This is a genomic window from uncultured Oscillibacter sp., from assembly GCF_910579365.1.
In the GTDB taxonomy this organism is placed as follows: domain Bacteria; phylum Bacillota; class Clostridia; order Oscillospirales; family Oscillospiraceae; genus Oscillibacter.
Genome location: NZ_CAJTUX010000010.1, coordinates 1 through 55133 on the forward strand (window position 1 = coordinate 1; position 55133 = coordinate 55133).

The following is a 55133-nucleotide window of genomic DNA, read 5'->3' on the forward strand; positions in this document are numbered from 1 at the left end:
TACGAGATCGAGTAATGTGACTGGAGTTCAGACGTGTGCTCTTCCGATCTATCATGGAGATGTACCTGGATGGCCAGGAGGTTCCCCAGGAGAAAATCCGGACAGCCATCCGCAAGGCCACCATTGCCAATGAAATGGTTCCCGTTACCTGCGGCACGTCCTATAAGAACAAGGGCGTGCAGAAGATGCTGGACGCCATTGTGGACTTCATGCCCGCGCCCACGGACATCCCCGCCATCAAGGGCGTGAACCCCAAGACCGACGAAGAGGACGAGCGTCCCTCGGACGACAACGCGCCCTTCTCCGCCCTGGCTTTCAAAATCATGACCGACCCCTATGTGGGCCGCCTGAGCTTTTTCCGGGTCTATTCCGGACATCTCACCACCGGCTCCACCGTGCTCAACAGCACGAAGAATGTCAAGGAGCGCGTTGGCCGCATCCTTCAGATGCACGCTAATCACCGCGAGGACATTGAGGAAGTCTTCTCCGGCGATATCGAGGCCGCCGTGGGTCTGAAGCACACCACCACCGGCGACACCCTCTGCGATGAGAAGGCCCCCATCATTCTGGAGTCCATGGAGTTCCCCGAGCCCGTTATTCGCGTGGCCATTGAGCCCAAGACCAAGGCGGGCCAGGAGAAAATGACCATCGGCCTCATCAAGCTGGCCGAGGAGGATCCCACCTTCAAGACCTACACCGATGAGGAGACGGGTCAGACCATTATCGCCGGCATGGGCGAGCTCCATTTAGAGATCATTGTGGACCGCCTCCTTCGGGAGTTTAAGGTGGAGGCCAACGTGGGCGCTCCCCAGGTGGCCTACAAGGAGACCATCAAGAAGACGGTGGAGCAGGACACCAAGTATGCCCGCCAGTCCGGCGGCAAGGGCCAATACGGCCACGTCAAGATTCGCGTGGAGCCCAACGAGTCCGGCAAGGGGTACGAGTTTGTCAACGCCATTGTGGGCGGCGCGATTCCCAAGGAGTATATTCCCGCCGTTGATGCGGGTATCCAGGGCGCGATGAACGCCGGCGTCATGGCCGGATTCCCCGTAGTGGACGTGAAAGTCACGCTGTATGACGGCTCTTATCATGAGGTGGACTCCTCTGAAATGGCGTTCAAGATTGCCGGTTCCATGGCGTTTAAGGAGGCTTGCCGCAAGGCTGGTGCCACGTTGCTGGAGCCGATCATGAAGGTTTCCGTCATTGTGCCTGACGAGTATCTGGGCACGGTGATCGGCGATTTGACCGCCCGCCGGGGCCAGATTCAGGGACAGGAAGCCCGTCCCGGCGCGCAGCAGGTGGACGCTCTGGTGCCTCTGGCCAATATGTTTGGTTACGCCACCGATCTGCGTTCCAGTACGCAGGGCCGCGGTCAGTACTCGATGGAGCCTCACAGCTATGAGGAGATTCCCAAGAGCATCGCGGAGAAGATCGTGGAGACCCGGGTGAAGAGCAACTGACTTTTTTGCGGTTCGCTGGAAACCCTTTGGCCGAAAATGGGAAAAAGGGATTGATTTTCCAGCCGGAATGCTGTAAAATAAACATTGCTGATTATCGTTTCGCAATGCCGTACCGCAATTGAACATTTATTAGGAGGATTTTCAAATGGCTAAGCAGAAATTTGAAAGAACCAAACCCCATGTCAACATTGGCACCATCGGCCACGTTGACCACGGCAAGACCACTCTGACCGCTGCCATTACCAAGTGGCTGTCTTATCAGGGCAAGGCGGAGTTCGAGGCTTATGACAGCATCGACAAGGCCCCCGAAGAGAAGGCTCGTGGTATCACGATCAACACCGCTCACGTGGAGTATGAGACCGAGAAGCGTCACTATGCCCACGTCGACTGCCCGGGCCACGCCGACTATATCAAGAACATGATCACCGGCGCTGCGCAGATGGACGGCGCGATCCTGGTCATCGCCGCTTCCGACGGCCCCATGGCTCAGACCCGTGAGCACATCCTGCTGGCCCGTCAGGTGGGCGTGCCCGCCATCGTGGTGTTCCTGAACAAGTGCGACCAGGTGGACGACGAGGAGCTGCTGGAGCTGGTGGAGATGGAAGTCCGCGAGCTGCTGAGCACCTACGAGTTCCCCGGCGACGACCTGCCCATCATCAAGGGCTCCGCGCTGAACGCTCTGGTGTCTGATTCCACCGATCCCAACGCCCCCGAGTATGCCTGCATCAAGGAGCTCATGGACGCGGTTGATGATTATATCCCCACTCCTCCCCGCGACGACTCTCTGCCCTTCCTCATGCCTGTCGAGGACGTGTTCACCATCTCCGGCCGCGGCACCGTCGCTACCGGCCGTGTGGAGCGCGGACAGCTGAAGCTGAGCGAGGAAGTCGAGATCGTCGGCCTGGCGGAAGAGACCAAGAAGACCGTCGTCACGGGTATCGAGATGTTCCACAAGCTGCTGGACTTCGCCGAGGCCGGCGACAACATCGGCGTTCTGCTCCGCGGCATCGACCGCAATGGCATTGAGCGCGGCCAGGTTCTGGCGAAGCCCAAGTCCATCAACCCCCACACCAAGTTCAAGGGCCAGGTCTACGTTCTGTCCAAGGACGAGGGTGGCCGTCACACTCCCTTCTTCAACAACTATCGTCCTCAGTTCTATTTCCGTACCACCGACGTCACCGGCGTCATCTCCCTGCCCGAGGGCACCGAGATGTGCATGCCCGGCGATAACGTCGAGATGGCTGTTGAGCTGATCACCCCCATCGCCATTGAGAAGGGCCTCCGCTTCGCTATCCGCGAGGGCGGCCGTACCGTTGGTTCCGGCGCTGTTACCGACATTGCCGAGTAATGAGTTCTTAAAAAAGGACTGCCGCAAAGCGGCAGTCCTTTTTTTGGCGCGAATTTTGTCATTCCATTTGAATAAGCGGCAATTGAAAACCGCCGGCTCCGGAGGCGCAGATATCTCCGGCAACCGGAACTTCCTCGCAGACATAAAGATTGGCCTGCACGCCCTCGGAATTCCCCGAGTCGTTGATGACGGCATAGGTGAACCGGGCAACCTGCTTTCCGAGACAGCGGCGCAGGTCGAAGCCCTGAGGAAGCTGTATCTCATTGTAAGAGAGGTAAGGCTCCTCCAGTTCCGCAGGCAGCAAAAATTGCAGCGTTTCGATCGGCTCCGGCTCCACTTTCCACCCTAAGGACTGGAGATAGGTTATCCGTTCCTCATTGGTTGTCAGCTTGGGAAGCGGCGCCTCCGGTTCTGCTGGTGTCCGGCCCGTTAAGAGAATCAGCGCCGCCATTACTACGCCCATGAAAATGACGGCGGCAACGGCTTTCTTTCGGGAAAACTTTGCGGTCCAAATTAACATATCAATCCCTCCTGACAGTTCCTTATTCATTTTCCGAGAAAAATATGATACAATGAAACAAGCAATTCCAAAAACAGGCCGGAAAGGGGAGAGACGCCGTGGAAAAACAGCGGCTGGATAAGATCATCGCCTCCACAGGAAAATGGTCCCGCCGGGAAGTCCGGGAGCTGGCGCGGATGGGACAGGTACTGGTAGATGGGGTTTCCATTCGCTCGGCAGAGGAAAAGGTAAATCCGGAGGCGGTAAGCATTACCGTTAACGGCGAGGTGCTGTGCTACCGCCGTTATACCTGGATTATGCTGAACAAGCCGGCAGGCTGCCTCTCCGCCACAGAGGATGGAAGAGGCAGGACTGTGCTGGATTTGCTGCCCCAAGACCTTCAGCGGCAGAATTTATTTCCCGTGGGCCGGCTGGACAAGGATACGGAAGGCTTGCTGCTGCTGACCAACGAGGGGGAGCTGGCTCATGCCTTGCTGTCGCCAAGGCGGCATGTGGACAAAGTGTACTACGCCCGTACGGACGGACGGCTGACGGAGGCGGACGTCCGCGCTTTCGCCGTGGGCCTGTCCTTGGAGGACGGACTTCAATGCCAGCCCGCAAAGCTGGAGATTCTTTCCGCAGGGGAGCAGAGTGAGGCTTATGTCACACTGCGGGAGGGGAAATTTCATCAGGTGAAACGAATGCTGGCCGCCCGAGGAAACCCCGTTCTGTATCTGGAGCGGGTGCAAATGGGGAATTTGTCCTTGGACCGAACGCTCTCCCGGGGGGCTTTTCGCTTTTTGACCGAGGAGGAGATTGCTGCGCTCCATGCCCTTGTATAGTTCTTAGAAAAAGCTCGAATACTTACCAAAAAGAGAATGAGTTTTTTGTTGAAAAAAGAAAAAACATCTTGCAATTTGGTGAAGTTGACGATATAATATAGATGTTTTATAAGTGGATCAATGCTTCCCCGGTATTTTAGGTGAGGAGGACGGCCATGTCTGGGAGAATTTATCAAAATGTGGTATTGCAGTTGAAGGAAAATACGGATCGCACGATAGGCGTTATGGATGGGGAAGGCGTGGTGATTGCTTGCAGTGAGCTCTCCCTCATCGGGCAGCGGTGGACGGAGTATATCCCCGTGGTGAATAACGCCGCCGGTGCGCTGATTTCCTCAGACGGTAGGACCTTCAAAGCGCTGAATGGGTGGGGAAATCAGTTCGATTACGCCGCCTTCGCCTTTGGGGAGAATGATGTCAGCAAGGCCGTTTGCTCGGTGGCCACCGTGGCGCTGAACGCCGCAAAGGCCTATTACGAGGAGAAGCATGACCGGGGTTCGTTTATTAAGGATATTATCTCCGACAACATCATGTTGGGCGATATCTATATGCGGGCCAAAGAATTGCGGGTTACCGCCGACGTGGCCCGGGGGGTCTTTGTGGTTCGGTCTCTCAAGAAGGGAGAGTCGGTTCCTACAGATGTCGTGCAGGCCATGTTCCCTGACCGGCAGAATGATTTTGTCCTCAGCATCGGAGACGGGGACGTGGTGCTGGTCCGGCAAATGCCGGAAGGCGCGGGCTTCCGGGAGCTGAATAAGATCGCCTCCTCCATTGAAGAAAGTCTGCGCTCCGGCACGGAGAGCACGGTTGTTGTAGGCATCGGCACCATCGCGACCCATTTGCGGGATTTGGCCAAATCCTATAAGGAAGCGCAGATTTCCATTGATGTGGGCAAGGTCTTTGATACGGAGAAATATGTCATCAATTATGAGAATCTTGGAATCGGCCGCCTGATCTACCAGTTGCCCACCACGCTTTGCGAGATGTTTCTTCAGGAGGTCTTTAAAAAGAATCCCATTGATGCCTTGGATAAGGAGACGCTCTTCACCATTCACCGTTTCTTTGAGAACAACCTGAACGTCTCCGAAACTGCCCGGAAGCTCTTCGTTCACCGGAACACGCTGGTTTACCGGCTGGAGAAAATCAAAAAGCTGACGGGCCTGGACCTGCGGGAGTTTGACGACGCCATTACCTTCAAGGTGGCGCTGATGGTCAAAAAATACCTGACTTCCCGCGGAATTGACTCTTGACGGTTGCGCGGCGGACAAGCGTCCGCCGCTTTCTTTTGTACAGCGTCCTTCACCTGAGCTTGACAAAGCCTTTGGGGCATGATAGAGTATCCGATAGTACTATTGCAATAGTTTGCCGGCTTTTTTGGGTTGCGCCACATTGACGGGAACCGTTGTTTATGCTACAATAACATTCGAATTATGTCGACCGCCGGACGCTTGTCCTGTTTTCCGACACCAATTGGAGGCGCTTATATGGTAGAATCAGAGAACGCCATCATCGAGTTAAGGGACGTGGAAATGGAATACGATAACGGGACCAAGGCCATCCAAGGTATTTCCATGCGCATCAGGCCCGGTGAATTCGTTTTCCTGGTGGGGCCCTCCGGCTCCGGAAAATCCACCATCATCAAACTTCTCACCGGGGAAGTGGAGCCCAACGCGGGCCGGGTCCGGGTCAACGGGTTTTCTACCCGGAACATCTCGGAACGGCAGATTCCCCTGATGCGCCGGACGCTGGGGGTCATTTTCCAGGATTTCCGCCTGATCGAGAAAAAGACGGTTTATGACAATCTGGCGTTTGTCATGCGGGCCGTGGGGGCCTCCGCCCGGGAGAGCCGGCAGAGGATTCCCTATGTGTTGCAGCTGGTGGGACTGGAACAGAAGGCCTACAGCTATCCAAATGAACTCTCCGGCGGCGAGCAGCAGCGGGTGGCCATCGCGCGGGCCCTGGTAAACAACCCGGATACCATCATCGCCGACGAGCCCACTGGCAACCTGGACCCGGAGCGCTCCCTGGAGCTGATGGATTTGCTGGTGAAAATCAACGAACTGGGCACCACCATGGTGGTGGTGACCCACGAAAAGGACCTGGTGGACCATTTCGGCAAACGGGTGGTCACCATCGATTCCGGCCGGATTATCAACGACAGTATCGGCGGCTATGTGGGAGGACGCATTCATGGGTAAGCACAATTTCGGATACTTTGTCCATGAAGGGTTTTCCAACATGTTCAGTCATGGCTTCATGAGTTTTGCCGCCATCGGCATCACCGTGGCCTGTCTTCTCATCATGGGCACCTTTACGCTGGTGGCGGTGAACGCCAATGGCCTTTTGGAGGATCTGGAGCAGGAAAATGAGATGCTGGCCTTTGTGGATGAGAACTTTGAGGATACCCACGCGCTCCAGCAGAAGCTGGAGGCCATCCCCAATGTGGAGTCCGTCGATTTCATCAGCCGCCAGGAGGCTATGGAGCGCTTTACAGAGCAGTATCCCGATGAGGAGATGTTTCAGGACCTGGACCCCAATATCCTGCGGGACCGTTTTTCCTTGAAAATCATCAATCTGGAGCGTATCTCCCAAACCAGAGCGGCGGTGGCGGCCGTGAACGGAATTGCCCGCGTCAACGCCTCGGAGGAGGTGGCCGGGGGCTTTATCGCCCTTCGAAATGTGGCGACGGTGGTCTGTGTGGCCCTGATTGCGATCTTGTTCGTGGTGTCCGTCTTTATCATCTCCAATACCATCCGCCTCACCACCTTTGACCGGCGGGAGGAGATCGCCATCATGCGGATGGTAGGGGCCACCAACGGTTTCATTCGCTGGCCCTTTGTGTACGAGGGCTTCCTCATGGGATTCCTGGGGGCGTCCATCGCCTTTTTGATGCAGTGGGGGCTCTATGAGGCGGTGGCCCGGGGCGTCAACACCAGCGACGCGCTCCAGCTCATTGATGTGATTCCCTTTCAGGAACTGCGGGTCCCGGTAGCCAGCTCTTTCGCGGCGGCGGGCATCTTTATTGGCGTGGGAGGCAGCCTTTCCGCCATTCGGAAGTATTTGCAGGTCTGAGAGGAGGGCGGTATGAAGCGAAACTGCAAACGGTTTCTCCGTTCACTGCCGGTTCTGGCTCTGGCCTTGTGTCTGGTGCTGGCAGACCTGACTCCCGCTGCGGCGGTGACCCAGGCGGACATTGACGCGCTGAAGAGCGACGCCAAGGATCTGGCCCAGGAGAAAAAAGAGATTCAGGCGCAGATCGACAAACTTTCTGCGGATATCAGCAACACGCTGGAGCGCAAGCGCCTCTTGGACAATCAGATCAGTTTGACGGAGGAGGAGATTGCCAATAAGGAAGAGGAAATCCAGACGTATGAAAATCTGATTTCCCAGACGGCGGAGGAGCTGGCGGATGCCGAGGCCCGGGAAGCGGCTCAGTACGAGCTGTTCTGCAAGCGGGTCCGGGCCATGGAGGAGCAGGGGAAGGTGGAATATTGGTCCGTCTTGTTCCGGGCCAACAGCTTTTCAGACCTCCTGGGCCGGCTGGACGTCGTCAACGAGATTATGGAGTACGACCAGCGGGTAATTGACGATCTGAAGACGCTCCAGGCCATTACCGCCGAAAAGCAGGCGGAGCTGGAGGGACAGAAGAATGCCTCCGAGGAGGCCAAGGCGGAGCTGGAGACCAAGAAGCGGGACCTGGATTCCCAGCGGGACGCGGCGAACGCCCTGGTAGCTAAGCTCCGGGCCCAGCAGCAGGAGCAGGAGAACGCGCTGGACGACCTCTCTGACGAGGAGGAGGCGGTCCAGGCCCGCATCAAGTCCCTGATTAAGAAGATGGAGGAGGAAGAGGCGGCCCGCCGGGCGGCCCAGGGCCAGGCCGGCCCCACCTCCAACCCCGGCGGGTACATCTGGCCGACCAACAGCCGTTATATCACCTCCACGGTGGGAGGCCGGGACTCTCCCGGCGGCATCGGCTCCACCAACCACAAGGGAACCGATATCGGCCGGGTGGGCTATAACAGCAGCATCTACGCCGCTAAGGCGGGACAGGTCATCATCTCGGAGTACTCTAAATCCTACGGGAACTATGTGGTAGTCTATCACGGTCCCGGCAACTCCACACTCTATGCCCACATGAGCAGCCGGAAGGTCAGCGTGGGCCAGCAGGTGAAGCAGGGGGATGTTTTGGGCATCACCGGCTCCACCGGCAATTCCACCGGCCCTCACCTTCATTTTGAGGTCAAGGAAAACAACACGATCATCAATCCCATCGCCAAGGGTTACCTTACGGGCTATACCCTGTCTTCCTCGGCATAATCTGGCCTCCCGCCCCATATCATGGGGCGGGAGGTAGTGTTTTATGGTAGGTTTATTGACATGGGCGGACCCCCAAAAGGGGCAGCGGAGCGTTTGCCTGGAAGAGCGGATCCTTCTGCGGATGCGGTTTTTACAGGCGGAGATCGTAAAAAGCTCCCACGCGGCGGTGCTCCGCCGCCGTGTGGGGGCGGCGGGGAAGAAGCTCCGGAAGCGGGGCGTAACCCAAGTAGTGCTGCCGGAGGAATTTCCCTTTGGGGAGGCGCTTACAAAGTGCGGCCTGCGGCCTGTGTCTACCCTGGCTCTCCGGCGGGCCGTGGCGGCGGATTGGGTTCGGGCGGGACTGGCGGCGAAAGGGCAGCCGGTAGCCGGAGCCCGGGTGGCGGTCACAGCGGCGGCGCTGACAGGGGAGGTGGTCCGGGCGGTGACGGAGCTGAGCCTCCGGCACCGTTATGTGCTGCTGGACCTGCCCTACGGCGGGGAGGAGCTCTGCCGCCAGCTCCGTCGGGAGTATGGCGTGTCGCTGCTGCTGGGGCCCTCCAAGGACCAGCTGGAGGGGGCGGAAGCCCTGATTCTTTTCGACTCCCGGACGGATTTGTCCCTGAAAAATCCGGTGGCCCTGCGGCTCTATGATGAGAAGCAGGCGCTGCCGTCTCTGACTCTGCCGCCCAGTTTGGAGAAGGAGCTGCCCGAGGGGGCGGACCGGGGCCAGCTGCTGGCGGCCCTCCGGGAGGCGGGGGCCTTGAAGCGGGAGCAGATTGTCCTGGGCATATGAGAACCGCTTTCCCCAGTGCTGAACAGGCCGCCGTCTTCAAAACGGCGGCCTGTTCAACGCTGCGCGGGAAGATTCTACAGCCATACACCCCAGTCGCCATAGTAAAATTTGCCGCTGCCATGACACAGTTTCCCCTCCGCTTTCAGCGTTCGGAACGCGTCCCGCATACGGATTATGATTTCCGGTTCGATGTTCAGCGAATGGTGTGCGGGAAACACTTTCTTTACAGGCAGCGCCGCAAGTTCTTCCAGGGAAGCAAGATAGGCCTCCGGATCGGTGGAGGGATAATAGGCAAACAGAACATCCTTGTAAACCAGATCGCCGGTAAATAAGTATCCCCGCTCTTTTTCCCAAAAACACAGGTGCCCCGGGGAATGTCCGGGGGTGTGCAGTACTTCGATTTCCCGGCCTCCGAGGTCTATGATTTCGTGATTGGTCAACACTTTGGTTGGCGTACCCTGAAAAAACGCATAGCGGTTCACATCAAATCCGTCAGGCAGGTCGCAGCGGTCAACGACCATTTCCTTGATAGTCTCCAGCGGCAATGGGAATTCGCCGTTCAGCCAATTCAATTCTGCGGCGTGCGCGTAAAAATCCGGGAAATGGGAATGTCCCCCTATGTGGTCCCAGTGGATGTGGGTAGCGATTGCCGTAACCGGCTTATCGGTGAGGGGCTGAACCGCATCGCATATATTTGAGATACCAAGGCCCGTGTCAATCAACAGGCTCCGGCTTTTGCCGTTCAATAGATAGCAGTGGGTTTCTTCCCAGTGGCGGTATTCGCTGATGATGTGCGTTTCTTCATCCATTCGGTCAATCGTAAACCAGCTGCGCATTTGCTCTCGCTCCTCCTGATACAAGTGTTCTGGTCTGATTTTACTACAGGCGCGGATTCAAGTCAAGGCGTGACCACGAAACCGTCAAAGGAGGATCGCGGGGCAAAAGGGAACCGCGGGGAGACTTGACATTCCCGGATACCTTCTATATAATATCATTTTGTAAAATTGCGCCCAGGGAATCTCTCCCTTGGATCAAGCATAGGAAGAAAGGAACTGTCCGACATGGCAAAAGAATACAAGATGAGTCAGGCCCGTTATGATGAGCTGCAGGAGGAACTGAACTATCTCAAAACGACCCGGTCTGACGAGGTGGCGGAGCAGATCAAGGTGGCTCGGGGCTTCGGAGATCTCAGCGAAAACAGCGAGTACGACGAGGCGAAGAACGAGCAGGGCAAACTGTACTCCCACATTGCGGAGGTAGAGGAGATTTTGCAGCATGCCGTCATCGTGGACGAGAGCAGCAATACCGACATGGTGGCCATCGGCTGTAAGGTGACGGTGGAAGGACCCGACGGGAAGGCCTTGCCGACACCCTATACGATTGTGGGCTCTCAGGAGTCCGACCCCATGCATGGCATTATCTCCGAGGAATCCCCCTTCGGGAAGGCCCTCATCGGCGCGAAGGAAGGGGACACCGTCACTGTGGAGGCTCCCCGGGGAAGCATCCGCTATAAGGTGCTGAAAATTGAGCGCTGAACCGCTGTTATGTAAGGAGAGAGAGCATGGCTGAACAAATGAAGAACCAACAGCAGGACCTGGGCCAGCAGACCAAGGTCCGCCGGGAGAAGCTGGCGGAGCTCCAGGCCGCCGGAGAAGACCCCTTTCAGCTGACCCGCTTTGACTGGGATGTCACATCCGGGCAGATCAAGGAGAACTTTGACGCCATGGAGGGAAGGCCCGTGAAGGTGGCCGGCCGTCTTATGAGCAAGCGGGGAATGGGTAAGGTCAGCTTTTGCGACTTGCAGGATAAGGATGGCCGCATCCAGCTCTATGCCCGCCAGGACGAGATGGACGAGGCGGTCTATAAGAAGTTCAAGAAGTTTGACATCGGCGACATCGTGGGAGTGGACGGCGAGGTCTTTCGCACGCAGCGGGGGGAGATGAGCGTTCGGGCGAAGACCATCACCCTTCTGTCGAAGTCCCTTCTGCCCCTGCCGGAGAAGTTCCACGGCTTGCAGGACAAGGAGCTGCGCTACCGGCAGCGGTATGTGGACCTGATGGTCAATCCGGATGTGAAGAACAACTTCCTCATCCGCTCCAAATTCATCCAGTATATGCGCCGCTATCTGGATGAGCGGGGATATATCGAAGTGGAGACGCCGGTGCTGAATACCCTGGCCGGCGGCGCGGCGGCCAGACCCTTTGTCACTCACCATAACACGCTGGACATTGACATGTATATGCGTATCGCCACGGAGCTGCCCTTGAAGCGGCTGATTGTGGGCGGTATGGACCGGGTGTATGAAATTGGCCGCATTTTCCGCAACGAGGGCATGGACCCCAAGCACAACCCAGAGTTTACAACGGTGGAGCTGTATCAGGCCTATACCGATTTTCACGGAATGATGGACGTGGCGGAGGGAATCATCTCCGGCGCGGCTCAGGAGATTTTGGGAAGCTATCAGGTGGAATGGCTGGGCCAGCAGATTGATTTAACCCCCGGATGGCGGCGGCTGACCATGGTGGACGCTGTGAAGGAATACGCGGGAGTGGATTTCGGAGCGATTTCCGGCGACGCCGAGGCTGTGGCCGCCGCCCAAAGCATTGGTGTGGAGCTGGCGGAGACGGCGGACAAGACCTGGGGCAACGCTCTGTACGCCTGTTTTGACCAGCGGGTGGAGGAAAAGCTGATTCAGCCTACCTTCATCACCATGTATCCGGTGGAGGTCTCTCCGCTGACCAAGCGGAGCCCGGCGGACCCCCGGCTGACGGAGCGGTTCGAGCTCTTCATCTGTCACAGTGAGCTGGCCAATGCCTATTCCGAGCTGAACGACCCCATTGACCAGCGCCGCCGCTTTGAGAAGCAGGCGGAGCTGCGGGACCGGGGCGACGACGAGACGGAGATGCTGGACGAGGATTTCTTGACAGCGCTGGAGTACGGTATGCCTCCTACCGGCGGCATGGGCATGGGGATTGACCGCTGCGTCATGTTGCTGACGGGGGCGGATACAATCCGGGATGTGATCTTGTTCCCCACCATGAAGCCGCTGGATTAAATTGCGGTGGGGAGAACCCGAGAAAAGAAGACGAATTTCATATATGCTATAGAAGAAGTACCAGCCTCCCGGCTGGTACTTCTTGCTGTTTTTAGAAGGGAGAAAGAAGGCCCTCTGTACGAAGCAGCCTATCCTAACAATTGCCGGTGTAGACATAGGACAAATACTCCCGCGCCGCCTCCGCCAGCCGAAAGACCTGCTCCGCCGGCGTAGGCGGGCGGTCCGTCATCCGGTAGCGGGGAAAGAACCGGGACAGGTGCAGAGGAATCTTCGGGCTGATTGCGGCAAGCCATTGCGCCAGTTCCCGAATTTCCTCTGCGCGGTCATTTTCTCCGGGGACCAGCAGAGTGGTCACCTCTACATGACACTGCTCCGCTGCCAAAACAATGGAGCGCATGACCGTCTTCAGGTCCCCGCCAAGCCGCCGGTACCATGTGGAGGTAAAGCCCTTCAGGTCGATGTTGGCGGCGTCAATCAGGGGCAGAAGCTCACGCCAGGGGGCCTCCTCTATGGCGCCGTTGGTGACCAGCACATTAACCATGCCCCGCTCATGGACCAGGGCGGCGCAGTCCCGGACATATTCAAAGCCGGTCAGAGGCTCGTTATAGGTGTAGGCCACGCCGATGTTCCCCTGTATGCGCAGCTCCGCCGCCTTGGCGGCCAACTGTTCCGGGGACACTTCCACAGTTGGGATATCCGATATCCCCGCCATGGAAATCTCATGATTCTGGCAGAAAGGACAGCGCAGATTGCATCCAAAGCTGCCTGCGGAAAGGATCAGTCCGCCGGGATGGAACCGGCGCAGAGGCTTTTTCTCAATGGGGTCCAGGGCCAGGCAGGTCAGCTTCCCATAGTTCAGCGAGACAACGGTCCCGTTCCGGCAGGCCCTGGCCTGGCAGAAGCCGCTTTCCCCCTCCTCCAGATGGCAGCGGCGGAAGCACAGCCCACAGATTACGCTCATGTGTGCCGCACCACCTCAAACCGCTCCAGGGTATAGTGTTCCTGTGCGCGGATGCCGCCCTTCTGGCGGGCGATCTCGATCTGCTGTTCCACGGTATCCACACCGTCCAAATCAGGCAGCAGCAAACCTCTCCGGCTGCCGCAGGACACAATTACACCGTACCGCTTGACATCCAGCCGGGCAGGAGAGTCGATTGGCTCCGGCGTGCCCAGCACGTCCACGCTGTACTCCAAACTGTCCAATTCCCCCGCCTGCACCGGAGAAAAGCGCGGGTCTCTGGAGCAGGCGGAGACGGCGTTTTGAATGATCTCCCAGGCCACGCTGGCGGTGGTGGGGCCGGTGGTGCCGATGCAGCCCCGCAGCTGGCCGTGGGTGTGGAGGGAGACAAAGGCTCCGGCGGCCTGTTCGGTCATCGCGCTGGGCAGGCCCTCCGGCAGGCGCTCCAGCGGTTTTCCCGTCTTAACGTAGGTTTCAAGGGATAGGCGGGCCAGCCGCACCCAAGGGTCCTCGGCGGTCTTCCGCTCTGCCAGTCGGGCCCGCTCCCATTCCTCGCACAGCTTGGCAAACTGGCGGCTCTTGTCCGGGCCGGCGACGGTAAAGACGGCCACGCCGTATCCCACGCCGAAGGTCCCCTCATAGCTGAGAAGGCGAGGGTTCACCGCCAGACCGTCCAGCGCCCCGGCCATGATCTGGAAGGAACGCAGACCGCACTCCGCCGCCTTGCCGCATAGTCCGGCGTCCATGGTGAGAAATTGCAGAAAATCTCCCGTCTCCATGGCCTGGGTTATGCAGCGGTCAAAGGCCGGTCCCTCCGGGGCGTAGCCGTAGGGGCCGTCGTCCTTCAGCTTATGAGAGAGGTCGCCGCTGGCCACAAATATCGCCCGGCGGCCCAAGACCTCCACGGCCTGGGCAATGCACTGGCCCAACCGGTAGTGCTCCAGAGGAGAGAAGCCGGACAGCCCGATACGCAGGATGGGGCAGTCCACCCCCGCGTCTCGGAGGAAGTACAGAGGGAGAAAGACGCCGTGGTCCAAGGCGGGATTCTGTTCTCCCAGGGTTCCGGCCTGAATGCCGTCCGCTTCCGCCTGGCGAATAAGCTCCTGCCGCAGTTCGGCGTCATACCGGACCTCCAGCCGGGTCTGGGGCGCGCCGAAAGCGGACATATCGCCGGAGGCGCCACTGCCGGGGGCGATATGGAAGTAATCGGCGTACATGACGGTATGGGGAGAGACGACGATCAGCACCTCCGGCGCCCATGCTGCCGCCTGTTTTGCGGCGGCGCGATAGGCGTCTATGGTGGTCTGGCCCCCCCGTTCTTGTCCGCGGCCTACGGAGGGAACAAGAATGGGAGGATGGGGAACAAGGATGGCTCCGAGGATTCGGCTTGCAATCATGTAAATCAACCTCTTTCTTGGCCAAGGAATACATTTTCAAACCGGCGAACAGGTTCCATAACCAGAATACCATGGTTCTGAAAAATAGCAAGCACACGTTCCATAAAATAATTTGGACAAACCCGGCATAGTGTGGGACGGGCTCTCATAGAGTGGAGTAACCAAAGAAAGGGGGAATCTCCCTTGCAAAAAAATGAACTCGTTTCCCGCTATGAACAAGCGGCATCCATCCTGCCCAGCCGCCTTCGAAAAGCGGCGCTGGCCCTCTCCGATGGGGAGAAGGCAGAAGCGGAAGAGCTGCGCCTCCGGGCGGGGCGGCCCATGACGGCGCTTCTGCCGGCAGGAGAGCTGCCGCTGGAGGCGGTGGTGGAGCCGGAGGAGCTGGAGACGCTCTGCGATCTCGCCACAGAGTTTTCCCGCTATGCTGCGGCGGAGACCATCCGGGAGGGGTTCCTGCCTGTCCGCGGGGGCTTCCGGGTGGGGCTCTGCGGCACCGCAGTGATGAAGGAAGGCGTGAATACGAATCTGAAAAACCTCTCCTCGGCGGTGATCCGTATCTCCAGAGAGCGGCGGGGCATCGCCGACCCCATCGCCCCCAAGCTATTTCGAAACGGCGGGTTCCTCAGCACGCTGATTCTGTCCCCTCCGGGAGGAGGGAAGACGACGCTTCTGCGGGATTTGATCCGCTGCCTCTCCGAGGGCGGGCCAGACTGGCCGTCTCAGAGACTTGCCCTCATTGACGAGCGGGGGGAGGTGGCGGTGGTCTATCAAGGCGCGCCCCAGATGGACATAGGGCCTCGAACCGACGTGTTGGACGCTTGCCCGAAGGCCCTGGGCATCCCCATGGTTCTCCGGGCCATGAATCCCCAGACCATCGCCGTAGATGAAATCACCGTTCGGGAGGATTTGGCGGCAATCTCCATGGCGGCGGGCTGCGGCGTGGGACTGCTGGCCACCATCCACGCATCGGGAGTGCCGGAGCTGCTGCAAAAGCCCCTTTACCGGCAGCTGCTGGAAAACCAGGTTTTCCGTGTGGCAGTCCGTATTCTGCGAAGTGAAAACGGACGGGCCTACGAGTTGGAGGAGCTGCCATGCTGAAGCTGCTGGGGAGCCTTCTCGTTGCCTCCGGAGGTACGCTGGCCTGGTATCTCCAGCGTCTGGAACGAAAGCGGACGCGGGACTTGATCTCCGATTTTCAGACGGCCTTCCGCAGAATGGGGGAGGAGGTACGGATGGCCAGGACGCCTCTGCCGGCGCTGCTTGCTGGACTGGCAGCGGGCTGCGGAGAGCCCGCCACCTCCTTTTTTGCCGCAGTATCCCAGGCCGCCGGAGAAGGGGAAGCGCTTCCGCAGGTCTGGCGGGAGCAGGCGGATGCGCTGCCCATGAGCGAGGGGGACAAGTCCGCCATTTCCGCCCTGGTGCAGGACCTGCAAGGCGATGAGGAGAAGGTCTGTAAAGCAATATCCCATGTCATCTATACACTGGCGAAAAGCACTGAGGAGGCGGAGCAAAAGCGCCCGGAAGAAGAGAAGCGGGCGGCCGCGCTGTGGTTCTCCGCCTCGGCGCTGCTGGTAATTTTACTGATCTAGAGGGACGAACGCATGGATGTGGATTTGATTTTCAAGATTGCCGCCATCGGCATTCTGGTGGCGGTGCTGAACCAGCTCTTGGTCCGTTCCGGCCGGGAGGAACAGGCCATGATGACAACCCTGGCGGGGTTGGTGGTGGTCTTGATGATGATGGTACAGGAGATCAGCGATCTCTTTGACCTCATCAAGACCCTCTTCAACTTTTAACCGTGGAGCTGTCGGTACAGGCGGCGGCGTTGTGCGTTGTGGCGGCGCTGCTGGCGCTGGTGGTGCGCCGGGGAAGTCCGGAGGCGGCGCTGCTGCTGACGCTTGGGGCCGCGGTGGTGGTGCTGCTGTCTCTGGCGGAGAGCCTGGAGCTTCTGATGGACTTTTTGGGCGAGCTGGTGGAGGAGAGCGGGCTGTCCCGGGAGCTGTTCATTCCCCTTTACAAAACCGTGGGCATCGCCCTGGTTGTGAAGCTGGGGGGCGGCCTCTGCCGGGACGCCGGGGAGTCGGCCCTGGCCTCGGTGGTGGAGACGGCGGGGGCGATCTGCGCCTTGATCGCCGCCCTGCCGCTGCTGCGGGCGGTGCTGGCGCTGCTGTTGGAGCTGATGCGATGAAACGATGGATTTGTTTGCTGTTCCTTCTTCTGGCCCTGACGGTGGACGTTCGGGCGGAAGAGCTGCCCCGCAGCCTGACGGACGCCCTGCCGGAGGCGGCGGAGGACATTCTGGATATCGACAGCCTCTCCGGTCCGGAGGGGTTTTCCCGGGGGCTGGCGGGAATCGCCGAGCGTCTGGCCGGAGAGGTGAAGTCCGTTCTGCGGCAGCGCGTCCGGGGCGCGGCGTCCATTCTGCTAGTGGCGGTGGCTTGCGGCGCGGTGGACGGGTTTGCCAAGGGGACCGGGGAGGGGAAGGCGGCGGCCTATCTGCCCATGGCGGGGGCCCTGGCGGTTACGCTGCTGACGGCGGGGAGCCTGGAGGATCTTATCGGCCTGGGGGTGGAGACCATTGGGGAGCTGAACCTCTTCTCCAAAGTCCTGCTGCCCACTCTGGCGGCGGCGACGGCGGCCTCCGGCGCGGTGAGTAGCGCCACATTCCAACAGGTGACCACTGTTTTTCTGGCGGATTTACTGATGGAGCTCATCGACGGGCTGCTGCTTCCGCTGGTCTATTTGTACATCGGAGCGCTGGCGGCCTCCAGCTGCCTGCCGGAAAACCGGCTTGGGGCCATCGCCGAGGCGCTGAAAAAGATCATCACCTGGATACTGACCTCCTCGCTGCTGCTCTTCACCGTGTACCTCTCCACGGTGCGGGTCGTGGCCGGGGCGGCGGACGGCGCCTCGGTGAAGGTGGCCAAGGCGGCCATCTCCGGCGTGGTGCCGGTGGTGGGAGGCATTATCGCCGAGGCGGCGGAGACCGTTCTGGCCGGAGCGGGGATGCTGAAAAACACCATCGGCGTCTTTGGAATGCTGGCGATTCTGGCCGCCTGTGCCTACCCCTTTTTGCAGCTGGGCGTCCAATATCTGCTGTACAAGCTCTCCGCCTTTCTGGCGGCGGCGGCGGGAGCCCCAGAGCTTCGGGAGCTGATTGACGGCCTGGGCGGGGCATTTGGTCTGGTTCTTGGCATGACGGGGAGCTGTGCCCTCTTGCTGCTGGTTTCCGTGCTCAGCTCCATCGCGGCGGTGACGCCATGATTGGGGCGGTGCGAAGCTGGATCACCTCCATCGCGGCGGTGACGCTGCTGCTGACCGTGGTCCAGGCCCTGGTTCCGGAGGGGACCCTTAAAAAAATAACCAGCTTCACCGGGGGACTGCTTCTGCTGGCGGTTCTGCTTCAGCCGGTGCTGCGGACGGACCTGGGGCGGCTGCGGCTGGACTTTTCCGACTACGAAAATGCCATCGGGGACCGGACGGCGGAGCTGGAGTCCGCCGGAAAAGAAGAGCTGGCGGCACTCATAGCCGGGCGGACAGCCGCATATATATCGGACAAAGCGGACGCGCTGGGTCTGGAGGTGACGGTCCGGGTGGAGACGGAGCCGGGGGCGGACGGGGAAGTTCCCCTCCCGGCCTTTGTGGAGCTGACGGGGCCCTATTCCCAGAGCCTGACGGACTGGATCGCGGGAGAGCTTGGAATTCCGGCGGAGAGGCAGGTTTGGCATGAAGGAAAAAACTAAAGGAGTGCGAAAGATATGGGACAGATACAAGTACGCGGCGCTGGTGGCGCTGATCGGCGCGGGACTGCTGCTGTGGCCCGGACTTGGAGAGCGGGAGACGTCTTCCAAGCCCCGTGCGGAGAACCGGGAGACTGCCCAGAGCGGCTGGGACCTCCAGACCATTCAGACGGAGATGGCGGACATCCTGGCGGCCATGGACGGCGTGGGGCAGGTGAAGGTGATGCTGACAGTGGATTCCGACGGGGAGCGGCAGCTGGCCCAGGACACACAGCTGAGCTACAGCGGGGACACCGCCGCGCCGGAGGACTATTCCCGCAGATCGGAGACGGTCCGTCTGGATGGTTCCGGCGGGGACGAGACGGTGGTGGTGCGGAGGACGTATCCCACCTACCGGGGGGCCCTGGTGGTCTGCCAGGGCGGCGGCAGCGCGGAGGTGCGGCTTGCGGTGACGGGGGCGGTGGCCGCTCTCACCGGACTGCCCACGGACCGCGTCACGGTGGCAAAATGGCAGTGATTATTTGGAGGAGGAAAGGGTCTATGAGCGCAAGATGGAAACGGAACGCAGTGGTGGCGGTGATGGCGGTGCTGGTCTGCTCGGCGGTGGCGCTGAACTGGATGTACACCGGCCAGGAAGCGCAGGACGCCTCCGGCAAGCTTCTGGGGGAGGCCCAGCTGGTTTCCGGCAGCGGGGACGCGAAGGACGGCGGAGCGCCGGCGGAGGGCGGGGAACCGGCCGGGCCGGAGGACGCCGCCGCCCCGGCGGACGAGGACACGGTCTACACCGGCTCGGATTACTTCGCCTCCGCCCGGCTGACCCGGCAGCAGGCCAGGGACAACGCCATCTCGCTTCTCCAGGAGGCGGCGGAGCAGGAAAACGCCGACCAGGCCGTAGCCAACGAGGCCTCGCAGGGCATCCAGGTCCTGGCGTCCTACACGCTGAAGGAGGCCCAGATTGAAAACCTGGTCACCGCCAAGGGCTACACGGACTGCGTGGCCTTCATGGGGGACGAGAGCGTCAGCGTGGTGGTGTCCACCAAGAGCGGAGAGCTGACGGCGGAGGACGTGGCCAAGATCACCGACATTACCATGACGGAGACCGGCTTCCCGGCGGGGGGCATCAAGATCATGGCGGCAAATTAGTGGTTGTAATTTCCGGCGGGATATGGTACAATAACTCAGCATGATTTCAGCAGGAAAACCCGCCGTGGAGTGGAACCCCATTTCACGAAGGAACGAAATAAGGAGAGGTACAGCATGGCCGAGAGCAAGGAATATATGACCCTGCCGGAGGAGAACGGCAGCATCAACATCTCGGAGGAGGTCATCGCCGCCATCGCCGTGGGCGCGGTCCGGGAGGTGGAGGGCGTCTCCGGTATGATGACGAATCTGGGCGGCAGCGTCAGCGATCTGGTGAACAACCGGAAAAACGCCCAGAAGGGCGTCCGGGGCGTGAAGATCGACATGACCGGCGCGGCGCTGGTTCTGGACCTGTATCTGACCGTGCGGTACGGCCACCCCATTCCCGAGGTGGCGGCCAACGCCCAGAAGGCCGTGTCCGGCGCGGTGGAGGCCATGACCGGCTGCCCGGTGGAGGCCGTCAACATCCATGTGGGCGGCGTGGCCCTGAACTGACGCCGGAGTGAACATCAGATAAAGGACGTAGAACTATGGTACGGAATACCGCCCGGGAGATTGCCATTCATCTCTCTTACGAATTGAACTTTACCGACAAGCCCGCGGAGGAGCTGCTGGACCAGCGCCTGACGGCGGAGGCCTTCGCCGGGCTGGCGGAGGAGGACGATCTTTACCGGGAAGCCCCCAACGCCAAACAGGCGGCGTATATCCGCCGCCTGGTCCGGGGCGTGCGGGAGCATGGGGCGGAGCTGGACGGCTATATTGAGAAATACGCCAAGGGCTGGAAGTTCTCCCGCATTCCCATGGTTGCCTCCGCCGTTATGCGGGTGGCCATGTACGAGGTGATGTACATGCCGGATATTCCCAACGCCGCCGCCATCAACGAGGCGGTGGAGATCGCCAAAAAGTACGAGATGCCGGAGACGGTGAAATTCATCAACGGCATTCTGGGCAGCTTCTCCCGGCAGGAGCTCTCCGAATAAAAACAGCAGAGCGGGCATGGGTGCACCATGTCCGGCTCTGCTTTTTCCCGTGGAGGGGTCCGGCGGGCCGGAACCTCCGTCTCTCCGGTCAGCGTTGGGGCACGGCGCCGGCCAGCCCCGCGCCGGTCCGCAGACCCAGGGTGAAGGCGTGGAGGGCTGTAAACTCCAGGCATTTGTCCATGGAGAGCCGTTCGGAGGCCGGAAGACTGTTCCGCACAAGGTCGAAATGGAAGCTGTAATCCCCCTTTTTCTGTGCGTCAATCTGGGGCCGGATATAGTTGGCGTGAAGCCAGAGCATGAAGTCGGACATAATGACCACCTTTCTTTTGAGACATTTTGGGAACATGAAATCTATTTCGTGCTCTTAGCATAGCATGAAATCCATTTCGTGTCAAGGAGTTATCATGGAATTTTCAGAAAGATTGCGGGCTTTGCGGATGGAACGCAAAGAGACTCAGGTGCAAGTTGCGGTGGCGGTTGGAATTACGGCCCGCCAGTACCAAGGACTTGAGGGGGCAACCAGCGTTCCTAATTTTTATAATCTCTGCGCCCTGGCAGACCATTTTGGCGTCAGCCTGGACTATCTGGCCGGGCGCTCCGACGAGAGGTAACTCATGGAACAGCACATTTTCGGCGTCGCCGAGGTCAATCAGCTGGTCAAGCTTCTGCTGGACGGAGAGCCTATGCTTCAGAACATTTATGTCCGGGGTGAGCTTTCCAATTATAAAATGTATCCCTCCGGGCACCATTACTTTACCTTAAAGGACCCGGAGGGGGCCCTTCGCTGCGTCATTTTCCGGGGACAGGCGTCCCGCCTCCGGTTCCGCCCGGAAAACGGCATGAAGGTCATTGCCCAGGGACGGATTACGGTCTTTCCCCGGGACGGGGCCTATCAGCTCTACTGTAACGCCCTGACTCCCGAAGGGGCGGGGGACCTGGCGGTTGCCTTCGAACAGCTTAAGGCTAAGCTCTATGCCGAGGGTCTTTTTGACCCGGCCCACAAGAAGCCCCTGCCGCTCTATCCGGAGAAAATCGCCATTGTCACCTCCTCCGCCGGCGCGGCGGTTCACGACATGATCCGCATTCTGCGACGGCGCTATCCTCTGGCGAAGGTGCTGTTGCTGCCCGTTCGGGTCCAGGGGGCCGAGGCTCCGCCGGAAATTGCCGGAGCCATTCGCTACGCCAACAAGTGGCGGGTGGGAGATGTCATCATCACCGGCCGGGGCGGCGGGTCCATGGAGGACCTGTGGGCCTTCAACGATGAGCGGGTGGCCAGGGCCATTTACGATTCGGAGCTGCCCGTCATCTCCGCCGTGGGCCACGAGCCGGACGTGACCATCTCCGATTTCGTGGCGGACGCCCGGGCGTCCACTCCCTCCAACGCGGCGGAAATTGCCGTGCCGGACCAGGAGGCCCTGCGGCAGTGGCTGGGGGGAGCAGCGTCCCGGATGGAGCAGAGCGAGGCCGCCCGGCTGGCGTCCGCGCGACAGAGACTGACGGCGCTGGCGGAAAAGCGGGTCCTTCGGGACCAGATGGCCTACGTCCAGGACAAGCGGATGGAACTGGTACACGTCCAGCAGCGGCTGGGGGACCTGTCCGCCGGGCTGGTGGCGGGAAAACGGCAGCGGGTGTCCGTCCTGGGGGCGGCGCTGGACGCTATGAGCCCCTTGAAGGTCCTGGGCCGGGGCTACGCCATGGCCCGCGGGCCCTCGGGCGAGATTTTAAGGACCTGGCAGGATGTTCAAACCGGGGAACGGGTGGCCGTGACCCTGGGAAAAGGGGGCTTTATCTGCACGGTGGACGAGCCCTATCAAGAGGAGGAGAACGCGCATGGCCGCGAAAAAAGTGACGTTTGAGCAGCAGATCGCCCGTCTGGAGGAGATCGTCTCCGCCCTGGAGCAGGGAGACGTTCAGCTTGCGGATTCCCTGGCCCTGTTTGAGGAAGGGACGAAGCTGATCGCCGCCTGTACCAAACAGCTGGATCAGGCGGAGCAGCAGGTGGTAAAGCTGATGAAGGGCCCCGGCGGCGCGCCGGAGGAGTTGCCCTTCGAAACCACGGAGGAGGCTTGAAGCATGGACTTTCAGCGGGAACTGGAGACGGCCCGGACAATGGTCGAAACCCGGCTGCGGGACTTTTTCCCCGGCGAAGGGCTGGAGGAGGCCATGCACTACAGCCTTCTGGCCGGCGGGAAGCGCATCCGGCCCATTCTAACCATGAAATTCTGTGAGGCGGCGGGGGGGTCCATGGAGGAGGCGCTGGATTTTGGCTGTGGAGTGGAAATGCTTCACACCTATTCTCTCATCCACGATGACCTGCCCTGCATGGACAACGACGACCTCCGCCGGGGGAAGCCCACCTGCCACAAGGTTTACGGCGAGTGCGTGGCCACCCTGGCGGGCGACGCCCTTCAGGCGGCGGCGTTTCGCACGGTGCTCTCCGCCGGGGGCCAATGGCGGCACGGCGGCGGCGCGTGCAAGGCGCTGGCGGCAAGGATTCTGGCGGAGGCCGCCGGGGAGACGGGCATGTGCGGCGGGCAGTACTGGGATACCATCGGCAACGGCCAGTCTCGTACCGCCGAGGCCCTGACGGAAATTAACGACCGGAAGACGGGAGCTTTGCTCCGGGCGGCGTGCATGATGGGCGTCGCCGCCTCTAAGGGCCGCCGGACAGTGGATGACGCTTGCATGGACGCCGCCAGGGATTACGCCACCAATCTTGGTCTGGCGTTTCAGATTCGGGACGACATTTTGGACGCGGTGTCCACCCGGGAAGAGCTTGGCAAACCCATCGGCTCCGATGCGGCGAACCAAAAGAGCACGTTTGCGGCTCTGTTGGGCATTCCGGCCTGTGAAGAGAAGGTTCGGACCTATACGGAACTGGCCAAAAAGGCGCTGAAAGGCTGCGGCTGGACGGGAGAGACGCGGTTTCTTCTGGAGCTGGCGGACAGTCTGGCGGTGCGGAAAAACTGAGCGGGTTTTTAAGCTGCTTTGGGAGGCGTTTTATGTCGATTTGGGAAAAGCTCCACAGCGGGGAGCTCTATCAATCTGCGGATGAGGAATTGCTTCGGGAGCAGGAGAGGTATCTTGACCGTTTGTATGCCTTCAACCACACCCGCCCCGCCGAGCAGGACCGCCGGACGGCCATTTTGCGCGAGCTGCTTGCCGAGTTTGGCGAGGGCAGCTACATTGAGCCGCCCTTTCACGCGAATTGGGGCGGCCATCATCTGCATATCGGGAAGAATGTTTACGCGAATTTTAACCTGACTGTTGTGGACGACACCCATATTTACGTGGGAGATTATACAAAATTCGGGCCCAATGTGGTGCTGGCCGCGGCGGGGCATCCGCTGTGGCCCGGGCTTCGGGAACAGGGCTATCAGTTCAACGCGCCCATTCGGATCGGAAGGGGCTGCTGGCTGGGGGCCGGCGTGATTGTTCTGCCCTGCGTCAGCATTGGGGACGGAACGGTCATCGGGGCGGGAAGCGTCGTCACCCGGGATATTCCGCCGGATTCCCTGGCCGTGGGAAATCCGTGCAGAGTTCTGCGCGCGCTGGGCGAGCATGACCGGAAATACTATTTCAAAGATCGGAAGATCGACGCGGAGCTGTTTCAATAGGCGCGGTGTCGAAAGCGGAGAAGAGAATCCATGGTTCGATCAAATTCCTTGGAAATCCGTTCCGGAGGGAAGAGGCCAATGGCAAAAGACATTTTGCATCAATTAGAGCAGGGCAAGGACGGCTTTTCCAAGGGGCAAAAGCGCATTGCCAGCTACATTCTGGAAAACTACGATAAGGCCGCTTTCATGACCGCCAGCCGTCTGGGCCTGCTGGCGGGAGTCAGCGAATCCACGGTTGTGCGCTTTGCCTCCGAGCTGGGGTACGACGGCTATCCCAGCATGCAGAGGGCCCTTCAGGACATGATCCGGAGCCGTCTGACGTCCACACAGCGCATACAGCAGGCGGGAAACCTGTTTTCCGGACAGGATATTCTGCCAGCGGTCCTCCAGTCTGATATTGACAAGCTGCGTCAAATGTCCGGCAGGATCGATCAACGGGAGTTCAGCCGGGTGCTGGACAAGATTATGAACAGCCGCCATATCTATATTCTGGGGGTTCGCTCCTCTTCCTTCGTGGCGGGCTACCTGCATTTTTACATGCACTTGCTGTCGGAAAATGTAACGCTGATCCAGTCCAACGCGGCAGGGGAGATGTTTGAGCAGATGCTTCGCATGGGAGACGGAGACGTGCTGATCGCCATCAGCTTTCCCCGCTATTCCAATGTCACCATCAATACGGTGAAGTTTGCCCGTGACCGGGGAGCCAGCATCATCGCCATTACGGACAACGAGCTCTCGCCGGTCTATCAGCTTTCGGACGCGGCGCTTCTGGCCCCCTGTGAAATGATTTCCTTTGTGGACTCTATGGTTGCGCCCTTGTCGCTGATCAACGCGCTGCTGGTGGCGCTGTCCAACCGGATGGGGGCGGACGTCTCCGGCACCTTTGCGGAGCTGGAGGAAATCTGGAATCGATATGGTGTGTTTGGCAGGGCAGACGATGAGTAGAGAAGTTCTGGTGGCCGGCGGCGGCGCCGCCGGCATGATGGCCGCCATTTCAGCGGCGGAATGCGGGGCCTCCGTTACGCTTCTGGAGCCCAACGAACGGCTTGGAAAAAAGCTGAACATTACCGGGAAAGGCCGCTGTAATGTGACCAATCATACCGGCCTTGAGGGATTACTGGCCAACATTCCGCGTAATGGGAAATTCCTTTACAGCGCTTTCTCCCGCTTCAATGCCCAGGATACCATGGCCTTTTTTGAGGAGCTTGGCGTCCCTTTGAAGACGGAGCGGGGGAACCGGGTGTTCCCGGTGTCGGACCGGGCCTTCGACATCAGCGCCGCGCTGGAACGGAGGCTTCGAAAGCAAAAGGTTTCCATTCTCAAGGACCGCGCCGTGTCCCTGGAAATTGAAAACGGCGGGGTGTCCGGCGTCAGAGGGGAGCGGGGGCGCTATCCGGCCTCTGCGGTGATTCTGGCCACCGGCGGCATCTCTTATCCCGCCACCGGCTCCACCGGCGAGGGCCACCGCATGGCTGCGGAAGCGGGGCACACGGTGACGCCTCTGCGGGGCTCTCTGGTACCGCTCCGGGATTTTGGAGTTGGAAAAACCCTACAAGGTCTCAGCCTCCGGAATGTGGGCTTGACGGTGTTGGAAGACAGCAGGAAAATCTATACGGACTTCGGGGAATTGGTGTTCACACATTTTGGCCTCAGCGGCCCCCTGATCCTGTCGGCCTCCGCTCATATGCGGCGGTTTGGGGAGCGGGCCTATCACCTGGAAATCGATTTGAAGCCCGCGCTGGACGAACAGACGCTGGACCGGCGGCTGCTGGGAGATTTTGAAAAGTACAGCAACCACGATTTCTGCAATGCGCTGAACGATCTGCTGCCCCAGAAGCTGATTCCGGAAATCGTTCGGGCCTCCGGCATTGATCCCCGCCAGAAAGTTCACGATATTACCCGGGAACAGCGCCGGGGACTGCTTCGGGTATTGAAATGTTTTCCCGTTGTGATCGCGGGACCCTGTCCGGTGACGGACGCCATCGTCACCTCCGGAGGCGTCAAGGTGGGGGAGGTCCATCCAGCTTCCATGGAGTCGAAGCTGGTACGGGGACTCTATTTTGCCGGGGAGATTCTGGATGTGGACGCATATACCGGCGGCTTCAATTTGCAGATTGCCTGGTCCACAGGCAGAGCCGCCGGGATTGCGGCGGCGAATGAAGATTAAACACTGTGGAGGTTTCATATGAGCACGATTCGCGTAGCCATCGACGGGCCTTCCGGCGCAGGGAAGAGCACCTTAGCCAGAGCCGCCGCCAAAGCCCTGGGATTTGTATATGTGGATACCGGCGCAATTTACCGAACTGTTGGGCTCTTCGCTCGGAAGCGCTCGGTCGCCCCCGGCGACGAGGCCGCTGTGGCGGCGATTCTGCCGCTGATACAGGTGGAGCTGCGCTATGATGCGGAGGGACAGCAGCGGACGCTGCTGAACGGACAGGACGTCAGCGAGGAAATCCGGCTGCCCGAGGTCTCCCGCTACGCCTCCGCCGTCTCCGCCTTGCCGCCGGTGCGGGCCTATCTGCTGGAAACCCAGCGGGAGCTGGCTCGAACATACAATGTGGTAATGGACGGACGGGATATCGGCACGGTGGTCCTGCCGGACGCGGAGGTCAAGGTTTTTCTTACAGCCTCCGTCCAGGTTCGGGCGCGGCGCCGCTGCCGCGAGCTGGAAGAACGGGGAACGCCCCAGCCCTTTGAGGAGGTGCTTCGGGACATTGAGGACCGGGACTGGCGGGATACCCACCGCGCCGCAGCGCCGCTGCGGCAGGCGGAGAACGCGGTACTGCTGGACACTTCGGCCCTGAACTTTCAGGAGAGCCTGCACGCGCTGCTGGCCATCGTCCGGGAAAGGACGGGCCTATGAAACCCTTCAACCGCCTGTTTGTCGTCGTTTATTATGTCGTGGGTCTCGTTACCAGAATCCTGCATCCCGTTTCTGTGGAGGGAATGGAGAAGCTGCCCAAAAGCGGCGTGCTGCTCTGCCCCAATCACTCCAGCAACTGGGACCCCATCTTGGTGGCACTGAGGCTGCCCATCAATTACCGGCTGCACATTATGGCGAAGGAGGAGCTGTTTCAAAATCCTCTTCTCGGCTGGCTTCTGCGAAAGGTGGGCGCGTTCCCGGTGAGCCGGGGCAACAACGACATCAACGCCGTCAAGCAGTCCATCCAGGCGCTGAAGGACGGCGATAACCTCCTGATTTTCCCGGAAGGCACCACTGTCCGTAACGGGATTGGGTACCTCGACGGTTTGCCTCCTCAGGCAAAAGCGGGAGTTGCCATGATTGGCGTTCGTACCGGAGCCACGCTGATACCGGTCTTTGTGGACGGGGAGAAGAAGCTGTTCCACCGGACCCGGATCATCTTCGGTGATCCCTATGTGCCCCAGTACACCGGCCGCCGGGGCACCTCGGAGGAGATGCAGAAAATTGCCGACGATTTGCTGGAGGCCGCCTATGCCCTGGGTGGTCAGGCTGTGGGAGGAAAGCCGCGATGCGGGTAATTTTAGCGGAGAGCGCCGGTTTTTGCTATGGCGTGCGCCGGGCGGTGGACTTGGCGCGCCAGACGGCAGAGGAGACGGGGCGCTGCTGGATGCTGGGAGACCTGATTCACAATACCCATGTTGTGGAAGCACTGAAAAGAGCTGGAATTCAACAGACTGAAAGTATAGACACTTTACAGCCTGGAGATGCGGTAATCATTCGCTCACACGGAGAGCCAAAGGAAATTTTGGACCATTTGGAGGCAAAAGGCGTTCGCTTGGTGGACGCCACCTGTCCCAATGTCCGCCGGATTCAGAATTTAGTGGCGGAGGCGGAAGCGGAGGGACGCACCCCGGTCATCATCGGGGATGCGGCGCATCCGGAGGTGGCGGGAATCGCCAGCCGCTGTGCCCATTCCCTGATTTTCAGCGGACCGGAAGAGGTGGAGGTTCGGCTGGAAAAGGACCCCGGCCTTCGGGAAACGCCCCTCACCGTGGTTGCTCAGACCACGTGTATTCGTGAACTTTTTGAAACTTCTTGGAAAATCGTAAAAAAAGAGTGTACAAACGCAAAAAAGTTTGATACAATATGTACCGCTACGCATAAGCGTCAGTCTGAAGCGGCCATACTCGCCGCGAAAGCGGACGTCATGGTCGTGGTAGGAGACCGTAAAAGCGCCAACACCAAACATTTGACGGAAATTTGCAAGGAGAGCTGCTCCCGCGTAATCCAGATCGAAAACGCGGACGAGCTCCCGCCGGATTTTTTCAGTGGTTGTTCTGTTGCGGGCCTTACGGCCGGTGCTTCCACGCCAGCGGGCATTATTAAGGAGGTATATGCAGCCATGAGTGAAGAAATCAAGACGATGGAGAACAACGAGGAGTCCTTTGAGGAACTGCTGAACCAGTCCTTCAAAACTTTAAATACAGGGGAGAAGGTAACCGGAATTGTCACCGCCATCACGCCGACGGAAGTGCAGGTGGATGTGGGCGCCAAGCAGGCGGCTTACATTAAGTTCAGCGAGCTGACCGACGACCCTGCCGCCAAGCCGGAGGACGTGGTGAAGGTCGGCGACGAGATTGAGACGTACATCGTCCGTGTCAACGACGTGGAGGGGTATGCCGAGCTCTCCAAGAAGCGGCTGGACGCTGTGAAGGTCTGGGAGAACATCGAGCAGGCCGTGGAGGAGAAGACCGTCATGGAGGGCACCGTCACCGAGGAGAACAAGGGCGGTATCGTGGTGTCGGTCAAGGGCGTGCGGGTGTTTGTTCCCGCCTCCCAGAGCGGTCAGCCCAGAGGCGCGGATCTCTCTGCCATGAAGGGGCAGAAGGTTCAGCTCCGCGTCACGGAGGTCAACCGCGCCCGCCGCCGGGTGGTCGGTTCCATCCGCTCCGTCTCCGACGAGGCCCGCCGGGCCGCCCAGGAGGAGATTTGGAACAACATCGAGGTGGGCAAGCGCTACACCGGGACCGTGAAGTCCATGACCAGTTACGGCGTGTTCGTCGACATCGGCGGCGTGGACGGCATGGTACATATCTCGGAGCTGAGCTGGAGCCGCATCAAGACTCCCTCCGAGGTATGCAAGGTCGGCGATACGATGGAGGTCTATGTCATCTCCTTTGATCCCGAGAAGCGGAAGATTTCCCTGGGCGTCAAGGACCACAATGTGGACCCCTGGCAGGTCTTTATGGATAAGTACTCCGTGGGCGACGTGGCTTCTGTCCGCGTTGTGAAGCTGATGACCTTCGGCGCTTTCGCCGAGGTGGTTCCCGGCGTGGACGGCCTGATTCACATTTCTCAGATCGCGGACCGCCGCATTGAGAAGCCGGAGGACGTGCTGTCCGAGGGGCAGATTGTGGATGCCAAGATTACCGCTGTCGACGAGGAGCGGAAAAAGATTTCCCTGTCCATCCGTGCTCTGCTGGCCCCCTCTGTGGAGGAGCCGGAAGAGGAGGAAGCCGGGGATGTGGAGGAGTAAGTCTCCGCAAACTGGCAAAACCTTTGAAATTTGAGGACAGGCCCGCTGGGCCTGTCCTTTTTTCACAAAAACATGTTATTTTTTTCACGTTTTCCCATTGCAATATTTTGGAAGAGATGTTATACTGTTGAACGTAGATGTCATACCATGGAAATTTTCCCTTCGTTTTTGGCGAAGAAATAGAACGGATTATTGGAGGAATCGACTATGAGCTATCAGGAGGAATACCGGCAGAAGCTGACCGGCGCGGAGGAGGCGGTGAAAGCCGTCCGGTCCGGCGACTGGCTGGATTACGGTTGGAGCGTCTGCTCTCCCAACGCCCTGGACAAGGCCCTTGCGGCCCGGATGGGAGAACTGACGGATTTGAAGCTCCGCGGCGGAATCCTGACCCGGCGGCCCGCCATTTTCGACGTGCCGGATGTTGCGGAGCGCATTACCTGGAACTCCTGGCATATGAGCGGCATAGAGCGCAAGGCCATCAAAGAGGGTTTTGCCTATTACATTCCCCTGCGTTACTCCGAGCTTCCAGGCTATTATCGGGACTGCATCAAGACTTTGGATGTGGCGATGTTCCAGGTGGCTCCCATGGACGAGCACGGATGGTTCAATTTCGGCCCCGGCGGCTCTCACATGAAAGCGGTCTGCGAATGCGCCAAGACCATTATTGTGGAAGTCAATCAGAATATGCCCGTGTGTCTGGGCGGCTTTGAGAACTGCGTCCATATCAGCGACGTGGCCATGATCGTGGAAGGGGAGAACCCGCCCATGGAGACCCTGGGCGGCGCCGGAACGGCCTCGGAAGTGGATCTGGCCGTCGCGAACCTGGTGGTGCCGGAGATTACCAACGGCGCCTGCCTCCAGCTTGGCATCGGCTCTATGCCCAGCGCCATCGGAAAAATGATCGCCGAGTCCGATTTGAAGGACTTGGGCGTACATACCGAGATGTACGTGGATGCCTTTGTGGACATGTCCAGGGCGGGCCGCATCACCGGCGCCTGCAAGCCCTTTGACCGGGGCCGGCAGACCTACGCCTTCGCTGCCGGCACGCAGAAACTGTATGATTTTCTGAACAACAACCCGGAGTGCATGGCCGCCCCGGTGAGCTATGTGAACGACATTGCCCGGGTGTCTCAGATTGAGAATTTCACGTCCATCAACGGCGCGGTGGACATTGACCTTTACGGCCAGGTGTCCTCCGAGTCCTCCGGAATCCAGCACATTTCCGGTGCCGGCGGCCAGCAGGACTTTGTGATGGGCGCCTATCTGGCCAAGGGAGGCAAGAGCTTCATCTGCTGTTCCTCTTCCTTTATGGACAAGAAGACTGGCCAGCTGAAGTCCCGCATCCGACCGACTTTGGTAGAGGGGTCCGTAGTCACCGCCACCCGTACCAATCTCCATTGGATCGTAACGGAATACGGCAAATTCAATGTCAAGGGAAAATCCACCTGGGAGAGGGCGGAGGGCCTGATCGGCCTGGCTCATCCCCAGTTCCGGGAAGAACTGATTGCCGAGGCGGAAAAAATGCACATCTGGCGGCGCTCGAATAAGCGCTGAGTCACCGCTCTTTGCGGGGCCTCTGCCGCATGGTGTTTGTCTCATCGAGTGGGTGCTTCGTTAAACAGCAGTTTGCAATCAATCATAGCATGGAACCATCAAATTTAGCATGGAATTCATAGTATCAAGAGGCAAACAACATATGCGGCGGAGGCCGCGACAGAGAAAGGGGTGTCCATGTTCCAAATCGGGGACCTGATCGTGCATCCCATGCATGGCGCTGGCGTCATTGCCGACGTCGTCCAGGAAAAAGTGGCGGGCACGATAAAGGAGTACTATGTATTCAAAATGCCGGTGGGGGGGTTGGTTCTGAAAATTCCAACCGCCAATTCACAAGCCATCGGCATTCGGTCCATCATTTCTCCTACGGAGGCGGAGGCTTTCTTTGACAGCATTCCCTCCCTGGAAGTCGAGTCGAGTCCAAACTGGAACAAGCGGTATCAGGAAAATCTTCTCCGCCTGAAAAGCGGGGACCTTAGTGAAGTGGCCCGAGTGGTAAAGGGCTTGATGCGGCGGGACTCCCGCCGGGGATTGTCCACCGGGGAAAGGAAAATGCTCCACAACGCAAAGCAGATTATCATCTCTGAGATTTCGCTGGTGCAGGGATGCGACTATCAGGATGTGGAGGCCCGGCTGGACCACGCGGTCATGCAGAAGCTGCCGGTCTCCCAGTGAGGCCCGCCGGGGCAGAGAGGGGTTTGGAATGCTGCCATTTTTCAAGAAAGTGCGGGAGGCCCGGAGACCCCGCTGCGCCGCGCTGGTGGCGGCGGCCGGGAGCTCGCAGCGGATGGGCGGCATCAACAAGCTGCTCCAGCCGCTGGACGGCGTGCCGGTATTGGTCCGAACGCTGACGGCGCTTCAATTCGCCGGAGGCGTGGACGAGATCGTTATCGCCGCCAGGGAGGAGGACATTTTGGAAATCTCCCAGCTATGCCGGACCTATGGAATCGCGAAGTGCACAAAGGTCGTCCGGGGCGGGGAGAGCCGGGTCCATTCCGTTTTGCTGGCCGCCCTGGAGGCTGCGCCGGAGACGGAGCTGCTGGCCGTACAGGACGGCGCCCGTCCCTTGGTGTCGCCGGAGCTGATCGACCGCGTGATCTCCGCTGCTGCCCGCTGTTCCGCCGCCGCCCCGGCCATCGCGGTAAAGGATACAATGAAGACATTTCGAGACGGAGGCGCGGTGGAGGAAACCCTGGACCGGGAACACCTCCGGGCCGTGCAGACGCCCCAGGTTTTTCAGGCGGGTCTTTTAAAGGCCGCACTTCAGTCCACCCTGGAGCAGGAAGTTCCCGTCACCGACGACGCTTCCGCCGTAGAGCGCCTGGGGAAGGTGGTCTTTTTGGTGGAGGGCGAGGAGGAGAACCTGAAAATTACCACGCCGCTGGACCTGGTGATCGCGGAGGCCATATTGCGGGCCAGAGAGGATGGAAGATGACAAACCTGCGTATTGGTCATGGCTATGACGTCCACCGGCTGGCGGAGGGGCGAAAGCTGATTCTGGGCGGTGTGGAGATTTCCTGGGAAAAGGGCCTGTTGGGGCACTCCGACGCCGACGTGCTGGTTCACGCCGTGATGGATGCTCTGGCAGGGGCTGCCCGGCTGGGGGACATTGGGAAGCTGTTCCCAGATACGGACCCCACCTACAAGGGTATCTCCAGCCTGCGGCTGCTGGCGGAGGTGGGAAAGCTTTTGCGGGAACGCAGGACCACTGTGGTGAACATTGACGCTACGCTGTTGGCTCAGGCGCCCAAGGTGGCGCCCTATAAGGCGAAAATGGCGGAAAACATCGCCGCCGCTTTGGGAATTGAGGAGGAACGGGTCAACGTCAAGGCAACCACGGAAGAGGGGCTTGGTTTCACCGGAGACGGCTCCGGCATGGCGGCCCACGCGGTGGCTTTGGTGGAAAAGATGCCATGAAAAAGCGAAGCCAGCCCTTGACATTCCAGACAGCGGGCTGGAGCGGGTTCAGGGGACCTATCTGCGGGACCGTTTCACCGCAAGGCTCCTATGCATAAAATAACACTGGAAGCCCTGTCCCTATGGCGGGGCTTTTTTGTGTCCGGCTTCCGCACCTTTTTCCCGGACTCCCATAGAATGGGAGGAAAGGAGGAGTGTTTTGTGGAGCACTATATCATCCTCGCCCGCTCCGTAACCTATGCCCAGCGGATGCAGAAGTCCCTGGGGCGGGCTGGCATCCGCTGCCATATTTTCCGCCCCCCCAGGGACCTGACGGAAATGGGCTGCGCCTATGCCGTGCGCATTGCGGTTTCCGATCTGCCGGAGGCCCTGACCGCTCTTCACCGGGACAATCTGGACCCCGTTCAAATATTCATGTATCAACAGGGGCTGTACCGGGAGGTGGGGCCATGATCTACTTCGACAGTGCGGCTACCAGCTTTCAAAAGCCTCCCGCTGTGGCCGCCGCCATGTGGGAGGCTCTTGCCTCCATGAGCTCGCCGGGGCGGGGAGGCTATCCCGCTGCGGAAAAGGCCGCCGATACGGCCTTCCAGTGCCGCTCGGAGCTGGCAGAACTCTTTGGCCTGCAAAATCCGGAGCAGGTGGTTTTTACGCTCAACGCCACCCACGCGCTGAATATCGCCATCAAGAGCCTGGTTCCCCCAGGGGGAAAGGCCGTGATCTCCGGCTATGAGCATAACGCGGTTACCCGGCCTCTCGCGGCGCTGAAAGCCCGTGTTTTTGTGGCTTGGGCGCCGCTCTTTGACCCGGCGGCGGCGGAAGAGGCGTTTGCCCGCCTGATTGGCCCCGATACGGACGCGGTGGTTTGCAGCCATGTTTCCAATGTCTTCGGCGCTGTTCAGCCGGTGGAGAAAATCGCCGAAATCTGCCGGAACCGAGGTGTGCCGTTTATCGTCGACGCCTCGCAGTCCGCAGGCGTCCTGCCCCTCAACATGACGGACCTGCGGGCCGCTTTTGCCGCCATGCCCGGACACAAGGGGCTTTACGGTCCCCAGGGCACTGGCGTGCTGCTCTGTGGGGAGGGCGTCTCCGCTCAGCCGCTTTTGGAAGGCGGCACCGGAAGTCTTTCCATTCAGCAGCAGATGCCGGATTTTCTGCCGGACCAATTGGAGGCCGGAACCCATAATATGCCTGGAATAGCGGGACTTCTGGCCGGCGTCCGCTACGTCCGCCGCCGAGGTCTGGACAAGATTCTGGACCATGAGTGGTACCTGACCCGCCTGGCTGTCCAAGGCCTGGAAAGTATTCCTGGTTTACAGCTTTACGCCTCGCCGGAGCTGCGCAATCAGACAGGGGTGCTTTCCCTTACCGCGAAGGGACGAGACGCGGAAGCTCTGGGCACGGCGCTGGCGGAGCGAGGCTTTGCCGTTCGGGCGGGGTTGCACTGCGCCCCCTACGCCCACCGCAGCGCCGGAACGCTGGACACCGGCACGGTCCGGCTCAGCTTCTCCGATTTCAACACGCCGGAGGAGGTTTCCCGCCTGATTTTTGCAATTCGCGGTATCCTGGGATAATTTTCTGAACAGTTCGTGAATTTTCCGGGAATTTTCCCTTGGTTTACCTTGCTTTTTACCGACAGGTTCTATATAATCTAATCTAAATGATTCGCAACCTGAAGCCAGATTTTTCATCGGAACCCATGCAGCCGCTGTTCCGGCGGCCGGGAGGAAAGGGATGACGACGTAAAAATGAATGTGACGCTGACAGAGCTGTGTGCCACCATTGGCCGGTATCTGCTGACAATTGAAGCCACCGATATTTTGGATATTGCCATTATGGCCTTCGCTCTTTATAAGGTGCTGACTTTGGTGCAGACTACCAAGGCCGCCAGTCTGCTGAAGGGACTGTTTGTGTTCCTGGCGGCGCTGCTTTTGAGTTATCTGTTTCAGCTCCACGGCATCTACTACCTGCTGAGCCGCATGGTGGAGGTGGGCGTGCTGGCGCTGATCATTCTCTTCCAGCCGGAGATTCGCCGGATTCTGGAGGAGATGGGCAGCCGGCGGATACTGGCCTTGTTTACCCGCGCGGAAAACGCCAGCGTCTTGGAACAGACCATTGAGCAGACCGTGCTGGCCTGCTCCGAGATGTCCCAGTCCCGTACCGGAGCGTTGATCGTGTTCGAGCGGGAAATCCTTCTGGACGACATGGTCCGCAGCGGCACGGTGCTGGACGCGGCGGTCTCCAGCGAGCTTTTGAAAAACATCTTCTTTGTCAAAGCGCCCATGCACGACGGCGCTGTCATCGTCCGCCACGGGCGGGTGCTGGGGGCAGGCTGCATGCTGCCCCTGAGCAAAAACGTGAACCTCTCCCGGGATCTGGGGATGCGGCACCGGGCCGGCATCGGCATGAGTGAAAACTCGGACGCGGTGGTGGTCATCGTGTCGGAGGAAACCGGCTCCATCTCCGTGGCTACCGGCGGAATGCTGAAACGGCATTTGAAGCCGGAGACGTTGGATAACCTCCTGCGGAATGAACTGCTTCCGCAGGAGGAATCCGAGACGGACAGGCCGAAATTCAGCCTGATGGGCCTTCTGCGCTCCAGAAAGGACGGGTGAGTATGGAAAGCGGAAAGACGGGACACCGCAGGGTTATTTACCTGCTGCTGTCCATTTTGGTGGCCTCCGGTATCTGGCTCTACGCCGATCTGACCACCGGCCCCAACAACACGGCCAGAACCGTAACCAGGGAATTCGAAGGGATTCCCATTGAATTTCTGTGGGAGGGTACCTTGACCGATCGGGGGCTGATGCTGGTGGAGGACGGCACGGACCTCTCCATCGACTTGACGCTGGAAGGCACCCGCTGGCTGATTTCCGAATTGGACCGTTCTCAAATACGGGTTACCGTCAGCCTTTTTGACGTTACCAGCGCCGGAGAACAGCGAATCAACTGGAGCATCAGCTATACCGACTCAAAATTCAGCCCCAGTACCATCCAGACGGAGGACGCCAGCTTCCAAATGGCCTCCGTCAACATCAGCGAACTCTACAGCCGGACCATTGATGTCAGCTGCGAGCTGGTGGGCAATGTGGCGGAGAACTGCTCCGCCGACCAGGTTCAGCTCTCCCACACGGAGGTTGAGGTCCGGGGACTTCAGGAGGACATCGATCCCATCAGCTATGCTAAGGTCACCTTGGACATCGGCAGCAGCGCGGCGGAGACCGTATCCAAAGATTTGGAACTGCAATACTACGATCAGAACGGACAGCTTTTGGACAAGTCCGGCATCCACGCCAACGCGGAAACGGTCCGGGCCACTCTGCCGGTATATGTCACCAAGGAGCTGCGCCTGGTGGTCAATTTCGTGGAATCTCCCGGACGCCGGATAAAGAACGCCCGGTATTATATCGAGCCGCAGACCATCCTTGTCTCCGGCGACGCTACACAGCTGAAAAATGTGGAGACGCTGAAGCTGGACGATTATGATCTGTCAGAGTTGGACACCACCGCCTCTGAGAATTACACCACCACCAACTACCCCATCATGCCCCCTGATGGCTGCCAGAACCTCAGCGGCGTCACCCGCGCCGCCCTGCGGATCCGCTTTGAGGATATGACCAGCGCCACGGTGGAAACGGAGAACATCACCTGGTCGAATCTGCCGGAGGGAAAATCGGTGGAGCTCTTGACCAGCAGCCTGCCGGTGAAGGTCTTCGGCACCGAGGCGGACGTTTCCGCCCTTACGCCGGAGGACATCTCCGTGACGCTGAACCTCGGCGATTACTCCGCCGCCTCCGGCACGTATACCGTTCCGGCGGAAGTGACCGTTGGGAAGGGTGACATCGGCATCAGCGGCGATTACCAGATTCAAGTGACCATTCGGGATGGCACCGGGGAGGAGGAAGAGCCCCCGGACGAGTCCCCGGAGGACCAGCCTGCGGCGGAATGACCGCCCGGGCACCCCAGATTGGGAGGATAAGATGACGCAGATTGCAACTGTAGAACGAATTTTGGACTCCGGCCACGCGGAGATATCCGTTCCCCGGAAATCGGCCTGCGGCCACGACTGCGAGGAGTGCGCCGGCTGCGGCGTCAGCGGCGCGGCGGTTCACGCCAGGGCGGCCAACCCAATCGGCGCCGCTCCGGGGCAGAAAGTGGTGGTGGAAAGCAGCACCCAAAAAATGCTCCGCATCGTCGCCCTGGTTTACTTGATTCCTGTGGCGCTGTTCTTCCTGGGCTATTTCCTGGCGATGGCGGTGACGGCCAGCGTGGCGGTTCAATATACCGCCGCCGTGGCAGGCTTTATCCTGGGCGTGTTGGGGGCCGTTGCATATGACCGCCGTCTCCGCGCCAAAGGGGGGCTGTCCTTTACCATTGTCCGACTGTTCTGATGTTTGGCTATGTCAGACCGCCCCAGGACCTGCCGGAGGAGGAGCGGAAGCGCTTTGGCCGGGCATACTGTGGTCTCTGCCATACCTTGGGAGAACGGTATGGCACGGCGGCCCGGTTTATCCTGAATTATGATTTTACCTTTCTGGCCATTCTTCTCAGCTGCCCGGAGGAGGGCCCCGTTTATCACGACCGCTGCGCCGCGCATCCCATTCACGGGCGGGAGAGGCTGGAGTCCAGCGAGGCGCTGGCCCTGGCGGCGGATGAGAGCGTAATCCTGGCCTATTGGCAGCTGCGGGACGGGGTGGAGGATCACGATTGGTTCCGCGGTCTGAAATACCGGAGCGTCTCCCGGATACTGGAGCCCGCCTACCGCAAGGCGGCAAAAGCCCGTCCGGAATTTGACCGGAGTACCCGCCGCCAGCTGGAACTGCTGGCGGCGCTGGAGAGGGAACAGTGCCCTTCCATGGATCAGGCGGCGGACACCTTTGCCGTGCTGCTGCAAGGGGCTGCCCGGGCGGTGGACGAGCCGGTCCGCCGCCGGGTACTGGAGCAACTGCTGTATCATTTGGGCCGGTGGATTTATCTGGTGGATGCGGCGGATGATCTGGTGAAGGATTTCCGCTCCGGCTGCTATAACCCGGTGGCGCTGCGCTATGGATTGGAACAGGGCCTCTGGACGGAGGAGAGCCGCTGGAGCTTTGCGGCCACCCTGGACCACTCCATTCATATGATGGTCACAGCTTACGAACTTTGGGACTTCGGCGTGTGGACGCCGGTTTTGGAAAAAACCCTCTATACCGGCCTTTTCCATGTGGGCAAGGCGGTGCTGGACGGCACCTTCCGGCGCGGGGGCAATCAGAGAGAAACACAGGAGAGAAGCACATGAATGATCCCTATCAGGTACTTGGCATTGCAGAGAGCGCCTCGGACGAGGAAGTCAAGCGGGCATATCGGGAGCTGGCCAGGAAGTATCACCCGGACAATTACCAAGACAATCCGCTGGCGGATTTGGCTCAGGAGAAGATGAAGGAGATCAACGCCGCTTATGAGGAGATCAACAAGCGGCGCAGCGGCGGCGGAAGGCCGGGCGCTTCCGGCGCTTCCGGCTATGCCGGAGGCTGGCAGCAGCAGTACGGCTCCGGCGGTTCCTCGGTTCTTCAGCAGGTCCGCGCCGCCATTCAGATGGGGGACATCGCCCGCGCGGAGGCGCTGCTGAACAACACCGGCGACCATGGCGCGGAGTGGAATTTCTTAAAGGGCGCGGTGTGCTACCGCCGGGGCTGGATGGACGAGGCGCTGCGGTATTATCAGACCGCCTGCCAGATGGAACCGGGCAATCCCGAATACCGGAGGGCCTTGAATCTGATGCAGAACGGATCGCCTTACCGGCCTGGGGGAGAGCCCTTCGGCACGCTGTGCGCCGGAAATCCCTGCCTGACTTTGTGTTGCGCGTATACGCTCTGCAATGGGGGCTATTGCTGCCTTTGAGATAGGGGGAGATTGACTTGATTAAGAGTATGACCGGCTATGGCCGGGCGAGAGAGACCAGAAACAGTCGGGATATTACCGTGGAGGTCCGGGCGGTTAACAACCGCTATCTGGACTGCACGGTGAAGATGCCCCGACTGTATATCTTTGCTGAAGACATGCTGAAGCAGCGGGTTCAGCGGGCGGTTTCCCGGGGAAAGATAGATGTTTTTGTCACGGTGGACGCCTCCGCCGCCGACGTCACCAAGGTGGCTGTCAACCGGGAACTTGCGGGACAATACGCCGCCGCGCTGAGGGAATTGGCGGAGGTCTGCGGTTCCGCCGCATATTCCATCACACCGGAGGCGTTGGCGCGTTTTCCGGACGTCCTCAACGTCACCAAGGCGGATGAGGACCTGGATACCGTTACCGCCGACCTTTGCGCCGTGCTGGACGCGGCGCTGGAGGCGTTCAACGAGATGCGAAGCGTGGAAGGCGCCCGTCTGGCGGAGGACATTGGAAACCGACTCAACACCATTGAGCGCTGTACGGCTCAGGTGGAGGCCCGCTCTCCGGAGACGGTGGCGGAATACCGGGCAAAGCTCACCACGCGGATGCAGGAGGTACTGCAAAGCGTTTCCATCGATCCCCAGCGTATTTTGACGGAGGCCGCCATCTATGCGGACAAAGTCGCCGTTGACGAGGAGACGGTGCGGCTCAGAAGTCACGTGGCCCAACTGCGAACCATGTTGGAATCCGCCGAACCCATGGGCCGGAAGATGGATTTCCTCATTCAGGAGGTCAACCGGGAGGCTAATACCATCGGCTCCAAATGCGGCGACGTCTCCATCGCCCAAGTGGTGGTAAACTTAAAGGCGGAAGTGGAGAAAATGCGGGAACAGGTTCAGAATATCGAGTAATTATGGAATTTATCAATATCGGTTTCGGGAGCATGGTCTCCCGGGAGCGGGTGGTGGCCATTGTCGGTCCCGATTCCGCCCCGATCCGCCGTATGACCCAGGAAAGCCGGGAGCGGGGGATGCTGATTGACGCCACCTATGGGCGAAAAACCGCGTCGATCTTCATTATGGACAGCGACCACGTGATTTTGTCAGCTCTGCCGCCTGAGAAATTCGGAATCGCGGCAGACACAAAGGAGGAGAATACATGAAAAAGGGAAAGACATTTATTGTGTCCGGGCCCTCCGGCGTGGGAAAGGGCAGCGTTTTGAAGGTTCTTCTGGAAAAACGGAAAGATATCTATGTCTCCGTTTCCGCCACCACCCGCCCGCCAAGGGAGGGGGAGGAAAACGGAGTTCACTACCATTTTTTGGATGTGGAGACCTTTCATGACTGGATTGCGCGGGATGCGTTTCTGGAGTATGCCGAATATGTAGGCAATTTCTACGGCACGCCCAAGCGCTTCGTGGACGAGGCCATGGACGAGGGACGGGATGTGATTCTGGAAATTGACGTACAGGGGGCGCTGCAAATTGCCCATAAGCGCCCGGATGCTATTTTGATCTTCATCGCGCCTCCCAGCTGGGAAGAGCTGGAGCGCCGCCTGACCCTTCGGGGCACCGACAGTCCGGAAAAAATCCAGAAACGCCTTCTGCGGGCCAAGGTGGAATGCCAGACTGCCGCAGCATACCACTATTTCGTCATCAATGATACCATTGAGAACGCCGCCATGGAACTGGACGCCATCATGACGGCGGAGCACTGCCGTTCCATGGACCGCATGGAGATCATTACCGAGCAATAACCTTCATACGATGAAAATCAGAAAGGAAGTCGATGCAATCATGATGCTGTATCCCGCCATGAGCAAACTCAATTCTTATATTCCCAACCGCTACATGCTGGTGAACGTGGTGGCCCGCCGGGCCCGTCAAATCGCCGAGGATGCGGAAATTACCGGCCTTCATCTGGACGAAAAGCCGGTAACGCTGGCCATTCACGAGGTGGCCGAGGGCAAGCTGACTGCCGGCAGTCTGGACCTGGCCGGGGAAGAGGCCTGATTTCGCGGCATGGAGACCGCGGCTATTGTAAAAGTGGCGGTCAGCGCCGCACCTTATTTCATCGACAAACCCTATGACTATTTTGTGCCGGAGGCCCTGGCGGACAAAGCCGTTCCCGGCGTGCGGGTCACCGTGCCCTTTGGCCGGGGAAACCGGCTGTCGGAGGGGGTAATCCTCGCCAGGACCGAGGGGAAAAAAGTACAGGGACTGAAAGCGGTTTCGGCTGTGCTGGACCGGGAGCCGGTATTGGACAGCGCCGGATTGGCCCTGGCGCTCTGGATGCGGCAGCGTTATTTCTGCACCATGTTTGAGGCGGTGAAGACCATCCTCCCCGCTGGTCTTTGGTATCAGATTCAGGAGATCTGGCGTATACAGGGAGAACTGGACCCCGCCGCTGCGGAAGCTGCCGCAGGGGGAATTTCCCATGGGGCGGAGGTTTGGAAGACCTTGGTCCATTCCGGCGGCTCCGCCGCGCTGGAGGAGCTGCGGGACGTTCATGGGGAGGGCGTACTCCCGGTTCTGCGGGCATTGGAGAAAGCGGGAATTGTTTGGGTGGAGACCGCCGCGAAGCAAAAGGTCTCCGATAAAACCCGCCGCATGGCCGAGCTGGCTCTCAGCGCCGAGGAGGCGCTGGCAGAGGTGAAGCGGCGTGCGTCTCCAGCCCGCTTCGAGGTGGTCCGGCTGCTGGCCTCCGCCGGAAAGACTGCCTGTACGGAGATCAGCTATTTTACCGGCGCTTCCATGCGCACGCTCCGCGGAATGGAGAAGGCGGGTCTTTTGAAGTTTTCCGAGGCGGAGGAGCTGCGGCTTCCCTCCGCCGTCAGTGTGGAGCCAGGTCCCCCGATTGTCCTGAATGAAGAGCAGCAGGCAGCACTGGACCTTTTCTTGAAACTGGCGGAAGAGGGGCGGGCCTCCGGAGCGCTTTTGCTGGGCGTCACCGGCAGCGGAAAGACCCAGGTCTATTTGCGGCTGGTCCAGGAAATACTGTCCGGGGGGAAAAACGCCATCGTCCTGGTGCCGGAGATTGTTCTGACGCCTCAGATGATGGGAAAGTTCTCCTCCTATTTCGGCGGGGATGTGGCCATGCTCCACAGCGGACTGCGTATGACGGAGCGCTACGACCAGTGGAAGCGGATTCGCCGGGGAGAGGTCCGGGTGGTATTGGGAACCCGTTCCGCCATTTTTGCCCCTCTGCAAAATCTGGGCGTTATCATTCTGGATGAGGAGCAGGAGGGCAGCTACCAATCGGAAAATCCGCCCCGGTATCACACCCGGGACGTTGCCAAATATCTGTGCGCCAGGGACAAGGCGCTGCTGGTCCTGGGTTCCGCCACGCCCTCTATTGAGACGGCTTGGGCGGCGGAGACGGGGCAGTACCGCAAAGCGCTGCTGCGTTGCCGGTACAACGACCGCAGTCTGCCTCAAGTGTTGATCGCAGACCTCCGTCAGGAAATCAAGGCCGGAAATCCCGGTCTGATCGGGGCGGACCTCCGGCAGGAGCTGGAGCGGAACCTTCAGAATGGGGAACAGAGCATCCTCTTCCTGAACCGCCGGGGCAGCAGCCGCTATGTGCTGTGCGGTGAGTGCGGCTATGTACCGGAGTGCCCCCGATGCAGCGCGCCGCTGACGTATCACTCCGCCAATGGGCGGCTGATGTGCCATCACTGCGGCCATTCTCAAAGGAGCTTGGAAGCCTGCCCAGTCTGCGGAGGCATCATGAAGCAGATCGGGACAGGCACACAAAAAGTGGAAGAGGAGCTCTCCTTGCTGCTGCCCGGCGCGGAGGTCCTGCGGATGGACGCCGACACGGCGGCGGGAGGGCATGAGAAGCTGCTGCGCCGGTTTGAAAAAGAACGCATTCCCATTTTGCTGGGCACCCAGATGGTGGCCAAGGGACTGGACTTTGAAAACGTGACCTTAGTCGGCGTTCTGGCCGCCGACCTTTCGCTGTATCTGGACAATTACCGGGCGGCGGAGCGGACCTTCAGCCTGCTGACCCAGGTGGTGGGCCGGGCGGGCCGGGGCGGGAAAACCGGCCGGGCCGTGATTCAGACCTACACGCCGAACAACGACGTAATTCAGTGCGCCGCCCGGCAGGATTACGACCGCTTTTATGAAAGCGAACTGCGGGTGCGCCGCCTGCGCCGTCTTCCTCCTTTTGCGGACCTCTTCACGATTACGATTTCCGGAGTAGAGGAGGGCGCGGTGCTGCGGGCCGCCATAGGCGTGCGGGATGTGCTCCGGCAGAGCGGAAATGAGGAGGTTCTGGGCCCCGCGCCCGCTCCGATTCTGAAGGTCAACAACCGCTACCGTTACCGGATTTTGCTGGTGGGAAAAAACGATAAAGGAACCAGAGAACGGATCGGCGGATTGCTGCGGTCTTTCGCTGGAAACAGCGCCAACCGCGGATTCAATATTTTCGCAGAGTGCAACGCTGCGGAGTAGGAGGTTCAAACATGGCATTGCGTAAAATCGTGGAACAGGGAGAGGACTGCCTGAATAAGGTCTGCCGTCCTGTGACGGAGTTCAATCCGCGCCTGCACGCGCTGATGGATGATCTGGTGGAAACCTTATCGCACGCGGAGGGCATGGGCTTGGCCGCGCCTCAGGTGGGAATTCTCCGAAGGGTCTGTGTGGTTATGGACGAGGAATCGGAGGAATATATCGAGCTGGTAAACCCGGAGATCATCCATCAAAGCGGGGAGCAGACGGGGCCGGAAGGCTGCCTCAGCGTCCCCGGCAAGTGGGGGCTGGTCACACGGCCCAACTATGTTCGCGTGCGGGCACAGGATCGGAACGGCGCTTGGTTCGAGATCGAAGGAGAGGGGCTGACCGCCCGCTGCTACTGCCATGAGCTGGAACATTTGGATGGACATCTCTATACCGAACACATTGACCGCTTTCTGACGGATGAGGAAGTAGAGGAGTATTTCAGGAAGGAAGAAGGGGAAGAGTGATGCGCATTCTCTTTATGGGAACGCCGGAATTTGCGGTGGAATCCCTCCGGCGTCTGACGGAGGACGGGCATGAAATCTGCGGCGTTTTTACACAGCCGGATAAGCCGAAAAATCGCGGACATAAGCTGGCCTTCACACCTGTAAAGGAATACGCCATTACGAAAGAATTGATGGTTTACCAGCCGGCGTCTCTGCGGAATGAGGCGGCTTTGGAGCAGGTTCGCGCTCTGGCGCCGGAGCTCATCGTTGTGGCGGCGTATGGAAAACTGCTGCCGGAGGAGATTTTGAACGTACCGCCTCTGGGGTCCGTCAATGTGCATTCTTCGCTCCTGCCGAAATACCGGGGGGCAGCCCCTATCAACTGGGCGGTGCTGAACGGGGAAACGCATACCGGCGTCACCATTATGTATATGGCCAAGGAGCTGGACGCCGGTGACATCATTCTGCAAAAATCTACACCCATCGGCGAAACCGAGGATGCACAGGCGCTTACCGCCCGGCTGGCAAGGCTGGGGGCGGAGACCCTGTCGGCAGCCGTTGAGGCTCTGGCGGCGGGAACGGCGGCCCGGACGCCTCAGAATCATGAGTTGCACACTTATGCGCCCATGCTGGGGAAGGAGTTGTCTCCCGTGGATTGGACCCGCACTGCCCACGAGATCAGCTGTCAAGTCCGGGGGCTTCTGCCTTGGCCCTGCGCGGTGACGGATGTGATCAGCGGCGAGGAGATGAAGCTCTACGGCGTCCTGGAGACCGGAGAAGCAACCGCCGCGCGTCCCGGCGTCATCACGGCGGCGGGGAAGCAGGGAATCGACATCGCCTGCGGCGACGGAAAGGTTCTTCGGATAATGGAGCTCCAGGCCAAAGGCGGAAAACGCATGTCTGCCGCCGCATATTTATTGGGACATCCCATTCAACGATGAAATTCGAGGGTCTATATGCCTTATTATTATAGTAGCTACGGGGACTTTCTGGCCAACAACATCTATTTCCTTCTGCTGATTCCGGTGATGATTCTCTCCCTCTGGGCTCAGGCTCAGGTCAGCGGCAGCTTCAAAAAGTACAGCCGGGTTCCCAACCGGCGGCGGCTTACCGGGGCGCAGGCGGCAGAGGCTGTGCTGCGGGCCAACGGGGTTTACGACGTTTCCATCCGTTCCACCTGGGGCAGTTTGACGGACCACTACGACCCCAGAGACAACACCATTTACCTCTCCCAGCCTGTTTATGGCGCCGCCACTGTGGCGGCGGTGGGCGTAGCGGCCCACGAGGCGGGTCATGCCGTTCAGTATGCGGTGGGGTACGCGCCCATCCGCCTGCGGAACGCCATTGTCCCCCTGACAAATCTGGGGTCCCGCTGCTCCATTCTCTTGCTTCTGGCGGGGATGCTGCTGTATAGTCAGAGTTTATTTCTCGTGGGAATCCTCCTCTTTTCTTTGACCACCTTTTTTCAGCTGGTGACGCTGCCGGTGGAGTTCAACGCCTCTCACCGGGCAATGGAAACCCTTGAGGAACGCGGGCTTTTGGATGGCGAGGAGCTGCCCGGAGCCAGGAAGGTTCTGCGGGCGGCGGCGTTAACCTATGTGGCGGCGCTGCTGATGTCGGCTTTGCAGCTGCTGCGTTATGTGCTGATTTTCCTCGGCCGGAGCAATCAAGGCGACCGCCGGGGACACGGGCGAAGATGAGCGCGCGGAAGCAAGCGCTGTCCGTTCTCACTGCCTGCCGCGTGCGGGGAGCTTGGGCGGACGCCGCGCTGAACGCAGGACTGGAGCAGCTTTCCGCCGCCGACGCGGGGCTGTGCAGCCGGATTGTGTACGGCGTGATTCAAAACGAGACTCTGCTGGATTTTTATCTCTCCGGCTTCTGCTCTCAGAAGCTGGACCATTTGCAGCCGCCGCTGGCGGATATTTTGCGGATCGGCGCTTACCAGATTCTGTTTCTGGACCGGGTTCCGGACAGCGCCGCCGTCCATACCTCCGTGGAATTGGCCAAGGGGGCGGGCCGGGGGCAGGCGGCAGGACTGGTGAACGCCGTGCTCCGGCGGCTCTGCCGGGAAAAGGGCGCGCTGCCTGCCATCCCGGACCGGAATGAGGCGGCGTATCTCTCCATCCGCTACAGCCATCCCAAGTGGTTGGTGAAGCGGCTTTTGGCGCTGCTGGGCAGAGAGGGGACAGAGGCGTTCCTTCGCGCCGGCAACGGCCAGCCGCCTACCGCCGTCCAGATCAATACCTGCCGTTTTACTGCGGAGCAGACAGCAGAGACTTTGCTGGCAGAGGGCGTACGGGCGGAACCTCATCCCTGGCTGCCGGACTGCCTGCTCCTTTCCGGAACCGGAAACCTGGAGCGTCTGAAGGCTTTCCAAATGGGAGCGTTTTATGTACAGGACCCGGCGGCGCGGCTGGCGGTTCTGGCGGCGGACATACGGCCTGGAAGCCGGGTGCTGGATGTCTGTGCCGCCCCAGGAGGAAAGTCCTTTGCCGCTGCCATGGCGATGGGAGACCGGGGAGAGATCGTCTCCTGTGATCTCCACGAAAACAAGCTCAAGCGCATCCGGGAGAGCGCCGTTCGTCTTGGCGTCTCGTCCATACAAACGGAAGCCGCCGACGGGCGGCAGTGCCGTCCGGAATGGCGGAACCGCTTTGACGCAGTGCTGGTGGACGCCCCTTGCTCCGGCTTGGGGATTCTGCGAAAAAAGCCGGATATCAGGCGAAAGAAGGCAGACAGTCTCTTTGCGCTGCCGGTGCTCCAAAACGCCATATTGGATAACGCCGCCGGCTATGTTCGCCCTGGCGGCACGCTGCTCTACTCCACCTGCACTATTTTGCCGGAGGAAAACGAAGGGGTTACGGACGCCTTTATGGGGCTCCATCCGGAGTTTTCAAAGGAGAGCTTCACGCTGCCCGGACCCATCGGAAGAACCGATGGGCAGGCGGCGCTGTGGCCGCACCTCCACGGCACCGACGGCTTTTACATCTGCCGCATGACGCGGCGCGTTTAACCGAGGCATTTATGATCGATTTGAAATCCATGACGCTCCCGGAGCTGCGGGAGCTGGTGGGAAAGATGGGAGAACCGGCCTTTCGGGCCAAGCAGATATTTACTTGGATGAGCCGGGGCGTGACATCTTTCGACGAGATGTCAAACCTCTCCCGGCCTTTTCGGGAACGGCTTCAGGAGACCTGCCTGCTGACGGTTCCGCGCGTGGCCAGAAAGCAGGTCTCCGCCAAAGACGGCACCGTCAAATATCTATGGGAACTGACGGACGGCAACTGCATTGAGTCGGTGCTCATGCGTTACCGTCACGGAAACACGGTCTGCATTTCCTCTCAGGTGGGCTGTCGGATGGGCTGCGCCTTTTGTGCGTCCACCATAGCCGGAAAGGTCCGGGATTTGACGCCGGGAGAGCTGCTGGACCAGGTGATCTTTACACAGAAGGACTCCGGAGCCCTCATTTCCAATATTGTGCTGATGGGCATTGGCGAGCCGATGGATAATCTGGACGCTGTGCTGAAGTTTCTGGAGATTGTCAACAGTCCGGACGGGCTGAACATTGGAATGCGGCATATCTCTCTTTCGACCTGCGGCGTACTTCCGGGTATCCGGCGTCTTTCGGAGTTGGGGCTGCAATTGACGCTGTCCGTCTCCCTCCACGCTCCGGACCGTGAGACCCGCTCCCGAATCATGCCGGTAAACCGGGCCTTCGACGTGGAGGAACTGTTCGCCGCCTGTCACAACTATTTTCGGAAAACCGGGCGGCGAATCTCCTTTGAGTACGCCATGATTGACGGCGTCAACGACCAGGACTGGCAGGCGGACCTCATCGCCAGACGCCTGCGGGGAATGCCTGGCCACGTGAACCTGATTCCGCTGAATGACGTGACGGAAAGTCCCTTCCGGCCCTCCCGCCGGATGGCGGCGTTCCAAAAACGTTTGGAATCCCATGGCGTTACCGCCACTGTGCGGCGAAGCCTGGGCGGAGATATAGACGCCGCCTGCGGACAGCTCCGCAGGAAGGCGGAAGCAGAGAAAGGGGAGGTTTCCCAATGACAAACATATGGAGCATCACCGATACGGGTCTCGTCCGTAAAGAGAATCAGGACGCCTTTGCGGTGATGGAAGCCTTTGGCCACACGATCTGCGTGGTCTGCGACGGGATGGGCGGCTCCGCCGGCGGAAAGCTGGCCAGCCGCATCGCGGTGGATACCTTTTCCGCGGAAATGGAAAAGCGACTCTCTGCCGGCACGAAGCCGGACCGGCTGCGGGAGATATCCGTAGTGGCAGTGGCCCTGGCAAACCGCGCCGTGCGGGAAGCGGCCAGAAGCTCCGTGGACTACCGGAACATGGGAACCACTCTGGTCTCCGCCGTCTCGTTTGACGGCGGCGTGGTGATTGCCAATGTGGGGGACAGCCGGGCCTATCACATTACAAAGGACCGCATTGTCCAGGTCACCCGCGACCACTCTCTGGTGGAGCATATGGTGGAACGGGGAGACATCACGGCGGAGGAGGCCCGGCGCCATCCCAACCGCAATCTGATCACCCGGGCTCTGGGACCGGATGTGGACCCGGAGTGTGATTGCTATACCTGCCAGCTGGCGCCGGGGGACTTTCTGCTCCTCTGCACCGACGGCCTGGTAAACACGGTGACGGACCAGGAGATTTTGACGGAGGTCCTCCGGGAAGATACGGAGACCTGCATGGACCGGCTGCTGAACCTCTCCAAAAGCCGGGGCGCGTCGGACAATGTGACCGTCGTTTTGGCGAGGAATCTATAAGGAAGGAGGAGCTGTATGGATCAATACATTGGAAAAATGCTGGACAACCGCTATGAAATTCTGGAACGCATCGGGACCGGAGGCATGGCGGTGGTCTATAAGGCAAAATGCCACCGGCTCAACCGCCTTGTCGCGCTCAAAATATTAAAAAGCGATTTGGCGCAGGACGAGGACTTCCGCCGCCGCTTTAACGCGGAATCCCAGGCCGTTGCCCAGTTGTCCCACCCCAATATCGTGTCCGTCTACGATGTCAGCCGGGGAGGGGACACGGAATATATCGTCATGGAGCTCATCGACGGCATCACCCTGAAGCAGTATATGGAAAAGCGGGGCCAGCTGAACTGGCGGGAATCCCTGCACTTTATCACCCAGATCATGCGGGGACTCAGCCACGCTCACAGCCGTGGCATCGTCCACCGGGACATCAAGCCGCAAAACGTGATGGTGCTCCGGGACGGCAGCGTAAAGGTGGCGGATTTCGGCATTGCCTGCCTGGAAAATTCCGCCCAGACCCTAACTCAGGAGGCCCTGGGCTCCGTCCACTATATCTCCCCGGAACAGGCGAGAGGGGAACGGACCGACGCCCGGAGCGACATCTATTCCTCCGGAGTTGTCATGTATGAAATGCTGACCGGCCGGCTGCCCTTTGAGGGGGATTCCGCCGTATCCGTGGCCATTCAGCACCTCAGTGCCGTGCCTTTGGCGCCCAGAGAGCTGAATCCGGAAATTCCTCCCCAGCTGGAGCTGATCTGCATGAAAGCCATGACGCCGGATCTGAACCGGCGCTATGTCTCGGCCGACGCCATGATTGCCGATCTGGAGGACTTTCGGAAGAATCCCAATATCAACCTGGATTTCACTATGATGGACCTCCGTCCGGAGGAGCCCACCGAACCCACGCAGCCCATCCGCACTTATGATCAGACACTCCATCCGACCCCCAAAAACCGGGAACGCCGCCGGGACTATGAAGACGAGTACGATCCTCCCCGCCGGAGCGGGGGCGCGGGTGTAAAAGTCCTGCTGGGTATCGCCACCATTCTGGCACTGGCATTGGCGGTGGTGCTGTTCCGCATGGTATCCGACTCCCTGAAGCAGCCGGAGGCCCCCCAGACCTACACGGTGCCCTCCCTCCTGGGCTATACGCTGGAACAGGCCAAGGAGCTTGCGGAAGTGAAGGATATCTTTACGTTGGTGAAGAAGGGGAGCGTGTTCAGCGATTACCCTGTGGACACCATTGCCCAGCAGAATCCCACGGAGGGACGGCACCAGAAGGGTGACAATTTGGAAATTGAGGTCTGGCTCAGCGCCGGGGAAGACACCGGCGAAATGCTGGACGTTACCAATAAAACCGTGGCGCAGGCCAACGTTCTTCTCAAGGGCCTGAAAGAAAAATATAATCTGGAAATCATCGCCGACGAGGCGGAAATGGAGTTCAACGACAGTGTCACGGAGGGCTATATTATCCGCAGTGAGCCCGCCGAGATGGAGCCGCTGAAAAACGGCGACATAATCCGACTGATCGTCAGCAAGGGACCGGAGAAGAAGGAGGTCGTTGTCCCCCGGTTTGTGGATCAGCCCATTGACAAGGTTCTCCGGGAGCTGGTGGACACCTGGCACTTGACCTGTACGGAGGCGGATATTGAGTATGTGGAGAGCGACCAGGACCCGAACACCGTCATCTGGCAAAGCCTGGAGGAAACCAGCAAGGTGAAGGAATGGGACACCATCAAATTCCGCGTCAGCAAAGGCATCACCAACGTGACCAGAGAGCTGAGCATCGAACTGCCTCAGGATGACCGAACCACTGTTCAGGTGGACGTGTACGTGGGAGATGAAGAGAATCCCCAATACTCTGAGCGGGTAAGCTGCGCTGACCTCACCGCCCACGCCATGCTCACCGGCTCAGGTACGAAGACCGTCAAGGTCTATTTCGACGGCGTATTGGACCAGAGCAAGACCCACGAGTTCCAATTTACCTGATATGACGGGACGCATTCAAAAAGCCCTCAGCGGCTTCTATTACGTGAATAATGGCGAGACCATCCTGACCTGCCGGGCCAGGGGGAAATTCCGAAAAGAGGGAATTTCCCCTCTGGTAGGGGACCAGGTGGAGGTCCGGGAGTTGGGCAACGGTGAGGGCTTTGTGGAGAAGATTTTGCCTCGCCGGAACGCCTTCTCCCGGCCTGCCGTGGCCAACATTGACCAATTGGTGGTGATTGCCTCCGCCGCCATTCCCAAAACAGACCCCTTCCTCATTGACCGGGTAGCCGCCATTGCCGCGCTGAAAGACTGCCGGGTGGTTGTGGCGCTGAATAAGTGCGATCTGGACCGGGCGGATGCGCTTTATGAGATTTACCATGCCGCGGGCTTTCCGACCCTGCGGCTCAGCGCGGAGACCAGGGAGGGAATGGAGGAACTGACTGCCCTAATTTCCGGAAAGCTTTCTGCCTTTACAGGGAACTCCGGCGTAGGAAAATCCAGCATTCTGAATGCCTTGGATCCCGACTTTCACTTACAGGTGGGCGAGGTCAGTACCGCCTTGGGAAGAGGCCGTCACACGACGCGCCATGTGGAACTGCACTGCCTCTCTTGTGGGGCGGAGGTAGTGGATACTCCCGGTTTTTCTTCCTTTGACGCTGAAGAGCTGGACCTGGAGCTGAAGCGCCGCCTGCCGGAAACCTTTCTGGAATTCGCTCCCTACCTGGAAAGCTGCCGCTTTGTGGGATGCAGCCATACCCGCGAAAAGGGCTGTGCCGTTTTGGAAGCTCTTCGCCAGGGAGAAATTCAAAAGAGCCGGCATGCCAGCTATCTTCGCCTCTATGAAGAGCTGAAACCCCTTCGGGATTGGCAGGGAAAAAAATAACCAGCGCCGCTTCGGTATCCGAAGCGGCGTTCCTTTTTATCGCGGGCCGGCCTTCTTTTCTAGCACCAGACGCCTAAATGCTGTATATACTGAGACAGAAGGAAAGGAGGCGTGACGCGATGTGTTGTGGAAATGGAGGCGGCGGCCGCCTGCTGGGCATCTGCGCTGTCGCTCTGGGTGCGGGGATTTTAATCGCCGCAGTGTTTCCCGTGGGAGTGCTGATGTTTCTGGTCGCGTTTCTGCTGATCGGCTGCGGCTGCGCCTGCTGCCGGCGTTGAGAACAGGGAGGAGGCGTCATATGAATATCGTGGTCTGGAAATCCCCTAAAATGCTTCGGGGCATTCTGCGGAAAATCTTTAAGGTGTGAGTCATAACCTTTCCCGGCAGTTCATAGAGTAGGACATGGATTCAATGAACTGCCGGGAAAGGAAGGGTTCTTCATGGAACTGGATTTAAAAAGAGTGTCCCTGGACACATATGAGACGGGAGGGGACCTGACTCTGACACAGGAGGAAACTGCGGAGACCATTGTGCCGGATTACTGTCCCGACATTGCCCGCATTATTGAGACGGACGGAAAGGTTTATCTCCACAGCCGGGAACTGCGGGACGGGAAAGCGGAGCTCTCCGGAACGGTACGGGTGACGGTGCTGTACACGCCCGACGGTGAGAGCGGTGTCCGAACGCTGGAGTTCGCCATTCCTTTTACCGTGGAGAGCGACGGACACGCCCTGCCAGGCTGCCAGCATTTGACCGCAGAGACGGAGACGGAATTTTTGGAAGCCCGTATGCTGAATCCCCGAAAAATATTTACGCACTGCAAGTTGGTCAGCCACATTACCGGCTATCAGCGCAAACCGTTGGAGTTCTGTATGGATACGGAGGCAGACTCCGGGCTCCAGGTGGAAAAACGGCAGGAGCAGCAGCACGCAATCCTTTTGACACACATAGCTGAAAAGGATTTTACCTTTACGGAGGAAATGAACCTTTCCCCAGGCCGCGCCGGAGCTGCGGAGCTGCTGACCAGCCAGGTTTCCAGCACCGTGACGGAGACGAAGATCGTGGGCAGCAAGCTGATTTTCAAGGGTGTTTTCTCCGTCAGCCTGCTCTACCGGGACAACAGCGGCGGGTGCGGTTCCGTCACCTCGGAGCTTCCTTTCTCTCAGATTATGGAAGTGGAGGGCGCTGTGGAGGGCTCCGCCGCCGGATTGCAGCTGCAGCTTACCGGCACGGATTTCCAAATCGACGGCGACGATCCGGAGGGCCGGCAGATTTCCGTGACGCTGTATTTTCACGCTACAGCTCTGCTTCGGGAGGAACAGGAGCTGACGCTGCTCAGCGATCTTTACTCCACCGCCCATGATCTGACCTATGAGGCTGCGCCGCTGAACATCACCAGCTTCTGCGAAAATCTGAGCCGCCGTCAAACTCTGCGGGAGGTGTTGGAGATCGGCGTGGTGGCGGAATCCATTTTGGCTCTTTCCGCCGCCTGCGGTACAGTTTCCGTCAGCCGGGAGGGAAGCATGGCGGTTCTGCGGACCAGCGTAACCGTTCGGGCCATGTATCTGGATGAGGGCGGCGTTCCGCTGGTGGCGGAGCGAAGCATAGATGCGGGCTGCCAGCTGGAGCTGCCGGAGGATTGCCGGATTACCGCCAGAGCGGTTTGTGCCGGTGAGGTCCAGGGAACGCTGGGGGACCGGGGCATTGAGGTCCGCTTTCCTGTGGACTTCCATGTGGAAGCTGCGTCCCGTATGAAAAAGGTATGCGTTTCCGCCGCCAAGCTGGATACGGAAACCGTCAAGGATTTGAGCGGCGCGCCATCTTTGGTTCTGCGGTGCATCGGCCGGCAGGAAAGCGCCTGGGATTTGGCCAAGAAATACAATACGACCATTGCTGCGATTCTCTCCGCCAATCAGCTGGAGGGGGAGGAGCAGATTCCTCAGGATCAGATGCTGCTGATTCCCAGGAAACGGGCGTAAGAAAAGGGCGCGGGAGAAGTTCTCCCGCGTCCTTCCTTTATGCTGTTATCCCGCCAAACTGAGGAACGGGCTGAGAGGTAATCAGTCGTTTGCATAGCGGGACAGGAACTGCCGCGTCCGTTCCTCTTTCGGGTGGTCGATGACCTCCCGGGGGTCTCCCTGCTCCACAATGACGCCGCTGTCCATAAAGATCACTTGGTCCGCCACATCCCTGGCAAACGCCATTTCGTGGGTCACGATAATCATCGTGGTTTTCTGTTCCGCCAGGGAACGGATCACCCGCAGCACCTCTCCCGTAAGCTCAGGGTCCAAGGCGGAAGTGGGCTCATCAAAGCAAAGAATATCCGGATGCAGAGCCAGCGCCCGGGCAATGGCCACCCGCTGCTGCTGCCCTCCGGAGAGCTGGTGGGGATAATGCTCCGCCCGGTCGGCAAGGCCCATCTGGGCCAGCAGCTCCCGGCCCGCTTTCACAATGGCCTCCTTGCTCTCGCCGCCCCGCTCTTTAGCCAGCAGCTCCCGGGCCAGGGTGACATTCTGAAGGGCCGTGTACTGGGGGAAGAGGTTGAAGTTTTGGAAGACGAGTCCGAAATGGAGGCGCTTGGTTCGAATTTCACTCTCCATCTGCGTCTTGGGATCGGATGCGTCAAAAATCAGGCTGCCGTTGACGGTAATGGAGCCGCGGTCCGGCCGCTCCAGAAAGTTCAGGCAGCGGAGCAGCGTGGTTTTGCCGGAGCCGGAGGAGCCAATGATGGAGAGCGCCTGCCCCTGGTCCAGAGAGAAGCTGATATCGCTGAGGACCTGCGTAGCGCCAAAGTGCTTTTCAATGTGTTGAACTTCCAGAATCGACATACAGGACCCTCCTTACTTGAAATAATCCAACTTCTTCTCAAACTGGTTCAGCAGGATGGTTAAAATGCCGCTGAGCACCAGATAGAAGACCGCCGTGTAAAACAAAGGCCAGATCAGGCCCTTTTTGATGTACGTCTCGCCCATCCAAATCAGCTCGTAAACAGAGATGACCCGAACCAGAGATGTGTCCTTTACCAGGGTGATAAACTCGTTGCCCATAGGGGGGACAATGCGCTTGACCACCTGGAGCAGCGTGACCTTGAAGAAAATCTGAGATTTGGTCATGCCCAAAACCTGCCCCGCCTCATACTGTCCCTGGGGAACGGATTGAATGCCGCCCCGATAAATCTCGGAAAAATAGCAGGCATAGTTGACCACAAACGCCACCAACGCCGCCGTGAAACGGGGCAGAAGAGGGAGTCCGAACAACAGGCCGGGGCCGTAAAAAATAATCAGAATCTGAATCATCAGCGGGGAGCCCCGGATGATCCAAACCATGGTCTGCACCAGCCAGCGCAGCGGAGCAAAACGGCTCATGGACCCAAAGCTGATGATCAGCCCCAGAGGCAGGGCAAACACCAGCGTGAGGAAAAAGAGCTTCAAAGTGGTGACCATTCCCTCCAGCAGGCTCATGGTTACGGGTATCAACATGGGGAGTTCTCCTTTCAAAAACCGGGAAGGGCAGAGGGCCCCAAAACCAGGGTCCTCTGCCTGCATCTATCCGGATTATGGTCAGCCTTCGATCGCGCTCTTTACGGCCTCCTGAACGCCGTAGGTCTCGG

Annotated in this window: 63 protein-coding genes and 1 pseudogene (1 of these 64 running past the window's edge); 56 read left to right on the top strand and 8 right to left on the bottom strand. The window is 59.5% G+C overall.

From position 1 onward, the window contains the following. Positions 1-50 precede the first annotated feature (50 nt). Together fusA and tuf are read left to right on the top strand one after the other, a co-directional pair. A pseudogene (gene fusA, locus QZ329_RS04360) lies at positions 51-1460 on the top strand (elongation factor G); the annotation flags it as partial. Between the two features lie 145 nt (positions 1461-1605). After that, positions 1606-2808 carry an elongation factor Tu gene (tuf, locus tag QZ329_RS04365; protein ID WP_295748691.1) on the top strand — a complete coding sequence of 401 codons (1203 nt, stop codon included), beginning with the start codon at positions 1606-1608 and terminating at the stop codon, positions 2806-2808. A gap of 58 nt (positions 2809-2866) precedes the next feature. On the opposite strand, the gene QZ329_RS04370 is transcribed toward tuf, so the two are convergent. Further along, a complete protein-coding gene (locus tag QZ329_RS04370) occupies positions 2867-3328 on the bottom strand; it encodes a DUF4830 domain-containing protein (RefSeq protein ID WP_295748694.1) in 462 nt (153 codons plus the stop codon). 98 nt (positions 3329-3426) lie between these two features. On the opposite strand from QZ329_RS04370, the gene QZ329_RS04375 reads away from it, so the two are divergent. The 6 genes from QZ329_RS04375 (at position 3427) to QZ329_RS04400 (ending at position 9235) form a co-directional block, all read left to right on the top strand. Next, entirely contained in the window at positions 3427-4149 is a 723-nt protein-coding gene (locus QZ329_RS04375; RefSeq protein ID WP_295748697.1) for a pseudouridine synthase, read from the top strand. Between the two features lie 155 nt (positions 4150-4304). Further along, entirely contained in the window at positions 4305-5396 is a 1092-nt protein-coding gene (locus QZ329_RS04380; RefSeq protein WP_295748700.1) for a helix-turn-helix domain-containing protein, read from the top strand. A gap of 255 nt (positions 5397-5651) precedes the next feature. Next, positions 5652-6344 (top strand): cell division ATP-binding protein FtsE, encoded by a 693-nt coding sequence (gene ftsE, locus QZ329_RS04385; protein ID WP_295748877.1) that lies wholly within the window; start codon positions 5652-5654, stop codon positions 6342-6344. Next, a complete protein-coding gene (gene ftsX / locus QZ329_RS04390) occupies positions 6337-7218 on the top strand; it encodes a permease-like cell division protein FtsX (protein ID WP_295748703.1) in 882 nt (293 codons plus the stop codon). The genes ftsE and ftsX overlap by 8 nt, the downstream gene beginning before the upstream one ends. Before the next feature lie 12 nt (positions 7219-7230). Then, positions 7231-8463 (top strand): peptidoglycan DD-metalloendopeptidase family protein, encoded by a 1233-nt coding sequence (locus QZ329_RS04395; RefSeq protein ID WP_295748706.1) that lies wholly within the window; start codon positions 7231-7233, stop codon positions 8461-8463. A 43-nt stretch (positions 8464-8506) separates the two neighbouring features. Beyond that, positions 8507-9235, top strand: coding sequence for a hypothetical protein (locus tag QZ329_RS04400; RefSeq protein ID WP_295748707.1), 729 nt, complete (start codon positions 8507-8509; stop codon positions 9233-9235). Positions 9236-9309: 74 nt separating this feature from the next. Here QZ329_RS04400 and QZ329_RS04405 read toward each other — a convergent pair whose 3' ends face one another. Next, entirely contained in the window at positions 9310-10071 is a 762-nt protein-coding gene (locus tag QZ329_RS04405; protein ID WP_295748710.1) for an MBL fold metallo-hydrolase, read from the bottom strand. Positions 10072-10296: 225 nt separating this feature from the next. On the opposite strand from QZ329_RS04405, the gene greA reads away from it, so the two are divergent. Beyond that, the gene (gene greA / locus QZ329_RS04410; protein WP_295748713.1) at positions 10297-10770 is read left to right on the top strand and encodes a transcription elongation factor GreA; all 474 of its coding nucleotides are present in this window, start codon (positions 10297-10299) and stop codon (positions 10768-10770) included. 26 nt (positions 10771-10796) lie between these two features. After that, positions 10797-12290, top strand: a complete 1494-nt coding sequence (lysS, locus tag QZ329_RS04415) for a lysine--tRNA ligase (protein WP_295748716.1) — start codon at positions 10797-10799, stop codon at positions 12288-12290. Between the two features lie 133 nt (positions 12291-12423). Here lysS and amrS read toward each other — a convergent pair whose 3' ends face one another. Together amrS and amrA are read right to left on the bottom strand one after the other, a co-directional pair. Continuing rightward, complete coding sequence (amrS, locus tag QZ329_RS04420) at positions 12424-13251, bottom strand: AmmeMemoRadiSam system radical SAM enzyme (RefSeq protein ID WP_295748719.1); 828 nt, start codon at positions 13249-13251, stop codon at positions 12424-12426. Then, positions 13248-14645: an AmmeMemoRadiSam system protein A gene (gene amrA, locus QZ329_RS04425; protein ID WP_295748722.1), complete on the bottom strand. Its 1398-nt coding sequence runs from the start codon at positions 14643-14645 to the stop codon at positions 13248-13250. The genes amrS and amrA overlap by 4 nt, the downstream gene beginning before the upstream one ends. Before the next feature lie 183 nt (positions 14646-14828). On the opposite strand from amrA, the gene QZ329_RS04430 reads away from it, so the two are divergent. The 10 genes from QZ329_RS04430 to nusB all read left to right on the top strand — a co-directional run bounded on the left by QZ329_RS04430 (position 14829) and on the right by nusB (position 20505). Beyond that, positions 14829-15743: a stage III sporulation protein AA gene (locus QZ329_RS04430; RefSeq protein ID WP_295748725.1), complete on the top strand. Its 915-nt coding sequence runs from the start codon at positions 14829-14831 to the stop codon at positions 15741-15743. Then, complete coding sequence (locus tag QZ329_RS04435) at positions 15737-16234, top strand: stage III sporulation protein AB (RefSeq protein WP_295748728.1); 498 nt, start codon at positions 15737-15739, stop codon at positions 16232-16234. Before QZ329_RS04430 ends, QZ329_RS04435 begins: the two co-directional genes overlap by 7 nt. Positions 16235-16246: 12 nt before the next feature. Next, a complete protein-coding gene (gene spoIIIAC / locus QZ329_RS04440; protein ID WP_204790889.1) occupies positions 16247-16441 on the top strand; it encodes a stage III sporulation protein AC in 195 nt (64 codons plus the stop codon). 2 nt (positions 16442-16443) lie between these two features. Continuing rightward, complete coding sequence (locus tag QZ329_RS04445) at positions 16444-16833, top strand: SpoIIIAC/SpoIIIAD family protein (protein WP_325259101.1); 390 nt, start codon at positions 16444-16446, stop codon at positions 16831-16833. Continuing rightward, a complete protein-coding gene (locus QZ329_RS04450) occupies positions 16830-17909 on the top strand; it encodes a stage III sporulation protein AE (protein WP_295748735.1) in 1080 nt (359 codons plus the stop codon). The genes QZ329_RS04445 and QZ329_RS04450 overlap by 4 nt, the downstream gene beginning before the upstream one ends. Continuing rightward, positions 17906-18388 carry a stage III sporulation protein AF gene (locus QZ329_RS04455; protein ID WP_295748737.1) on the top strand — a complete coding sequence of 161 codons (483 nt, stop codon included), beginning with the start codon at positions 17906-17908 and terminating at the stop codon, positions 18386-18388. The genes QZ329_RS04450 and QZ329_RS04455 overlap by 4 nt, the downstream gene beginning before the upstream one ends. A gap of 4 nt (positions 18389-18392) precedes the next feature. Continuing rightward, on the top strand, positions 18393-18902 hold the full coding sequence (locus QZ329_RS04460) for a hypothetical protein (RefSeq protein ID WP_295748739.1): 510 nt from the start codon (positions 18393-18395) through the stop codon (positions 18900-18902). Between the two features lie 23 nt (positions 18903-18925). Continuing rightward, complete coding sequence (locus QZ329_RS04465; RefSeq protein WP_295748742.1) at positions 18926-19528, top strand: SpoIIIAH-like family protein; 603 nt, start codon at positions 18926-18928, stop codon at positions 19526-19528. A 114-nt stretch (positions 19529-19642) separates the two neighbouring features. After that, a complete protein-coding gene (locus tag QZ329_RS04470; protein WP_295748745.1) occupies positions 19643-20020 on the top strand; it encodes an Asp23/Gls24 family envelope stress response protein in 378 nt (125 codons plus the stop codon). 35 nt (positions 20021-20055) lie between these two features. Continuing rightward, entirely contained in the window at positions 20056-20505 is a 450-nt protein-coding gene (nusB, locus tag QZ329_RS04475; RefSeq protein WP_295748748.1) for a transcription antitermination factor NusB, read from the top strand. An 88-nt stretch (positions 20506-20593) separates the two neighbouring features. Here the strand turns inward: nusB and QZ329_RS04480 are convergent, their stop codons facing one another. Further along, positions 20594-20815 carry a hypothetical protein gene (locus QZ329_RS04480; protein ID WP_295748751.1) on the bottom strand — a complete coding sequence of 74 codons (222 nt, stop codon included), beginning with the start codon at positions 20813-20815 and terminating at the stop codon, positions 20594-20596. Between the two features lie 94 nt (positions 20816-20909). On the opposite strand from QZ329_RS04480, the gene QZ329_RS04485 reads away from it, so the two are divergent. The 36 genes from QZ329_RS04485 (at position 20910) to QZ329_RS04660 (ending at position 53502) form a co-directional block, all read left to right on the top strand. Then, positions 20910-21116: a helix-turn-helix transcriptional regulator gene (locus QZ329_RS04485; RefSeq protein WP_295748754.1), complete on the top strand. Its 207-nt coding sequence runs from the start codon at positions 20910-20912 to the stop codon at positions 21114-21116. Positions 21117-21119: 3 nt separating this feature from the next. Continuing rightward, positions 21120-22361 (top strand): exodeoxyribonuclease VII large subunit, encoded by a 1242-nt coding sequence (xseA, locus tag QZ329_RS04490; RefSeq protein ID WP_295748758.1) that lies wholly within the window; start codon positions 21120-21122, stop codon positions 22359-22361. Continuing rightward, the gene (gene xseB / locus QZ329_RS04495; RefSeq protein WP_295748760.1) at positions 22336-22575 is read left to right on the top strand and encodes an exodeoxyribonuclease VII small subunit; all 240 of its coding nucleotides are present in this window, start codon (positions 22336-22338) and stop codon (positions 22573-22575) included. Before xseA ends, xseB begins: the two co-directional genes overlap by 26 nt. 3 nt (positions 22576-22578) lie before the next feature. Then, a complete protein-coding gene (locus QZ329_RS04500) occupies positions 22579-23475 on the top strand; it encodes a polyprenyl synthetase family protein (RefSeq protein ID WP_295748763.1) in 897 nt (298 codons plus the stop codon). 32 nt (positions 23476-23507) lie between these two features. Continuing rightward, positions 23508-24122 carry a sugar O-acetyltransferase gene (locus QZ329_RS04505; RefSeq protein WP_295748766.1) on the top strand — a complete coding sequence of 205 codons (615 nt, stop codon included), beginning with the start codon at positions 23508-23510 and terminating at the stop codon, positions 24120-24122. A 78-nt stretch (positions 24123-24200) separates the two neighbouring features. Further along, entirely contained in the window at positions 24201-25067 is an 867-nt protein-coding gene (locus tag QZ329_RS04510; protein WP_295748768.1) for a MurR/RpiR family transcriptional regulator, read from the top strand. Next, positions 25060-26289, top strand: a complete 1230-nt coding sequence (locus QZ329_RS04515; RefSeq protein WP_295748771.1) for an NAD(P)/FAD-dependent oxidoreductase — start codon at positions 25060-25062, stop codon at positions 26287-26289. Before QZ329_RS04510 ends, QZ329_RS04515 begins: the two co-directional genes overlap by 8 nt. Positions 26290-26307: 18 nt before the next feature. After that, positions 26308-26985 carry a (d)CMP kinase gene (gene cmk / locus QZ329_RS04520; RefSeq protein ID WP_295748774.1) on the top strand — a complete coding sequence of 226 codons (678 nt, stop codon included), beginning with the start codon at positions 26308-26310 and terminating at the stop codon, positions 26983-26985. Further along, on the top strand, positions 26982-27623 hold the full coding sequence (locus QZ329_RS04525; RefSeq protein WP_295748776.1) for a lysophospholipid acyltransferase family protein: 642 nt from the start codon (positions 26982-26984) through the stop codon (positions 27621-27623). The genes cmk and QZ329_RS04525 overlap by 4 nt, the downstream gene beginning before the upstream one ends. Continuing rightward, positions 27614-29581, top strand: a complete 1968-nt coding sequence (locus QZ329_RS04530) for a bifunctional 4-hydroxy-3-methylbut-2-enyl diphosphate reductase/30S ribosomal protein S1 (protein ID WP_295748780.1) — start codon at positions 27614-27616, stop codon at positions 29579-29581. Before QZ329_RS04525 ends, QZ329_RS04530 begins: the two co-directional genes overlap by 10 nt. Positions 29582-29788: 207 nt before the next feature. Beyond that, complete coding sequence (locus tag QZ329_RS04535) at positions 29789-31135, top strand: butyryl-CoA:acetate CoA-transferase (protein ID WP_295748783.1); 1347 nt, start codon at positions 29789-29791, stop codon at positions 31133-31135. A gap of 177 nt (positions 31136-31312) precedes the next feature. Further along, on the top strand, positions 31313-31810 hold the full coding sequence (locus QZ329_RS04540) for a CarD family transcriptional regulator (RefSeq protein ID WP_295748786.1): 498 nt from the start codon (positions 31313-31315) through the stop codon (positions 31808-31810). Positions 31811-31838: 28 nt separating this feature from the next. Then, complete coding sequence (ispD, locus tag QZ329_RS04545; RefSeq protein WP_295748788.1) at positions 31839-32570, top strand: 2-C-methyl-D-erythritol 4-phosphate cytidylyltransferase; 732 nt, start codon at positions 31839-31841, stop codon at positions 32568-32570. Further along, complete coding sequence (ispF, locus tag QZ329_RS04550; RefSeq protein ID WP_295748791.1) at positions 32567-33052, top strand: 2-C-methyl-D-erythritol 2,4-cyclodiphosphate synthase; 486 nt, start codon at positions 32567-32569, stop codon at positions 33050-33052. The genes ispD and ispF overlap by 4 nt, the downstream gene beginning before the upstream one ends. Positions 33053-33253: 201 nt before the next feature. After that, on the top strand, positions 33254-33505 hold the full coding sequence (locus QZ329_RS04555) for a DUF3343 domain-containing protein (RefSeq protein WP_295748794.1): 252 nt from the start codon (positions 33254-33256) through the stop codon (positions 33503-33505). Then, a complete protein-coding gene (locus QZ329_RS04560; RefSeq protein ID WP_295748797.1) occupies positions 33502-34626 on the top strand; it encodes an aminotransferase class V-fold PLP-dependent enzyme in 1125 nt (374 codons plus the stop codon). The genes QZ329_RS04555 and QZ329_RS04560 overlap by 4 nt, the downstream gene beginning before the upstream one ends. Before the next feature lie 174 nt (positions 34627-34800). Continuing rightward, the gene (gene cdaA, locus QZ329_RS04565) at positions 34801-35667 is read left to right on the top strand and encodes a diadenylate cyclase CdaA (RefSeq protein ID WP_295748799.1); all 867 of its coding nucleotides are present in this window, start codon (positions 34801-34803) and stop codon (positions 35665-35667) included. 2 nt (positions 35668-35669) lie between these two features. After that, entirely contained in the window at positions 35670-37001 is a 1332-nt protein-coding gene (locus QZ329_RS04570; RefSeq protein ID WP_295748802.1) for a CdaR family protein, read from the top strand. 31 nt (positions 37002-37032) lie between these two features. Further along, positions 37033-37443, top strand: coding sequence for a SoxR reducing system RseC family protein (locus QZ329_RS04575; RefSeq protein WP_295748805.1), 411 nt, complete (start codon positions 37033-37035; stop codon positions 37441-37443). Then, positions 37443-38330 (top strand): DUF5685 family protein, encoded by an 888-nt coding sequence (locus QZ329_RS04580; RefSeq protein WP_295748807.1) that lies wholly within the window; start codon positions 37443-37445, stop codon positions 38328-38330. Before QZ329_RS04575 ends, QZ329_RS04580 begins: the two co-directional genes overlap by 1 nt. Then, complete coding sequence (locus tag QZ329_RS04585) at positions 38327-38932, top strand: DnaJ domain-containing protein (protein ID WP_295748809.1); 606 nt, start codon at positions 38327-38329, stop codon at positions 38930-38932. Before QZ329_RS04580 ends, QZ329_RS04585 begins: the two co-directional genes overlap by 4 nt. A gap of 17 nt (positions 38933-38949) precedes the next feature. Next, a complete protein-coding gene (locus tag QZ329_RS04590; protein ID WP_295748813.1) occupies positions 38950-39831 on the top strand; it encodes a YicC/YloC family endoribonuclease in 882 nt (293 codons plus the stop codon). Positions 39832-39833: 2 nt separating this feature from the next. After that, positions 39834-40082 (top strand): DUF370 domain-containing protein, encoded by a 249-nt coding sequence (locus QZ329_RS04595; RefSeq protein ID WP_295748816.1) that lies wholly within the window; start codon positions 39834-39836, stop codon positions 40080-40082. After that, positions 40079-40675 (top strand): guanylate kinase, encoded by a 597-nt coding sequence (gmk, locus tag QZ329_RS04600; RefSeq protein ID WP_295748818.1) that lies wholly within the window; start codon positions 40079-40081, stop codon positions 40673-40675. The genes QZ329_RS04595 and gmk overlap by 4 nt, the downstream gene beginning before the upstream one ends. Before the next feature lie 40 nt (positions 40676-40715). Next, positions 40716-40931 (top strand): DNA-directed RNA polymerase subunit omega, encoded by a 216-nt coding sequence (gene rpoZ, locus QZ329_RS04605; protein WP_295748821.1) that lies wholly within the window; start codon positions 40716-40718, stop codon positions 40929-40931. A gap of 9 nt (positions 40932-40940) precedes the next feature. Further along, positions 40941-43376, top strand: coding sequence for a primosomal protein N' (gene priA, locus QZ329_RS04610; RefSeq protein WP_295748824.1), 2436 nt, complete (start codon positions 40941-40943; stop codon positions 43374-43376). A gap of 11 nt (positions 43377-43387) precedes the next feature. After that, a complete protein-coding gene (gene def / locus QZ329_RS04615; protein WP_295748827.1) occupies positions 43388-43888 on the top strand; it encodes a peptide deformylase in 501 nt (166 codons plus the stop codon). Next, a complete protein-coding gene (gene fmt, locus QZ329_RS04620; RefSeq protein WP_295748829.1) occupies positions 43888-44808 on the top strand; it encodes a methionyl-tRNA formyltransferase in 921 nt (306 codons plus the stop codon). Before def ends, fmt begins: the two co-directional genes overlap by 1 nt. 15 nt (positions 44809-44823) lie before the next feature. Beyond that, entirely contained in the window at positions 44824-45567 is a 744-nt protein-coding gene (locus QZ329_RS04625) for a zinc metallopeptidase (protein WP_295748832.1), read from the top strand. Continuing rightward, a complete protein-coding gene (gene rsmB, locus QZ329_RS04630) occupies positions 45564-46880 on the top strand; it encodes a 16S rRNA (cytosine(967)-C(5))-methyltransferase RsmB (RefSeq protein WP_295748836.1) in 1317 nt (438 codons plus the stop codon). Before QZ329_RS04625 ends, rsmB begins: the two co-directional genes overlap by 4 nt. A gap of 11 nt (positions 46881-46891) precedes the next feature. After that, entirely contained in the window at positions 46892-47929 is a 1038-nt protein-coding gene (rlmN, locus tag QZ329_RS04635; RefSeq protein WP_295748839.1) for a 23S rRNA (adenine(2503)-C(2))-methyltransferase RlmN, read from the top strand. Continuing rightward, complete coding sequence (locus QZ329_RS04640; RefSeq protein WP_295748841.1) at positions 47926-48657, top strand: Stp1/IreP family PP2C-type Ser/Thr phosphatase; 732 nt, start codon at positions 47926-47928, stop codon at positions 48655-48657. Before rlmN ends, QZ329_RS04640 begins: the two co-directional genes overlap by 4 nt. Before the next feature lie 15 nt (positions 48658-48672). Continuing rightward, on the top strand, positions 48673-50640 hold the full coding sequence (gene pknB / locus QZ329_RS04645; RefSeq protein ID WP_295748843.1) for a Stk1 family PASTA domain-containing Ser/Thr kinase: 1968 nt from the start codon (positions 48673-48675) through the stop codon (positions 50638-50640). A gap of 1 nt (position 50641) precedes the next feature. After that, complete coding sequence (rsgA, locus tag QZ329_RS04650) at positions 50642-51523, top strand: ribosome small subunit-dependent GTPase A (RefSeq protein WP_295748846.1); 882 nt, start codon at positions 50642-50644, stop codon at positions 51521-51523. Between the two features lie 119 nt (positions 51524-51642). Continuing rightward, complete coding sequence (locus tag QZ329_RS04655) at positions 51643-51801, top strand: hypothetical protein (RefSeq protein WP_295748849.1); 159 nt, start codon at positions 51643-51645, stop codon at positions 51799-51801. 162 nt (positions 51802-51963) lie between these two features. After that, a complete protein-coding gene (locus QZ329_RS04660; protein ID WP_295748852.1) occupies positions 51964-53502 on the top strand; it encodes an SPOCS domain-containing protein in 1539 nt (512 codons plus the stop codon). A gap of 81 nt (positions 53503-53583) precedes the next feature. Here the strand turns inward: QZ329_RS04660 and QZ329_RS04665 are convergent, their stop codons facing one another. The 3 genes from QZ329_RS04665 to QZ329_RS04675 form a co-directional block, all read right to left on the bottom strand. After that, positions 53584-54351 carry an amino acid ABC transporter ATP-binding protein gene (locus tag QZ329_RS04665; RefSeq protein WP_295748855.1) on the bottom strand — a complete coding sequence of 256 codons (768 nt, stop codon included), beginning with the start codon at positions 54349-54351 and terminating at the stop codon, positions 53584-53586. Between the two features lie 12 nt (positions 54352-54363). After that, complete coding sequence (locus QZ329_RS04670; protein ID WP_295748856.1) at positions 54364-55002, bottom strand: amino acid ABC transporter permease; 639 nt, start codon at positions 55000-55002, stop codon at positions 54364-54366. Between the two features lie 81 nt (positions 55003-55083). Beyond that, positions 55084-55133: the end of a transporter substrate-binding domain-containing protein gene (locus QZ329_RS04675; protein WP_295748858.1), read on the bottom strand. It continues 835 nt past the right edge of the window; the window shows 50 of its 885 coding nt (coding positions 836-885); its start codon lies off the right edge, out of view; its stop codon occupies positions 55084-55086.

Excerpts from the sequence above, each read along its gene's own strand:
- tuf (WP_295748691.1), top strand. The coding sequence starts at position 1,606 with ATGGCTAAGCAGAAATTTGAAAGAACCAAACCCCATGTCAACATTGGC.
- QZ329_RS04370 (WP_295748694.1), bottom strand. The coding sequence starts at position 3,328 with ATGTTAATTTGGACCGCAAAGTTTTCCCGAAAGAAAGCCGTTGCCGCC.
- QZ329_RS04380 (WP_295748700.1), top strand. The coding sequence starts at position 4,305 with ATGTCTGGGAGAATTTATCAAAATGTGGTATTGCAGTTGAAGGAAAAT.
- ftsX (WP_295748703.1), top strand. The coding sequence starts at position 6,337 with ATGGGTAAGCACAATTTCGGATACTTTGTCCATGAAGGGTTTTCCAAC.
- QZ329_RS04395 (WP_295748706.1), top strand. The coding sequence starts at position 7,231 with ATGAAGCGAAACTGCAAACGGTTTCTCCGTTCACTGCCGGTTCTGGCT.
- QZ329_RS04400 (WP_295748707.1), top strand. The coding sequence starts at position 8,507 with ATGGTAGGTTTATTGACATGGGCGGACCCCCAAAAGGGGCAGCGGAGC.
- QZ329_RS04405 (WP_295748710.1), bottom strand. The coding sequence starts at position 10,071 with ATGCGCAGCTGGTTTACGATTGACCGAATGGATGAAGAAACGCACATC.
- greA (WP_295748713.1), top strand. The coding sequence starts at position 10,297 with ATGGCAAAAGAATACAAGATGAGTCAGGCCCGTTATGATGAGCTGCAG.
- lysS (WP_295748716.1), top strand. The coding sequence starts at position 10,797 with ATGGCTGAACAAATGAAGAACCAACAGCAGGACCTGGGCCAGCAGACC.
- amrS (WP_295748719.1), bottom strand. The coding sequence starts at position 13,251 with ATGAGCGTAATCTGTGGGCTGTGCTTCCGCCGCTGCCATCTGGAGGAG.
- amrA (WP_295748722.1), bottom strand. The coding sequence starts at position 14,645 with ATGATTGCAAGCCGAATCCTCGGAGCCATCCTTGTTCCCCATCCTCCC.
- QZ329_RS04435 (WP_295748728.1), top strand. The coding sequence starts at position 15,737 with ATGCTGAAGCTGCTGGGGAGCCTTCTCGTTGCCTCCGGAGGTACGCTG.
- spoIIIAC (WP_204790889.1), top strand. The coding sequence starts at position 16,247 with ATGGATGTGGATTTGATTTTCAAGATTGCCGCCATCGGCATTCTGGTG.
- QZ329_RS04450 (WP_295748735.1), top strand. The coding sequence starts at position 16,830 with ATGAAACGATGGATTTGTTTGCTGTTCCTTCTTCTGGCCCTGACGGTG.
- QZ329_RS04455 (WP_295748737.1), top strand. The coding sequence starts at position 17,906 with ATGATTGGGGCGGTGCGAAGCTGGATCACCTCCATCGCGGCGGTGACG.
- QZ329_RS04465 (WP_295748742.1), top strand. The coding sequence starts at position 18,926 with ATGAGCGCAAGATGGAAACGGAACGCAGTGGTGGCGGTGATGGCGGTG.
- QZ329_RS04470 (WP_295748745.1), top strand. The coding sequence starts at position 19,643 with ATGGCCGAGAGCAAGGAATATATGACCCTGCCGGAGGAGAACGGCAGC.
- nusB (WP_295748748.1), top strand. The coding sequence starts at position 20,056 with ATGGTACGGAATACCGCCCGGGAGATTGCCATTCATCTCTCTTACGAA.
- QZ329_RS04480 (WP_295748751.1), bottom strand. The coding sequence starts at position 20,815 with ATGTCCGACTTCATGCTCTGGCTTCACGCCAACTATATCCGGCCCCAG.
- QZ329_RS04485 (WP_295748754.1), top strand. The coding sequence starts at position 20,910 with ATGGAATTTTCAGAAAGATTGCGGGCTTTGCGGATGGAACGCAAAGAG.
- xseA (WP_295748758.1), top strand. The coding sequence starts at position 21,120 with ATGGAACAGCACATTTTCGGCGTCGCCGAGGTCAATCAGCTGGTCAAG.
- xseB (WP_295748760.1), top strand. The coding sequence starts at position 22,336 with ATGGCCGCGAAAAAAGTGACGTTTGAGCAGCAGATCGCCCGTCTGGAG.
- QZ329_RS04500 (WP_295748763.1), top strand. The coding sequence starts at position 22,579 with ATGGACTTTCAGCGGGAACTGGAGACGGCCCGGACAATGGTCGAAACC.
- QZ329_RS04505 (WP_295748766.1), top strand. The coding sequence starts at position 23,508 with ATGTCGATTTGGGAAAAGCTCCACAGCGGGGAGCTCTATCAATCTGCG.
- QZ329_RS04510 (WP_295748768.1), top strand. The coding sequence starts at position 24,201 with ATGGCAAAAGACATTTTGCATCAATTAGAGCAGGGCAAGGACGGCTTT.
- QZ329_RS04515 (WP_295748771.1), top strand. The coding sequence starts at position 25,060 with ATGAGTAGAGAAGTTCTGGTGGCCGGCGGCGGCGCCGCCGGCATGATG.
- cmk (WP_295748774.1), top strand. The coding sequence starts at position 26,308 with ATGAGCACGATTCGCGTAGCCATCGACGGGCCTTCCGGCGCAGGGAAG.
- QZ329_RS04525 (WP_295748776.1), top strand. The coding sequence starts at position 26,982 with ATGAAACCCTTCAACCGCCTGTTTGTCGTCGTTTATTATGTCGTGGGT.
- QZ329_RS04530 (WP_295748780.1), top strand. The coding sequence starts at position 27,614 with ATGCGGGTAATTTTAGCGGAGAGCGCCGGTTTTTGCTATGGCGTGCGC.
- QZ329_RS04535 (WP_295748783.1), top strand. The coding sequence starts at position 29,789 with ATGAGCTATCAGGAGGAATACCGGCAGAAGCTGACCGGCGCGGAGGAG.
- QZ329_RS04540 (WP_295748786.1), top strand. The coding sequence starts at position 31,313 with ATGTTCCAAATCGGGGACCTGATCGTGCATCCCATGCATGGCGCTGGC.
- ispD (WP_295748788.1), top strand. The coding sequence starts at position 31,839 with ATGCTGCCATTTTTCAAGAAAGTGCGGGAGGCCCGGAGACCCCGCTGC.
- ispF (WP_295748791.1), top strand. The coding sequence starts at position 32,567 with ATGACAAACCTGCGTATTGGTCATGGCTATGACGTCCACCGGCTGGCG.
- QZ329_RS04560 (WP_295748797.1), top strand. The coding sequence starts at position 33,502 with ATGATCTACTTCGACAGTGCGGCTACCAGCTTTCAAAAGCCTCCCGCT.
- cdaA (WP_295748799.1), top strand. The coding sequence starts at position 34,801 with ATGAATGTGACGCTGACAGAGCTGTGTGCCACCATTGGCCGGTATCTG.
- QZ329_RS04570 (WP_295748802.1), top strand. The coding sequence starts at position 35,670 with ATGGAAAGCGGAAAGACGGGACACCGCAGGGTTATTTACCTGCTGCTG.
- QZ329_RS04575 (WP_295748805.1), top strand. The coding sequence starts at position 37,033 with ATGACGCAGATTGCAACTGTAGAACGAATTTTGGACTCCGGCCACGCG.
- QZ329_RS04580 (WP_295748807.1), top strand. The coding sequence starts at position 37,443 with ATGTTTGGCTATGTCAGACCGCCCCAGGACCTGCCGGAGGAGGAGCGG.
- QZ329_RS04585 (WP_295748809.1), top strand. The coding sequence starts at position 38,327 with ATGAATGATCCCTATCAGGTACTTGGCATTGCAGAGAGCGCCTCGGAC.
- QZ329_RS04595 (WP_295748816.1), top strand. The coding sequence starts at position 39,834 with ATGGAATTTATCAATATCGGTTTCGGGAGCATGGTCTCCCGGGAGCGG.
- gmk (WP_295748818.1), top strand. The coding sequence starts at position 40,079 with ATGAAAAAGGGAAAGACATTTATTGTGTCCGGGCCCTCCGGCGTGGGA.
- rpoZ (WP_295748821.1), top strand. The coding sequence starts at position 40,716 with ATGATGCTGTATCCCGCCATGAGCAAACTCAATTCTTATATTCCCAAC.
- priA (WP_295748824.1), top strand. The coding sequence starts at position 40,941 with ATGGAGACCGCGGCTATTGTAAAAGTGGCGGTCAGCGCCGCACCTTAT.
- def (WP_295748827.1), top strand. The coding sequence starts at position 43,388 with ATGGCATTGCGTAAAATCGTGGAACAGGGAGAGGACTGCCTGAATAAG.
- fmt (WP_295748829.1), top strand. The coding sequence starts at position 43,888 with ATGCGCATTCTCTTTATGGGAACGCCGGAATTTGCGGTGGAATCCCTC.
- QZ329_RS04625 (WP_295748832.1), top strand. The coding sequence starts at position 44,824 with ATGCCTTATTATTATAGTAGCTACGGGGACTTTCTGGCCAACAACATC.
- rsmB (WP_295748836.1), top strand. The coding sequence starts at position 45,564 with ATGAGCGCGCGGAAGCAAGCGCTGTCCGTTCTCACTGCCTGCCGCGTG.
- rlmN (WP_295748839.1), top strand. The coding sequence starts at position 46,892 with ATGATCGATTTGAAATCCATGACGCTCCCGGAGCTGCGGGAGCTGGTG.
- QZ329_RS04640 (WP_295748841.1), top strand. The coding sequence starts at position 47,926 with ATGACAAACATATGGAGCATCACCGATACGGGTCTCGTCCGTAAAGAG.
- pknB (WP_295748843.1), top strand. The coding sequence starts at position 48,673 with ATGGATCAATACATTGGAAAAATGCTGGACAACCGCTATGAAATTCTG.
- rsgA (WP_295748846.1), top strand. The coding sequence starts at position 50,642 with ATGACGGGACGCATTCAAAAAGCCCTCAGCGGCTTCTATTACGTGAAT.
- QZ329_RS04655 (WP_295748849.1), top strand. The coding sequence starts at position 51,643 with ATGTGTTGTGGAAATGGAGGCGGCGGCCGCCTGCTGGGCATCTGCGCT.
- QZ329_RS04660 (WP_295748852.1), top strand. The coding sequence starts at position 51,964 with ATGGAACTGGATTTAAAAAGAGTGTCCCTGGACACATATGAGACGGGA.
- QZ329_RS04665 (WP_295748855.1), bottom strand. The coding sequence starts at position 54,351 with ATGTCGATTCTGGAAGTTCAACACATTGAAAAGCACTTTGGCGCTACG.
- QZ329_RS04670 (WP_295748856.1), bottom strand. The coding sequence starts at position 55,002 with ATGTTGATACCCGTAACCATGAGCCTGCTGGAGGGAATGGTCACCACT.